This is a genomic window from Exiguobacterium sp. s70 (assembly GCF_018618315.1).
Taxonomy (GTDB): Bacteria; Bacillota; Bacilli; order Exiguobacteriales; family Exiguobacteriaceae; genus Exiguobacterium; species Exiguobacterium chiriqhucha.
Window position 1 is genome coordinate 57672 of sequence record NZ_JACSLV010000005.1, and the last position, 56863, is coordinate 114534.

Here is a 56863-nt window from a genome sequence, read left to right on the forward strand (position 1 = left end):
CGGCTTCTTGTTTCGCGCCTTGAATCAACTTGTCGTACTCGTCGTTCGAGTAAGCCATGCGGTTGAACGGACCGTCTGTGACCCACATGTCGAGGTACGTCATCGGATCTTGATAGTCAGGGCCCCAACCGGCAGCGGAGACGTCATAGTCGCCAGCGCCTTCAAGTTCAAGGAAGTTTTTGAACGGCTGTTGCTTAATGTTAAGTGTGAGGCCAGGAAGGTTCTTCTCGAGCTCACCTTTGATATACTCGTTGACTTTCTTGAACGCTTCTTCGTCACGTGAGAGGAACTCAAGTTCGATTGTCTCGACACCGAGTTCGGCAAGACCTTTCTCCCATGCAGCTTTCGCCTCGTCGACGTTATAGCTTTGAAGGTCTGGATACTTCTCGCGGAAGTCAGCTCCATCTTCTGTGAACGTGAAGTCTTTCGCGACGATATAGTTGGCCGGCTGTGAACCGTCCGTCAAGATGACGTCTGTGACGCCTTGCTTATCGAAGCCTTTTGCGAGTGCCTCACGAATGTTGACGTTTTGAAGTGATTCGTTCTTCTGGTTGAAACGAAGGAAGTTGATTCGTGCGTCGGCACGTGTCTTGAACTCATCCGAGTCTTGGAATTGTGGAACGAATTCAGATGACAAGAGCGTGTAATCGACTTCGCCCGATTCGAACAAGTTGACGCCCGTCGCGACTTCTTTAACGACCTTGACGTTGATCGTATCCATCTTGACGTTTTCAGCGTCCCAATACTCTGGGTTCTTTTTATAGACCCAACCTTCATTGTCTTGCCAGCTATCTAACACGTATGGTCCGTTGTAAAGTGTCTTATCGACAGCTGTCGCAAACGACTCGCCTTGTTCTTCGACGAACTCTTGCTTTTGCGGCATGTACGTCGGGAATCCTGTCAACCCGAGGAAGTAAGGGGCAGGTGCCTCCAATTGTACTTCGAGTGTCTTCTCATCGAGCGCTTTCGCGCCAAGCGTATCGAGTTCTTCTTCACCTGCGAGAATCTTATTGGCGTTTTTCAAATCTTGAAGGATATACGCGTACTCGGCACCTGTCTCAGGATTGAGGGCACGTTTCCATGAGTAGACGAAATCTTCAGCTGTGACCGGTGAACCGTCTGACCAGTTCGCGTCACGCAATTTGAAGGTGTATGTAAGTCCATCTTCTGAAATTTCTACGTCTTCAGCAATTCCCGGTACCGGTTGGTTATTTTCATCCAGACGATACAGTCCCTCGAAGACGTTGTTCGTCACGATGATTGACGTCGAGTCCGTTGTGAGCGTCGGATCGAGCTGTGGTAAATCTGTCGCCGAGACGAGCGTGATTTCCTTTTTCGCATCACTTGATGAAGACCCTTCAGACGAATCTGTTGTTTCTTCTCCACCGCCACATGCTGCTGTCGCAAGCAAAGCGACACCCGATAAAGCTAACCATTTTTTGTTGCGCATTGTGTTACCTCCCGAAAATTCTGATTGTTTCGAATATATTGCAATTAAACTACAAACAAGATGAATGCGCAATAAAATTTTTTAAATTATTCGAAAATATAAACATTAGCAAAATACCTATCTAAACACCATTAGTTTCAGTAGAATAAGGAAATCATCGAATGATTATACATTATCGATGTATAGTTATTCGTCAGACGTCAACTTGCTTTGGAGGGTTTTAAATGAAGTCACAGTCAGCCGGAATCGGCTTTTTTGGGCTCGCTGCCATGGTCGTTGGAACGATGATTGGCGGAGGCGCATTTAATTTACCGGGAGCGATGGCACAAGGTGCTGGAGTCGGTTCGGTGTTAATCGGATGGACGATCACCGGTATCGGGATGGTCATGCTCGCGTTCGTGTTCCAATTTTTAGCTAATACACGTCCTGAACTTGAAGGTGGGATTTACGCCTATGCGAAAGAAGGATTCGGCAAGTTTGTCGGATTCAATAGCGGGTGGGGCTACTGGATGTCGGCGTGGATCGGGACGGTCGCGAACATCACGTTAATCTTCAGCACGCTCAGCTACTTCTTCCCGATCTTTTCGGCCGAGCACCGGACGTTCCGCTTACTTATGAGTGCGGTCGTCATTTGGGGGCTGTTTTGGATTATCTCGCGCGGGATGAGAGAAGCGGCGCTACTCAATATCGTCACGACGATCGCAAAACTTGTACCCATCTTTTTGTTTATTGTCCTCATCTTGTTTGCGTTTCGAATCGATACGTTCCAAATCGACTTCTGGGGTCAATCTGGATTCAGCTGGTCACAAGTGTTCCCGCAAGTGAAGTCGACGATGCTCGTGACGCTTTGGGCGTTCGTCGGGATTGAAGGGGCGGTCGTCCTATCATCACGGGCTCGTCATAAACGAGACGTCGGTCGGGCGACGGTGATCGGACTCGTTGGAACGCTTGTCATTTATATGATGATCTCGATTTTATCGTTCGGGGTGATGACCCAGGAACAACTCGCGGCACTTTCGGAACCGTCGATGGCGTACGTGCTCGAGGCCGTCGTCGGACCGGTCGGTGCGACCATCATCAATATCGGACTCCTCGTCTCGCTCTCGGGTGCCCTGCTCGGGTGGACGATTCTCGCGACGGAGATTTCGTACGTCGCCAGTCGTGACGGCGTGTTCCCGAAACTGTTCAATCGGCTCAATCGAAATGAGACGCCGGTGAGCGCCTTGTTCATCACACAAGCGTTCACGCAACTCGTCACCATCATCGCTCTCTTCTCGGAACAGACGTACTTGGTGCTCTCGAGCATCGCCGGCATCGCTGCGCTCGTGCCGTATTTGTTCTCGGCCTTGTTCGGTTGGAAAGAGGCACGGCGGACCGGAACACGCCCGATGCTCGTCATGTCCGGGATTGCGACCGTTTATGCGGCCTGGCTCCTTTATGCGTCAGGTGTCGAGTATATGCTCATCGCCATGATTTTGTACGCGCCGGGCGTGTTCGTCTTCATGTTGGCCGAACGCGAACAAGGCCGGCCGTACCTCAGCCGGTTGCAATACATGATTGCGGTCGTCATCCTCTTGGCAGCCACGTACGGTGTCTATGGACTATGGACGGCGACAATTAGCCTATAATAAAAAGTCATCGTACGTCGGGAGACGCGCGATGACTTTTTTCATTGACTGTTGTCCGTCAATAAGCGAACGACTTCAATTGGAGGAAGCGGCTTGGCGTACAAGAACCCTTGGAACGAGTCGCAAGCGGTTTGCTTCAAGTGGTCGAGCATCTCTTGGTCCTCGACACCCTCGGCCACGACGTGCAGATTCAGGCTCTTGCCGAGGTGGACGATGACATCGAGTAAGTGTGACTTCGACGTCAACCAATCATCGAGGAAGACTTTATCGATTTTTAGCTCGTCGACCGGGAACGACTTCAAGTATTGCAGTGACGAGAAGCCGGTCCCGAAGTCGTCGATGGATAGGCGATAATCGAGACGTTTGATTTGATCCATCCGGGCGATAATCTCGTCCGTCTGCTGCATGACGAGACTCTCGGTAATCTCGAGGATGATGTCAGACGGGTTCAAATTGAGCTGTTGCTTGATATTACGGAGCGTATTGATGAAGCTGTCGCTCCGGAATTGATTCGGTGAAATGTTGACGGCCATCGACAACGGGCGGTCGACGAGTTGCTGCCAGACTTTCAACTGTTTGGCCGCCTCGAGAATGACCCAGTTGTTGATTGGGACGATGAGTGCCATCTCCTCGGCGAGCGGGATGAACTCTGAAGGTGGGATTTGTCCGAGTTCATCATGATGCCAACGGAGAAGCGCCTCGAACCCGATGAGCGTGTCAGTCTTTAACTCATATTTTGGTTGATATTCTAAATAGAAGTGTTTTTCTTCAAGTGCTTGATAAAGTGCTTTCTCGATATGGATTTGACGTGAGAACGCATCGTCCATATCTTTCGTGACGAACTGGATTGTCCCGACACCGATTCGTTTGCCTTTGAACAGGGCGCTCTCGGCGCGCGTGTACAGTTCTTCTAATGAAGACGTGGCGGACGGATAGAAGACGCACCCGATGGAAATCGATACCATGATGGAGTGATGATAAATCCGGAACGGACGCTGCAATTCATGTTGCAGTTGGCGCAGCAACTGGAATACTTCTTCTTTCGACTGTTCAAAGAAAATCAACCCGAACAAGCCACCCGACGGATGGAACATGACGCTCGTCTCAGGCAAGAACTGCGCAGCCCGGTCCTTGATTTGAAGGAGCAATTCGTTGCCGACGCGTGAACCGAACGATTCATTGATGATTTTGAAGCGATCGATATCGAACAAGGCGACGTGAACCAAGCCATCTCCTTGATCGACATCCGTCAACACGTGGCTGTACTGACGGAGCCATCCTTTCTTGTTCAAGAGTCCGGTCAAGTCGTTATGGTACGCGAGATAATTGACCTCTTGCTCGAGTCGCTTTTTATCTGAGACGTCAAAGCCGAAGGCGGTATACTGTACGATTTCGCCTTCATCACTCAAAATCGGGACGACCGTCAAATTGAGCCAACACATGTTGCGGACATGCCGCTCGGAACGGACGGGCATTTCACCGTTCCAGATGCGGTCGGTCGTAAGTGCTTGAAGCACGTCCTCGGCAAGCGGATGATTCTCAAATGACGGATGGATGAGCTCGAACCAGTTACGACCGATGAATTGATGATCGGGTGCGCCGATTAATCCGCATAGCAACGGATTGATTTCTGTAATCTCGCCGTAAGCGTTTGTTGCCAAATAATACGTCGATTGTTCAATCATCGCTTGAAAGTGGTGAAGCAGATTGAACTGTTCCGTGCTGATGAGCGGCCCAAACCCTTTCGGCAGGAACGCAAGGAAGTACCCGGTATAGTCGTTGATGGAAAAAGATTGTAAATAAGCAGTCGCATAGACGACTGATCCGTTTTTATGTTTGAACGGCGTCATCGCCGTCGTCGAGAACGGATATTGAAGGAGCATCGGTGACCAGGATTCAAGCGCATCCTGTAAGTGTTGGACAACAGGGAGCGGATGGTGAAGCACCTCGTCTCGTCCCCATCCGAACAGCGTTTCCGCATATTCGTTCCACAGCAGGACGTTGCCATCGAGATTGATGTAACAGCATGGGACAGATAAAGCATCGATAAACTCGTCAATCGGCAAATCACGCAATGAAGCCACATTGTTTCCTCCAATCTACATCAAATGAATCGTATTCTACGTTCAGTGTACCTTATTTTGCCAAACCGAGGAATGGGCAAGTTGGTCGTTGTCAAAAGAAAGACGGTCATCATATACTGAAGGAGTAAGATAGTTTTTTGATAAGGGGGAAATCAAATGTCAAAGACACAAGAAGTGATTGAATTGACAGAGAAATTCGGGGCGCACAATTATCATCCACTTCCAATCGTCATCTCGGAAGCGAAGGGGATCTGGGTGACAGACCCAGAGGGGAACCGCTACATGGATATGTTGAGTGCCTATTCGGCCGTCAACCAAGGTCATTGTCATCCGAAAATCATTCAAGCGCTTAAGGACCAAGCCGATAAAATCACGCTGACGTCACGTGCGTTTTACAATGATCAACTCGGTCGTTTCTACAAAAAAGTGGCAGCGCTTACAAACAAAGAGATGGTGTTGCCGATGAATACGGGTGCGGAAGCGGTCGAAACGGCTGTCAAAGCGTCGCGACGCTGGGCGTATGAAGTGAAACAAATCCCAGGTCAGGCGGAAATCATCGTCTGCTCGGGCAACTTCCACGGCCGGACGATGGCGGCGGTGTCGATGTCGACAGAAGCGGAATACCAACGTGGATTCGGGCCGCTATTGCCAGGGTTTAAAGTCGTGCCGTACGGTGACATCGATGCGTTCGAGGCGGCCATCACTGAAAATACGGCGGCGTTCATCGTCGAACCGATTCAAGGCGAAGCCGGCATCATCATCCCACCGGCTGGTTACTTGAAACGAGCCAGTGAACTGTGCCAACAGCATAACGTGTTATTTGTGGCCGATGAGATTCAGTCAGGGCTCGGTCGCTCAGGTAAATGGTTCGCCATCGAATGGGAAGATGTGGAGCCAGATATGTATATTCTCGGAAAAGCGCTCGGGGGCGGCGTGTTCCCGGTATCGTGTGTGGCGGCCAATGAAAACGTCTTGAGTGTATTCAATCCAGGCTCACACGGTTCGACGTTCGGAGGGAATCCGCTCGCGGCGGCCGTGTCGATCGCGTCACTCGAAGTGTTAGAAGAAGAGCAGTTGCCACAACGTTCTCTCGAACTCGGGACATATTTCATGGACCGTTTGAAATCAATCGACAATCCGCTCATTAAAGATGTGCGCGGTCGCGGTCTGTTCATCGGGATCGAATTGACGGAAGCAGCCCGTCCATACTGTGAGGCGCTTAAAGAACGTGGCCTACTCTGCAAAGAGACACATGAGACGGTGATTCGATTGGCACCACCACTCGTCATCACGAAAGAGGAGCTCGATGAGGCGTTCGAGGCCATCTCGGCCGTGTTCGCACCAGCAGCTATTTCGTGATCACGCATCGCTTGGTATAATGGTTACAGACTCAACACCTGTCTCGCGACGTGCGCGCGGCAGGTGTTTTTTTGAAGGGAGGCCTGGCGATGCTATATGTATACGTCGGTTTGGCAGGAGCGCTAGGTGCCTTGGCGCGTTATGGGATCGGCACGGGCATCGAGACGTTTTGGGTCGGTATGTTTCCGCTCGGGACGCTGCTCATCAATTTATCAGGCAGTTTCGCGCTCGGTTGGCTGACACACTTCTTGTTTCGGTCCGGACGACTCTCCCCGAGTGTCGTCACCGCGATCGGAACAGGGTTCATAGGCTCGTTCACGACGTTCTCGACGTTCAGTGTGGAGACGATTGAGTTGCTGGAGTCAGGCGCAATTGGCATGGCCTTGCTCTACGTGACACTAAGCCTTGTCCTCGGTCTGTTCAGTTCGTGGCTCGGGTTTTGGTTCGGACGGCGTCGGTTCAACCAGTTCAGGCGAGAAGAGGTGGCGCGATGACGATCGCCATCATTATGCTGGGGGCGTTCTTTGGAGCGATGGCCCGGTTTGGCATTGGTCAGCTCGTCAAAACATGGACGACATCTATGTTCCCGTGGGCGACGCTGTTCGTCAATGTGAGTGGGTCGTTTTGTCTCGGCTATTTATATGCGTCGAGTGCCGGCCCGTCGCTCATGCTCGGACTCGGTGTCGGGTTTCTCGGCTCGTTCACGACGTTCTCGACGTTCAAACTCGAAGTGATGCGGTTCGTCGCCAAAGACTGGCTTCGCTTCGGGATGTATTTGCTTGCGACCTATGTGCTTGGTCTGCTGGCGGCCTATCTCGGTTATCATCTGCCATGACAAATCCCTCGGAACACGTTTCCGAGGGATTGTTTTATTCGCTAAGTTGGAGTTTTTCAGCACAAGATGGGCACGTGTTCTCGTAAGACTCGCACTGCTCATCCATCTGTTTCCCGCACTCTTGACACGTCTTATCCGGTAACTTCCGATAAAATTCGACGGAAGATTCAAGTCGGCTTGCCCATTCATTCATTGTAACTGCCCCCTTTATTTAAGTAACGTAGCTGTTATGTTGTTTTGATTGTATTATAACAGAGATGGATAAGTCAACAATAATATATAACAGATTTATAAATCGGATTTTGTTAGAATGAAAGTATAGAAAATGAGGTGAGATGGATGAAAGCACCCCAATGCGAAACGATTGCCATTCAGAATGAGGATGTCGGGGTATTACAACAAGCGTTGACCAATCTTGATGCGACGCGGATTAGTCGATTATTCAAAGCGTTCGCCGATCCGACCCGACTTAAAGTGCTCTACGTGCTCACGCTCGAAGCGGAACTGTGCGTCTGTGACGTGGCGGCCGTAATTAAACATTCGAATGCCACGGCGTCCCATCACTTACGGACATTGCTCGAGCAAGGACTTGTCAAATATCGAAAGGATGGAAAAGTCGTTTATTATTCGCTCGACGATGACCACGTCCGGTTGCTCGTCGAGATTGCGATGGCGCATAGCGCCGAGCAAGATGAGACTGAATCAGACACGTAAGGCTGACTGGGATTCCAGTCGGCTTTTTTTCCGGTTGTAATTGTGAGGCGACCGCGTTACGATATATTCAAATGAACGTTTGAATATAAAGGGGCGAAATAAGATGAAACGAGATGTATTGCCCGTCGAAGGGATTACATGTACGAACTGTGCCGCCAAAATCGAGAAGAGTGTGACGGGAGAGGACAGTGTCGCCGCTTGTCAGATTGATTTTGCGACAAGTCGAATGATTATCGAATGGTATGATTCGAAGGATCATACGGAGACGATTCGCGCTATCGAAGCGTCGATGGCGCGAATTGAACCGGGTGCTCATTTTGTGAAAGATGATGAGGAAGTACCGATGTCGAGTCGCTTGTTATGGCGGTTCGGGATTGCATTCGCATTCCTGCTCGTCGGTCTGTATACCGATTCGCTTGTCGTGTACGGAATCGCCTACGTGGTTGCGGGTTATGATGTCGTCTATGCTGCATTTCGTAACGTATGGCATCGGGAATGGTTTGATGAGAAATTTTTAATGACGATTGCGACGGTCGGTGCGATTGCGATTTCGGAGTATCCGGAAGCGGTCGCCGTCATGCTGTTTTATCAACTCGGCGAGTATTTCCAAGCAAAAGCGGTCCACGCTTCACGCCGGTCGATTCAGTCGCTATTGAATTTGAAACCGACACTCGCACGCGTTCTTGTTGAGGGGCGAGAAGTTGAGCAACGACCTGAGGACGTAACGGTCGGCTCCGTCATCATTGTGCGGGCTGGTGAACAAGTGCCGATGGATGGTCAGGTGTTACAAGGGGACAGCTCACTGGATACGGCTTCTCTGACAGGAGAGTCGTTGCCGCGCCAAGTCGGGCCTGGTGAAGACGTATTGGCCGGCATGATCAACCTCGAGGGACGGCTCGAAGTTCGGGTCGAGCGACCGGCCGCGGAGTCGAGTCTTCAAAAGATGATTGTCCTCGTTGAACAGGCGAGCATGAACAAGGCGAAGACGGAACAGATGATCACACGATTAGCCAAAGTGTACACGCCGATCGTCGTCGTTTTAGCGGCTGTGGTCGCGTTTGTCCCGCCGTTGTTTGTCGGAAATTTGGAGGAGTGGGTGTACCGGGCTTTAATCTTCCTCGTCATTAGTTGTCCGTGTGCCTTAGTGATTTCAATTCCGCTCGGTTATTTCGGTGGAATTGGTGCTGGCTCGCGGCGTGGCATTTTAGTGAAAGGCGGCGAGTATTTGGACGTCCTCGCCGAAGTTGAGACGGTTATCTTTGATAAGACCGGAACGCTCACGACGGGACGTTTTGAAGTGACGGATATCGCGACGAACGGAGAACTGACGAAGGACGAGTTGCTCCAACTTGCGTCCCGTGTCGAGAAGGCTTCGACGCATCCGCTTGCAAAAGCAATCGTCGAGCAGGCCGGTCCGGTCGCGCCGTTCGCAACAATCCAAGAAGAGCCGGGTTACGGACTGATGGCTATAGACGGTGAACACCGCATTTACGTCGGTAGTGCCCGCTATATGAAAAAAATGGGCTACTCGATCCCGAAGGAGACGTCGGGGACGATTGTGCATGTCGTGAAAAATGATCGCTGGCTCGGACGAATCGAGTTGAGGGACGAAGTGAAGGCGGATGCGGAACAGACGATTCGTGCGTTGAAACAATATGGATATCGGACAGTCATGCTGACGGGTGATCGGCAAGAAGTCGCGAATGCCGTCGGTTCAGCGATTGGCATCGATGAAGTGTACAGCGAGTTGCTTCCACATCAAAAAGTAACGGAAGTCGAGCGGTTGGCAACAACCGGCAAGGTCGCTTTTGTCGGTGATGGCTTGAACGATGCGGCGGCGCTTGCGCGTGCTGATGTCGGACTCGTGATGGGTGGTGTCGGTAGTGATACTGCGGTCGCAGCAGCTGATCTTGTTCTCATGAATGATGCCCCACACGATGTTGTGGCGGCGATTGATTTGAGCAAAAAGACACGACGGATTGTCTGGCAAAACATTACGTTCGCGTTCGGGATGAAGGCGCTCTTCCTCTTACTCGGCGTATTAGGACTCGCCTCGATGTGGGAAGCCGTGTTTGCCGATGTCGGGGTCGCCTTACTCGCTATCGGAAATGCCGCCCGATTGATTCACGCCAAATAAAAAAACCTCGAGCATGCTCGAGGCTGGGAACCGACTCACTGGGGTCGGTTCTTTTTGCGTGTTTTGAAAATCAAAAATAAAATGACGATAATCGCAGCGCTAAGGAGGATGGCGATGGACGTGAGCGCTTGCATCAGCACATCGATTTGATTCTCCGTCGCAATCAATTGTTTGCGGATGTCGTCATACTGCATCTTTTTTAAGGCGCGCAAATCTTCGAGAATCGTTTGACGTTGATCAGTCATCGTTTCAGCGAGGTCGGTCGCGGCTTCGATGTCGCCCCTTTCATAGAGGACGAGCACTTGATCAGCCCCTTGCTCCCAAATCCCGTCGCGATGGAGCAAATCGATGAGTGAGCTCGGAGTGCCGGGATCATTCGCAATGGATGTTTTCAATTCTTCTGCTTGCTGGGACATACTGTAATACGATTCTAAAAAGCGCCGGTCTTCATAGGCGAGAAGACCACGGATGGCGTTGGCTCGTTCGATGTTGAAATACATGATATCCTCGATGGCGTCATACGAGTCGAGACGTTGACCGTGAATCGATTCGATTTGCCTTGTCGTGTCGCGAAGTTGGAAGGCGAAACTAGCGAGAACGAGGATGGATAAGACGGATAACGAAATGAGTACGGTCAGCCATTTTCGTTGGGACATGGTCATCCCTCCTTCTGTAAACATCGTACAATACTTCCTGATTTCACCGCAAAATATTTTTTTGGAAAAGGAAAAAATCGGGTAAAGGTATAAATATATAGTAATGCGTTTCTTGATATCGTTTACAATGATAGAGGAACGATTTTATTCACAAGGAGAATACACATGCCAGAGAACTCATCGTTAATCAAGTTGCACCAAGTCTTGAAAGAAAAACGAACGAACGTCCATTATGAGATTCCGACGTTATGGAACCGGCTGCAATTCGCTTCAGAGCCTGTACGTGATGGGGTCGAACGGGTCAATCCATATGATTTCTTGATCGAGACGATTGAAAAAGCGATTCTTCCCCATGCGGTCGACGGACGGGGTTACCATCAATCGGTCGCCCAAGCGGACGGATATTTGCAAACTGGCGGCGATTGGATCAAGCGGGCCTCGGTCTACTCGATGCAAGTCCGGACGTCGACATCATGGGATCATGATGGATCAGGCTATGTCGAAATGGAGAACTCGATCGGCATGAAAGACACAGGGACGTTCGTCAAAACGCTCGCGTTGATTCCGCATCTCCTTTACATGGGAATCGACACGTTGTTCTTATTGCCAATCTCGCAACACAGTCATAAAAACAAAAAAGGCGAATTTGGTTCTCCTTATGCCGTGCAAGACTTTTTTGGAATCGATGAGGAACTGAAAGAGACGTTGACCGGAGACGGCTTGACGGTCGAAGAAGAGTTCGCGGCGTTCGTCGAAGCATGTCACATGGTGGGGATTCGTGTCGTCATCGATGTCATCCCGCGTACATGTGCTCGTGACAACCGACTCATTCTCGAAAATCCGGAATGGTTTTATTGGATTCCGGTGACCGAACTCGATTACTATCATCCGCCAAACGTACCAGGAATTGGTGAGAACGTGAAACCAGAGCATGCTTTCTTACCTATGATTTATGGGTCAGAAGACGTCTGGGCGCACTTACGTCGCTTCTCGATGGCACCGAATCTCGTCGATGCGGACAAGTGGGAGACGGTGAGAGCGTACTTGCTCGAGCATCCAGAAGAGAACTTGCTTGCCGTCATCGAGCGCGAGTTCGGATTAACGACCGCTCCAGCCTTCTCCGATTGCATCAATGACCCGCAACCACCATGGTCGGATGTGACGTATTTCCGTCTGTTCTTGGACCACCCGACAGCGGCAGCGCCTTACGTGAGCGAAGCGAACTTGGCACCTTATATCTTGTTCGACTCGATCAAATCGAATCAATTCCGAGGCGATCAAATCAACGAGCCGCTCTGGGCGATGCTTGCCGATATCATTCCGCACTATCAGCGTGAATATGGGATTGATGGAGCTCGCATCGACATGGGGCACGCCTTGCCGGTCGATTTGGCGCAACGGATTCTACAGCAACCGCGTGAACTCGACGCCAACTTCAGCTTCATCGCTGAAGAATTGATTGAAATCGGTGCGTGGGCGGCGAAAGAAGCGGGCTATAACATGATTATCGGGTACGGGTTCTATAAAGAGCCACGCTTTGATACACATGAGACGCACCAATTCGTATACGACTCGCGCTTCTTACCGTTACCGGTGTTTGCGGCCGGAGAAACGGCAGACACACGCCGTATCGCGACACGAGATGGGGGACGGCAGGCGAGTCGCTTGCTCACCGTCTTGAACGGCTTCGTACCGAACGGCGTCCCGATGACGAACTCTGGACTCGAACTGTATGAGACACAGCCGATGAACACCGGGCTCGACTGCCGACCGGAAGAAGCGTATCAACTCTTCCCGACCGATCCATACTTTGGAAAGCTTGCTTTCTTCGATGCGTACCAGTTCCATTGGGATCATCCGGAGCGAGACGAGATGATCGAACTGATGCATCAAGTGGCCGAGGTGCGTCGTCGTTGGTTGGACGTCCTCGTCAACCCGAGTCATTTCGAACCACTCGCCATGGCACATATGGATGCGCCGTTCATCGGCCTCGCTTGGTTGCGTCCGGATACGAACGAGACGCTTCTCGTCGTGGCCAATACGGATATGCACCAACCGTTGCAAGGGAAAGTCCCGCTCGACGGGGTGCGACGCCGCAACTGGAACGCGAGCCGTTTCGCCGAGATGGTGTACTCACCGACGTCATGGCCGTACGCCGAGCATTCGTTCGATGAGAATTGGGACCTGTGGGTCGATTTGAAGCCGGGCGAAGTGAAGATTTATGAGATGAAATGAGCAAATGCCCCGAACCGGATACCGGTTCGGGGCATGTTCGTTACATCGTCTGCTTCATATAGTAAATAACAAACTCATCGAGTGGCATCGGTTTCGCATAGCGATAGCCTTGCATCGAATCACAGCCGATTTTCCGTAAGAAATTCTCTTGATACTCGGTCTCGACACCTTCAGCGACGAGTGCCATCCCTAGTTGCCGGGCCATCGCGACGATGGTCGCGGTGACGGTCTGATACTCCCGGTTTTCTTCGAGTTGCATCGTGAACTCGCGCGGAATTTTCAGCTCATCGATTGGATAGCGGACGAGGTAGGCGAGCGAGCTGTAGCCGGTACCGAAATCGTCGATCGACAGTTTGATGCCAAGCGCCTTCAACTCGAGAATCCGTGTCAACACGCGGTCGGATTGATGGGCCGCGACCGTCTCGGTCAACTCGAAGTTAAGTCGGCCAGGTTCAATCGGGAACCGTTCGAATAACGTCGTCAAATATTCGATTAAGTGCTCATCGAACAGTTGGCGGACGGATAGGTTGACCGATAGTTTTGGTAAATCGATATCGCCTTGCTCGAATGCGTACATCAATTGGAATGTCTCATGAATCATCCAGCGGCCGAGATCATGGATATGCCCCGTCTCTTCGGCAATCGGGATGAACTGGCTTGGCGGGATGAAGACCCCGTCTCGTTGCCAACGCATGAGCGCCTCCGCCCCGATGATGGCTTTCGTCGAAGCGTCAACTTGAGGCTGAAGATAAAGCGAGATCTCGCCTTTCTCGAGGGCGGTATCAAGCCCTTCCATCAACAGTTTGCGCTCTTCTTTGTGGGCCCGTAATTCAGGAGCGAACAAAACGGTCTCGTTGCGTCCTTTGTCCTTCGCCTTATACATGGCAAGGTCGGCGTTCGACAGCAAATGCTTGAGCGTCGAACCGTGTTCAGGATAGCGGACGATACCGATGGACGCGTGAATCTCGACGAGCGTCCCGCCCATGAAGTACGGCGGACGATAGACGGAGCGCCGTAACCGTTCGACGAGCATCTCATCGTCGTCATGCTCGGCGACAACGATGAATTCGTCACCACCGAGCCGGCCCGCATACTCGTTCGGCAACAAGGCGCCCCGCAGACGTTTACCGATATGTTGCAACAACTCGTCACCCATATGATGGCCGAACTGGTCGTTAATTTCTTTAAAACCGTCGAGGTCGGAGAACATGAGCGAGAACGGACGTCCTTCCGCGATCAGCCGTTCAATCTGTTCTTGCAGGGCGTAGCGGTTATGAAGCCCGGTCAGACTGTCATGGTTCGCTTGATAATAAATCTGTTCTTGTTGGACGATCATTTGCGTGATGTCCTTGACGATCGCATAGATGCCTTCGACTTCGCCGTCGATAATCATCGGAATGTTCATCAACTGCCACACCCGTTTCGCCCCGTCTTCGGTGACGACATCGACGTCGAGCGTCCGGGGGCGACCGTTCGTTAAATCGTGCAACACGGTCGCATAGGCGGACCGGTCTTTTTGTTCGATAATGTCTAAAATGTTGGAGCCAATCAACGTTTCCGTATCATGACCAAGCACCGAGCTGCCGGCCTCGTTCACAGACAATACTTCGCCATGGAGGTCGAACAAGAAAATCGGTTCGGCATGATAGGCGAATAGCGAGCGATACTGTTGTTCGCGGACCTCGAGTTCATGCGCCTTCGTCGTCACCGCGACTTCGAGGTCGGTATTGACGGTATGTAAACGGTGACTGATCAATGCGTTTTGTTTGGCGACGACGAACTGACGGATGAGCAGCAACAAGACGGCGTTCGCCGTCATCGAGTCGAGCACAGATGTGCCGAGCAGCCGATCCGAGGCGAGCATGAATAGCATGACGATCGCGCTATAGACGACGTAGTCGAACACGGAGTCATAGACGAGGGCATCTTCTCTCGATTCATCGAACACGTAGCTGATTGAAATGATAAAGATGCTACTCACTTGAAGCAGGTGCACCAACTCATGGCCGATGCCGTTGAAGATGAGCAATTGGTTCAAAATCGAGGCGGTCGTGAAGCCGAGAATGCCGATCAACAAGAGCACACGGAACGTTTGGCCGACCGAGGTGATGCGATTCAAGTACAGGAAGCCGAGCATCATGTAGAGACTAATCAACACCATCTGTTCTTCAAACCCGTTCAAGTGAGCCGCATAACGCCCACCGTCGTTCGAATAAATGAACAGATGCAACGCCCCGATCAACACGAAACTGAACAAGGCGAAAATGTCGAATGTTCGCAGTTTCAATGTCCGAATTTCAATCGATTGCGTGATGACAATCAGCGACATAATCAAATAAAAAAAGTTCTGAATGAACGGCATATGGTTGATTGCTGTCGATGTGCCAAAATGGTGTCCGACCAAATAAGCGATGAAGCAGACATTGCCGGCGCTAATCAGTAAATGTATGTAGCGTCGCATCCCACGATTTTGAAACACGGCCGTCGCGCTGAAGACGGTCGCGACGAGAGTGACCGCCGTGAAATAGACGAACAAACTCGTCTCCCTCAAGGCGTAAGGGGTGAACAGAATCAATAAAAGTCCGAGAAAAAAGGTCCCGACGAGCAAAGCGGGGACTGTTTGGCGCAACGAGTGGTTGGTCAACTCATGCACCTCCTTCTGTATATGTCTAAGAGGCTCACCATTATTATCGGATTGTTCATGCGTTTGTTACACAAAAAAATCGACAGCAACTCGCTGTCGATTAAAGTGTATACGAATGTTCTTTGAAGTTACCGACGACCGAATCGATTTCGGAGACGGTGACGAACGCTTCTGAATCAATCTCGGAGACGATTTGACGCAGTTTTGGAATTTCGTTGTTCTGGACGACGACATACAACATCTTCTTCGAGTCGTTCGAGTAACCGCCGGTCGCGTCCATAATCGTGACGCCGCGTTTCAAGTTCTGCTTGATGACGAGGTTGATTTCATCGGCTTTCTTACAGATGATGAAACACTGCTTCTGCGCCGAGAAGAACCGATGAATCGTCAACAACGTCCGCGACCGGACGAAACTGAGAACGAGCGCATACATGACCGCTTTAATGTCGAACGTGATGAACACGAGGATATAGACGATGATATCTTGTGTCAAAAAGATTTTCGGGAGTGATAAGTTCCGGTTGTTCGTATAAATGACTTTCCCGAGAATGTCGAGTCCTCCGGTCGAAGCGCCTGCGAACAACAGCAGGGCGAGCCCGAGGCCGGAAACAATCCCACTGAACACCGAGGCGACGAGCGGGTCATCGAGCGGTGTCGGCGGGATGAGCACGGGCAACGTGTCAATCAAGATGGATGATAAGACGACGACGAGGCCGGTCATGAGAATGAACCGTTTCCCCAGATATTTAATCCCGACGATGAAGAGCGGGATATTCAAGACGAGTTGCGTGAATCCAATCGGCGTGTTGAACAATTCATTGACGATCAACGTGATCCCGACGATACCCCCGGACCCGATTTCGTTTGGTTTGAGCAATAGACCGACAAAAATCGATTGTAGAATCGTTCCGGCGATGATGAACAAGGTCGTCTCGACGGCGATCCGTTTTCTAGTTTTTGCGTACATAGATAATGGCTAGGCGCCATACGCCCCCTTTGAAATAAACTCATTCAAGCGTACTCCGACGATGTCGGAATTTCAAGCGTCGAATGATTACAATTCATTATGGAAGCGGTCGATATCACTTGCGAGCTGTTCATGAACGTAATCGATGACTTGAGCGTCATCGAATAAGCCGAGCGGAGCGTCATCCGGAATCGCATCGAATGGGGATACGAAGTAGAGGACGGCGGCAACGAGGGCATGCTGTTTGTCTGGCTGCATCTCGAACTGGTCGTTATAGAGGGCGCGCAACATATTGAGCAACTGTTTCATTTGGAAGTAGAGCGTCAGTTCTTCTTCCCGTTCGATATTGCTAATCTCGCTTGACGCGACATCGACTGTCACTTTAGCGAGAGCGAGTTCACCTTGGACCAAGAGGTCACCCAATTTTTCTTTGTTGGTATAGTCCTCGGTCGCGCTTGTTAAAAAGTGTGTGTACGTCGTTTTCCAATCTGACATGTATATTCCTCCTTCTGTCTTCATCTACTAATATGCCCGTTTTTGCGATTTGGTTGCAACTTTTCCGAAAATTTAAGAAAATAGAAATAAGTGAAAAAGGAGGAACTGTACATATGTCTACTGTAACCATGCCGACCGAGGCAGAATTTGCCCGCTACGCTGAGCTTGCCGTCAAAAAAGGCGTCAACATTCAGCCGGGCCAACAGCTCGAAGTCCGAGCTGATATTAGCCAAGCACCGCTCGTCCGTCAAATCGTGAAAGCAGCTTACGCGGCTGGCGCGAAACAAGTGTATGTCAACTGGAGCGACGAAGAGACGACGAAAGTCCGTTACTTCAACGCCCCGGCGGATGCCTTCAAAGAATACCCGGAATGGCTCAAGGCACGCTTTGAACAATTGGCCGAAGAGAAGACAGCCTTCCTATCAATCGTCAGCGACGACCCGGACGCACTGAACGGCGTTGAGTCATCACGCATCGCGGACTCGAATCGTGCTGCCGGCGTGGCACTTGCCAAATGGCGTAAATACGTCATGAGCGACAACGTCAGCTGGTCAATCGTCGCTGGCGCTTCGGAAGCGTGGGCGAAGAAAGTCTTCCCAGACCGTGAAGACGCTGTACCGGCCCTTTGGAAAGCGATTTTCGAAGCGACGCGAATGGACCAAGCGGATGTCGTTGCGGCGTGGGATACGCACGACACATCGCTCCGTGAACGAGCGACATTACTCACGAATAAGAAGTATGCGAAGCTCCACTACAAGGCACCGGGCACGGAATTGACGATCGGCTTGCCGAAGAAGCACGTCTTCCTTGGCGGCGGCGGTCCGAACATCGACGGCGTCGATTTCATCGCCAACATGCCGACCGAAGAAGTGTTCACGCTCGCTGATAAAGATTCGGTCGAAGGACACGTCTCGAGCACGAAACCGCTCAGCTACAGCGGCAACTTGATTGATGGGTTCACGCTTTGGTTCGAAGGCGGGAAAGTCGTGAAGGCGGAAGCGAAACAAGGCCAACAGGCACTCGATGAGTTGTTGAACCTCGATGAAGGGGCGCGTCGTATCGGAGAAGTTGCGCTCGTGCCGGACGACTCACCAATCTCGAACTCGGGTCTCCTTTTCTATAACACGTTGTTCGACGAGAACGCATCATGCCACTTGGCGCTCGGACGCGCCTACTCGACATGTCTCGAAGGCGGACCGCAAATGTCAGCTGAAGAGCTCGCCGAGAACGGTGCGAACGACTCGATGACACACGTCGACTTCATGATCGGCTCGGCCGAGATGAACATCGACGGCGAACTCGAAGACGGTTCACGCGAAGCTATCATGCGTGACGGCAACTGGGTCATTTAATCAAGCAAGAGACGAATCCCTTCGTGGAATTCGTCTCTTTTTTATGTCAATTCATAGAGGAAGGCGAGGGCGTTCGGTAGCCGACGCCGCCACGCGATTTCATTATGGACGGCACCGGGCTCGACTTCATAGCGGAAGGCGATCCCTGTTCGTGCGACCGTCTCGACGAGTTTCGCGTTCGTATAGAGGTAATCCTCGGGCGTGATCGGTCCGCTCGTCTCGTTCGTCCCGATGTCCATATAGAGACGCGCCGTCACATCGGCCTGCTTCACATCCCGAATGAGGGAGTCGAGATTGGCCCAAGCGGCTGTCGAGAGCGAGCCGACGCGCCGGATGGACGGATAGGCCGTCATCATATAGAGCGAGATGACCCCGCCCATCGAGCTGCCCATCACGCCGACGTCGTCCGGGTCGGTCGCGTAGCGTTCATCAATCCACGGCTTCAACTCTTTCATGAGCCAGTCGGCGTAAGCCCGACCTCTCCCGCCGAGCGTGGGCCGTGTCTTGGCGAGTTCCGGCCCGATTCGGCGATATAGCATCTCATCCTCATAAAACGAATACTCATCGTAGCGGTCGAGCCAGTCCGGGGCACTCGCGATGGCGACGACCATGAGCGGCAATTGCAAGTCCTCGATGTGGCGGTCGATTGACCAACCTTCGCCGATCGTGGCGGTCTTGCCGTCGAACACGTTTTGACCGTCGTGCATATAGAGGACCGGGATTCGTTCGTCAGCCGACACGAAGTCGGGACGATAGACACGGACAATCCGCTTCCGGCCACGTATGGCCTCGGTCGGTAAGGTGAAGCTGAATTGGTCGAGCATATAAAGCGCTCCTTTCGCAGTCAACTGGTTTTAGTTTGCCGGGTGTGGACGAGAAATGCAATCGCGACACTTGACTACCTACCGTTCGTTAGGTAAAGTGATAATGAAGAAAGGGGTCGATGACGGATGAATACGAAACAACGAATCGAGCTGGCGGCACGGCGGCGCTTTGCGCTTGAAGGGTATGAAGGACTATCATTAGCGGCACTCGCCGAGGATGTTGGCATTAAGAAAGCGTCGCTATACGCCCATATCGAAGGAAAAGAGCAATTGTTCAAACAAGTCGTCGAGGACATGGCAGATCGTTACGATCGCGTCTGGCGAGAAGCGCGGGACGCCACTGAGGGCGCGGCACCGCTCGAACGGATCGAGGCCATCGTCGAGACGTTGATTCGCTTCTTTGAAGAAGAGGAGACATGGATGCTGACGAAGCGGATGTTGCTCGTCCCGCCGCCTGAATTGCGATTGTTCATCGAGACGACGCTCGGGTCGGTCGAGACGGACTTGCAAGCGTTTGAGAAAGAACAGTTTCGATTGGCGATGGAGCAAGGGGCGTTACCCGAACAGTCGCTCGAGGACGTTTACGATGCCTACTATTGTTTTCTCGACGGCGCGCTCATCTCACTCTTCACGCTCGAGACGAATCGCGTCAAGCGGCAACAGGCCGCATTCACCATCTATAAGAAAGGAGTCGGATGGACATGAAACAAGATCAAATGGCCTGGGTTTGGCTCATTCTAGCCGGCCTGCTTGAAATCGTCTGGGCCACGACGATGAAACTGTCGAACGGCTTCACGGTGCTCGGTCCGAGCGTGGTGACCGTTCTCTTATTAGTTGTGAGCTTTGGGTTGTTGGCGATGTCGTTCCGGACGTTACCGGCCGGGACCGGTTATGCAGTGTTCACCGGCATCGGGGCCGTCGGAACGGTCATCGTCGGTGCAGTCTTGTTCGATGAGGCGCTGACCGGCATGAAGCTCGTCTTTATCGCGACGCTCCTCATCGGTGTGATTGGACTGAAACAAGTGACAGGAGGAGAATCGGCATGAGTTGGGTATTTTTGATTGGCGCGGGTCTTGCCGAGATGATGGCGGTCTTTTGGATGGGAAAATCGAAAGGCTATCAGATTGTTAAATGGTCGATCTTGTCCGTCGGAACGTTTGCCTTAAGTTTTTATTTGTTGTCGCGCTCTCTCGAGACGCTCCCGCTCGGGCTGGCATATTCGATTTGGGTCGGGATTGGGGCGGCCGGCGGCGTCGTGCTCGGCATGCTGTATTTGAACGAATCGCGGGACCGGTGGCGTATCTTCTTCTTATTGCTTATTATCGGGAGTGTCATCGGATTAAAAGTTGTCGCGTGATCAGGATTAGCTTCGAATAAAAACGGGAATTGAATAGTTCAGACTGTGAACGAAAGGGGCGGGGACGATGAGTCATATCAAACTGCAATCCGAGCGTCTACGACTCGAACCTTACACGATTGCTGATTTTTATTTCGTGAAATCGCTACTCCAAGATCCGCGCGTGATGCGTTTCATTAGCCCGGATGGAAAGCCATATACGGATGAACAGACGATCGAATGGTTCGAGCGCCAGTTGGCCCGCTATCAGACGGGTCGTCAAACCGGGTTGCTCAAATTGATGTCGCATGAAAATGACGAGCCAATCGGTCATGCCGGCACGTTGCTCCATGAACTCGACGGCACGATTGAACTTGAAGTCGGATATTGGTTGGCGCCGAAGCATTGGCATATGGGCTACGGACGCGAGGCAGCGGCTCGTCTCATGCGTCATGCGTTCGAAGAAGGTGAGAAAGAGATCATTTCCTTGATTCATCCGGATAACGTCCCATCGCAACGGGTCGCGAAAGCGAACGGACTGCATTGGGATCGGGATACCGAATATCAAGGCATGCTCGTCTCGGTATATGCCGGTGATTTAGAACGGTTGTGCCGCCATATGAAACGGGAAGAAATGACGCGTTAAAAAAAGTAAAAAAAAGTTTTAAAAAACAGTTGCCAAGGCATTAGTTTCTTGATATATTAATAGTGTCCTTAAGAGAGGACACGACCTGATTCTGTAGCTCAGCTGGGAGAGCGCTACCTTGACAGGGTAGAGGTCGCTGGTTCGAGCCCAGTCAGAATCACTTGGGTGCCAAACCCGATGCGAAACCCATAGGAACGTGGGTTTCCGCGACGCCACTTCTTGCGAGAAGTGGCTTTTTTTTGTTTTTCTTTCAATTGACAGCCTACATAAACAGTTGGTATATTCCTCTCAATACATACAGAAACGGGGAATTATACGATGGTCTTAACCGGAACAATCGTCAACGCGGCGTTGATCGTGATTGGCACATTACTTGGACTCTTGTTTCACCGCATCCCCGAACGAATGAAAGAGACGGTCACCGCAGCCATCGGTCTCGCCGTCGTCTTGCTTGGCGTTCAAATGGGGATGAAAAGTGAGAACTTTTTAATCGTCATCGGCAGTCTCGTCATCGGGGCCGCACTCGGCGAATGGTGGAAGCTCGATGAGAAGTTGAACGAGGTCGGCTATCAATTGGAACGCCGCCTCGGGGGCAAGAGCAAGTCAAGTATCGCCGAGGGCTTCATCACGGCGACGCTCATCTTCGTCATTGGGGCGATGGCCGTCATCGGCGCGCTCGACAGCGGATTACGCGGGGATCATGACGTCCTCTATACGAAAGGATTGATTGACGGTTTCACGGCACTCGTCCTCAGCTCGACGCTCGGCATCGGGGTCATGTTCTCGGCTGTCCCGGTTCTCTTATACCAAGGGGCAATCGCCTTGCTCGCTATTCAAATCATGAAGTTCATCCCGGAGTCGCTCATGGATGACTTTATTTTAGAGATGACGGCGACCGGTGGTGTCATGATCGTCGCAATCGGTTTAAATTTGGTCGGCATCACGCGGATTCGCGTCGCGAACTTATTGCCGGGAATCTTGATGGTCGCGGTCATCGTCTCGATTTTACATATCGTCCAATAAAAAATCCGAGAGACGCGATGCGTTTCTCGGATTTTTTCAATTCTTCGGTTGTTCGACTTCTTCTCTCGCACTTTCGCGAAGGGCAGAAGCCATGACGTCTGCTAAATCGCGCGAGCGAAGCACACCGACACCGCGGTCGGTCGGACCGTCTGGCGCGGCCACGTCCGCAATCAAGTCGTTCGTCGGGCGTGTCTCGTGAAGCAACAGTTCAGCCGATCCTTTCATCGCCTGGGCGACGATTTGGCGCGCCGTCGCTTCATCGAAACCGGCATCGGTCAAGACGGGCGTCATCGAACCGACGATTTCATAAAAGAAAGCGGGACTGCATCCAGCGGCAGCCATGAAGGCGGACATCGTCTTCGCATCCGTCACGGCCGTCCGTCCGACGCGTTCAAACAGCGCCGTCGCGGTTTCGCGGACCGTATCATCGGTCTCTGGGCCGAACCAGAGTCCGGTCATGCCGCTCCGATAAGCGACTGGGGTATTCGGCATCGCGCAGACGGCAGGGAGACCTGACGCCTCTTCAATCTCGCTCGGTTCGATATGAGCTGCTACGGAGACGAGGAGCGGTGTGCTCCACGTTTTAGATTGCACGTAAGGAATGACCCCGTCCGGTTGCATCGCGAGGACGACGATGTCATACGCGTTGACATCCTCTTCGTCGACGATTTGCACGCCGAGCTCGGCCTGTAACGCTGTCAAACGTGTCCGATCACTCCGGTTCGTCATCGTGATTTGTTCAGGCGACACACCTGAGGCAAGCCATCCGCGTACGAGTGACTCACTCATCGATCCTGCACCTACCATTAAAATATTCATTCTCGTCACCTCTTCATATAGATTCGGTCGTATACATGTTGCTTATCATAACAAATGACGCAACAAATAGCGCCCATCGTGCTCAAATTGTAAAACAAAGGAAAAAAAGATGAGCGATTTGTCATTTGATTGTCGCATGCACCATAGATGACAAGCTGGCCCGGGCAAGCTATTATGGCAGTAATCAAACTGGAGGCGATGAGAGTGAAACGAGTGTTAGTGCGGGGGATTCAAGGGTATCAACGGTTCATCTCGCCGTTGAAACCGCCGACTTGCCGTTTTTATCCGACGTGTTCGCACTATGGAATCGAGGCGATTGAAAAGCATGGTGCCCTTAAAGGTGGGTATTTGACGACTCGCCGCTTAATGCGGTGCCAACCGTTTCATTCAGGCGGACTCGACTACGTGCCGGATGAATTTGATTGGCGCGCCCCTTTACAACGTGAAAAACCCCCTTCTCAGCGAGACGTCTAACCGGCGGCTCGCTGTTTTAGATACAGCTTAAAAATCAAATCGTTGTTTTATTACAATACTTTTGACAATCTTCTAAGTATTCTGAAAAAATAGAGGGGTACGATTACATAAGGGGAAGGGGAATTCAATATGAGTCAATCGTTCAGTGAACTCATCGGTACGATTTCGAACTTTGTGTGGGGACCACCGTTATTGATTTTGCTTGTGGGGACAGGCATCTACTTGACGGTACGGCTCGGGGGACTTCAAGTCACGAAGTTGCCGTACGCATTGAAGCTCGCGTTTTCTAAAAATCAAGACAAAACATCGAAAGGGGATATCAGTCACTTCCAAGCGCTCATGACGGCGCTCGCAGCAACCGTCGGTACGGGGAATATCGTCGGGGTTGCGACCGCGGTCGTGCTCGGTGGACCGGGGGCGATCGTCTGGATGTGGGTATCCGGATTTTTCGGTATGGCGACGAAATACGCCGAAGCTGTGCTCGCCGTTAAATATCGGGTGACCGATGAACGCGGACAAATGGCTGGGGGGCCGATGTATTACTTAGAACGTGGCTTGAAGCAACGTTGGCTCGCCGTCGCATTCGCAGGATTCGCCTCGCTCGCGGCATTTGGGATTGGAAACGGGGTGCAGACGAACTCGGTCGCGATGGCGCTCAAGACGACCTTTGACGTGCCGTTGTATGTCTCCGGTATCTTGATTATGATTTTCACAGGTGCGGTCATCTTGGGCGGTGTCAAATCAATCGGTCGCGTCGTCAGTTACTTCGTACCAGTCATGATCGTCTTTTATCTCGGCAGCGGATTGTTGATTATGGTGATGAACTATACGCTCATTCCGGATGCCATCGCCCTCATCTTCAGCAGCACGTTCAGTGCCGAAGCGATCGGTGGCGGAGCCATCGGGGCCGCCATTCGTTACGGTGTGGCGCGCGGCGTCTTCTCGAACGAGGCAGGTCTCGGTTCGGCGCCGATTGCCGCAGCGGCTGCTAAAACGGATATGCCGGGACGTCAGGCGCTCGTCTCGATGACGCAAGTGTTTCTCGATACGCTCATCGTCTGTTCTGTCACGGGAATCACGCTCGTCATGGGCGGTCAAATCGGATCGGGCCTCGAGGGTGTCGAATTGACGACGGCGACGTTCGAGCAATTCCTTGGACCGGCCGGCGGTTATATCGTGACGATCGGACTCGTCATGTTCGCCTATTCGACGGTGCTCGGCTGGTCATACTACGGGGAACGGTCGATTCATTACTTGTTCGGTCAAAAATCGATTCTTCCTTATCGGATTGCGTTCGTTCTCGTCGCCGGTCTCGGTGCGATGACGACGAACCTCAATTTGGTTTGGGCGCTCTCGGACGTGTTCAACGGCTTGATGGCCATCCCGAACTTGATTGGCTTACTGTTCTTGTCGGGTGTCGTCATTGCCGAGACGAAGCGATTCAATCAACAGCTCGAACTCGAAAATCGAAATCGAAAAGCTTCTTAAACCAATACGCCACCATCCTTACGGGGACGGTGGCGTATTGCGTTTGCGAACCTCTTCGAGCCGTGCTTGTTGAAGATGGTCGAACACTTTCGTGATGAAACCGACCATGATGCCGACACCCGTGATGACATAGCCGATCGTGAACACTTTGCCGATATCGGTCGTCGGGACAAAATCCCCATAGCCAATTGTCGTGAGTGTGACGACACTGAAATACAGGGCATCGAGCCAACGCATGTCTTCGAAGCGTGAGTAGAACAGTGTCCCGGAGAGGATGGTCAGGAAGGCGAGACTGAACAAGACTTGAAACTCCGCATCCTTCAAGCCACGCCAAATCCCACGGAACATGCGCCGGAACGTCAAGATGAAAGATAGCATTTCATTTCCTCCTTTCCCTATAGGTTTGTTCGCTAGGAACAGGGGAACATCCTTTATAGAAAAGATGGAGAGGATGATGACGATGACACGACCGATTCCGAAAGAGGAAGGGCTAGACCATAGTCTGGCGTTTCTGCGGGAAGGATACTTATACGTCCCGAACCGTCGGAAGAGCTTTCAATCCACTCTGTTTGAAACACGCTTGCTCGGCGAACGCGTCATCTGTCTCGGAGGCGGCGAGGCGGCAGCCTTGTTTTATGACGCGGACAAGTTCGTGCGCAAAGATGCGGCACCGAAACGGTTGCTGAAAACACTATTCGGTGAGGATGGTGTGCAGACGTTAGACGGCTCGGCCCATACACATCGCAAACAGATGTTCATGGCGCTCATGTTCCCACAAAATATCAAGCGGTTAACGAAGCTGGTCAGCCGGGAGTGGGAACGGGCGCTCGACGCGGCAGCTGACGAGACGGTGCTCTATGACACGGCGCAAGAAGTTCTCATGCGGGCCGTCTGTGAATGGGCCGGGGTCCCGCTCCATGAAAGCGAAGTAGCGCGTCGGACGGACGAGATGAAATTGTTATTTGAATCTGGGACTGCCCTCGGACCAAAACATGTTCGGGGGCGAGCGGCCCGCTCCTCGGCCGAGGCGTGGGTGCGTGGCATGGTCGAAGAAGTGCGGACGAACCGGCTTCTCCCAAACGAACAAACGGCGTTATATGAATTTTCTTGGCATCGGGATGAAGCGGGTCATCTGCTTCCGGCCGACGTCGTTGCTGTCGAAGTAATCAATATATTGCGCCCGACCGTGGCTGTCTCGATTTATGTGTTGTTCACTGTATTGGCGCTCCACCAATTTCCGGAAGCGCGGGACCGATTGGCGCGTGGTGAGACCGAACCGACATGGTTCGTTCAAGAAGTGAGACGCTTTTATCCATTTTTCCCCGTGACCGCTGCGAGGGTCAAGCAAGATTTCGCGTGGAACGAATTTACGTTCGAAGAAGGGACGCTCGTCTTGCTCGATTTATATGGGACGAATCATGACCCTTCCTTGTGGACGGAACCGGATACATTCAACCCCGATCGGTTCAAAGACTGGACGGAAAGTCCGTTCACGTTCATTCCGCAAGGCGGCGGGGATGTCGATTTCGGACACCGCTGTGCGGGAGAGCATGTGACGATTGCAATCATGCGTGAGACGATCGACGTGTTCCTAACACGTTACCGTTACGAGGTGCCGCCGCAAGACCTCAGTTATAGCTTTGTCGATTTGCCGAGTTTACCGAAGAGCCGTTTCGTGCTGAATCAGATTCGAAAGAACTAATAAATGAGTCGCCCGCGGGCGACTCATTTCGTGTGTAACGCTAGCCGTTTGGTAATCGGTTGAATCGTGATATTCGTATCGACCATTCGATTATCACGTTTCGGTTCATCAGTCTGTTCGATTTGCCACGATGTATCATGTGACTCTTTGAGCGCCATCACGATGTCATACAGAGAGTGACTCGAATTGCCGTTCAATTGGTACAGCCCGGGCCCTCGCTTCGTCAAAATCTCGAACAAGGCATCGGCCGTGTCTTCCAAAAACGAGCAAGACGGGTACCAGTGAGCGCTCGCGACGATGACGCCATGTCGTTTCATCTCGTTCTCGAAATAATCCATCATGTTATTCGAACCGGCACGATGCCCGATTTGCCAACCGAGCCGTACGATTTGGGCACCAGGATTGGTCCGGGCAATCGTCTCTTCGCAGGCCCGCTTATAAGCCCCGTATTCATCGGTCGCGTCAGGAGGCATGTCCGGTGTGATTGGCCCTGTCACGTTGTCAGAGAACACCGAGACGGTGCTCGTGAAGAGAAATGGAATCTTATATTCTCCGCATAGCCGAGCTAGCGTGTCGGCCCATTCGACGGCACCCATCCCGATATGAAGAAAGTAGTTCGGACGCACCGATTCGATGAAACGTCGCATCTCGGCCTCATCTGTGGTCGATACTTTCGTTCGGTCCCAGGCCACGGGCTCGATGCCATGCCGCGTTAACGTCTCGGCGACGACGGGGGCGACGGTCCCGTTCATACCAGTCAAAATTGCTTTCATCATGCATTCCTCCCTTTTGTTTCTATCATCCCACACTTCACGAACTGACAAACCCTTTGTGGACAGCTTTATGCTAGACTGTTGAGTGGAGGCGATAATGATGAATATTCGAAAAGCGACACCGGACGATCAGTTGCAGATTGCACCGCTCGTCTATACGGCGATTCATGAAATCGCCTATTCATTGACCGGCACATCCGATCAAGAGCACGTGCTCGATCGACTCGCGATGTGGATTGGTCAGCCTGGCAACCGCTTGAGCTACGAGAACATATGGGTGGCCGAATCCGATGCGACGATTGCAGGCATCCTGATTGCGTATCACGGCGAGCAGGCGGCAATGCTCGACGAACCGATTAAAGCTTGGCTCCGGACAAACGGTCAGCCCGACGATTTGGATGTCGAAACGGAAGGCGACGTCCTGTATATCGACTCGGTCGCCGTCGACGCGACGTTCGGCGGACGCGGGATTGGGACGGGCTTGATTCAACAGGCGATTGCTCATGCGCGTGCCATGAACATTCCTCGCGTCACGCTCAACGTCGATCAGACGAACCCGGCAGCAGGTCGATTGTATGAACGTCTCGGCTTTATGAAAGAGAAAGAGATTGAGATATCCGGGGGACGGTTCGATTATATGACGTTTACGGTAAGCGAGAACGCCTGAACACGTCACGAAACCGATGCAAACCGATCGGGACTCGGCTATACTATAGGCTTGATCACATTGAGAGAGAAAAAGGAGATTGTGTATGGAGTGGAAGAATATGTTGCGCGGCATCGCGATGGGAACGAGTGATTTGATTCCTGGCGTCAGCGGCGGGACGATTGCAGTCATTTTAGGAATTTATGACCGTTTGATTGAAGCCATCAGCGGTATCTTCAGTCGGCATTGGAAACAGCACTTGTTGTTCTTGATTCCGCTCGGGATTGGGATGGCAGGGGCGATTTTAGGACTCAGCCGCGTGATTGAGTTCCTCTTGCTCGAATATTATGAACCGACCCAGTTCTTTTTCATCGGATTGATTCTCGGGATTATCCCGATGCTCTTCTTTGAATTTCGAACGAGAGCCGTCATGCGACCGGTACATATCGTCGCGATGGTCATCGGGGCGATTCTTGTGGCCAGCATGGCGATCATCAAACCAGCAGATACGGCGATCATCACGGAACTCTCGACAGGGACGACGATTCTCTTGTTCTTCTCAGGATGGCTCGGCAGTATGGCGATGTTGTTGCCGGGAATCAGTGGCTCATTCGTATTGCTTTTGATCGGGGTGTATCCGACCGTCATCAGCGCGTTGTCGAACTTGAACCTGCTCATTATCGGCATCGTCGGTCTTGGAGTGGCCGTCGGTTTTATCGTCAGCAGTAAAGTGATTCGCTATTTGCTCGGTCATTTTCCGGGCATGACGTTTTCGGTCATCATCGGGTTGGTCATCGGCTCGCTTGCGGTCGTATTCCCAGGTCTGCCGGACACGACAATCATGTGGATACTCAGTGTCCTCTCGTTCTTCGCTGGATTCATCATCGTCCGTCTACTTGGACGTTTCTCCGTTTAACCAAACATGCACGCCCGTCAATGAAGACGAGCGTGCATGTTTTTTGCTTAATAAATGAACGGGATCAAGCGTTTACGTGACTTGGCCCACGTCTGATACGTCACACCGAAGTGAGATGTCAACATTTTCTCCTCGATATGGATGCGCCATAAGAGAGCGAGACTCATCAAACATGTACCGACGAGAGCAATCGTCCAAGGTGCGAAAAAGAGTGAAAATCCGAACGTGATAAATAAGAGCCCCGTGTAGAGGGGGTGGCGTAAATAACGATACGGTCCCGAACTGACGAGCTCATCCGCGGGCCGGACGACGACGTGGCGGGTGAACTGATGGCGCAATTGTCGGATGCCCCAATAGCGAAGTGAGACACCGGCGATGAACCCGCTCAGGCCGAGCAGGCGTTGCAGTGTGGCCTGACGTGTATCGGTCCAAACAGAAAGTCCGATCGAGATAGCGAATACGGTAACCATCATCAATGAGACGATATAAAAACTAGCGTGCTCACTGGCACCATCGGTAGGTTCGGACCGGTTTCGGTATCGCCAAATTTCATATAGCCAAGCGACCGAGGTGAGAACAAATAATCCATCGAGCCAATCCATAACGTGCCTCCTTTTTCAATACCTTCGATGTATTACCCGTGTCTTCCTCCTCACTAACGTGCAGGAATCGAAAAAACGTCTCGCGATGTGCGGGACGTCGAGAAAGCCTAACGGGCATTGGCAAGCAAGGTTGCGGCGGCCTGCTGGGCAGGGGGCGCTTCTTTTAGCTCATCTTTAATCAAATGGTAAGTGAGGCACATCGGTTTTTCGGTCCGGGGGTCACGCCCGATGATGGCATCGATATGGAACACTTGTCTGAGCACGAGCGGACAAATGACTTCCTCAGCCGAACCGGTCGCGAGCACCTCGCCGTCTTTCATCGCAACGATATGATCGGCAAAGCGAGCGGCCTGGTTCAAATCGTGGAGCACCATGACGATGGTCCGCCCTTGCTCTCGATTGAGCGTTTCGAGCAGTTCGAGCACTTCGAGCTGATGGGCCAAATCAAGGTAAGTCGTCGGTTCGTCCAAGAAGATTAAATCGGTCTCTTGGGCGAGTGCCATCGCAATCCACACGCGTTGACGTTGTCCCCCAGACAGGGCGTCGACGCTGCGGTCTTTATAAGCGAGCGTCCCGGTCACATCGAGTGCCCAATCGATGACTTCCTGGTCATGTTTCGAGAGGCGTCCAAATCCGGACTGATAAGGGAATCGACCGTAGGAGACGAGTTCGCCGACCGTCAAGCCGCCGGCGCCTTCCGGCGTTTGCGGCAAGATGGCCATTTTACGGGCAATCTCTTTCGTATTACATTTCGCGATGTCGGCCCCGTCTAAATGCACAGCGCCAGCAGATGGAGAAAGAATCCGTGTCATCGCTTTTAAGAGCGTCGATTTTCCACAACCGTTCGGTCCGATAATCGTCGTGATTTTATGGTCGGGAATCGACAAGCTCAATTGTTTTACAATCGTCTTGTCCCCATATCCGACCTCGATATCCGTCGTATGTATCCGTGACATGATGGATTCCCCTTTCCGTAAATGACGCCCGTGATAATGATTCTCAATATCGAGTTTACTATAGCAAGTGCGACACATCGTGTCAATGTTTGTTTGATGTCAAAATAGATTGTCGAGCGGTCTAATTCGCGGTATAGTGAATGAGAATGAGAATCAATGGCGCAGGAGTTTTGAGGAAGGGTGAGGACGATGAGCGAACAGGACCTATATGACGTAACGATTATTGGAGGCGGACCGGCCGGGCTATATGCGACGTTTTACAGCGGATTGCGGGGGATGAAAACGAAATTGATTGAGTTTCAACCGCATCTCGGCGGGAAAATCCATGTCTATCCAGAGAAGATGATTTGGGACGTCGGGGGTGTCACGCCGACGACCGGGGCTCGACTCATCGAACAACTGGTAGAACAAGGCTTGACGTTCGACCCGACCGTCGTGCTCGGAGAAAAGGTCGAATCGATGACGAAAGATCACGATGGCCATTTCGTATTGGATACGACGCACGGGCAACATCGATCGAAAACGGTCATTGTCGCGACAGGAAGTGGTATCCTGCAACCGCAGAAAATTGATATTAGTGGAGCGGAGCGCTTTGAGGTCTCCAACTTACACTATACGGTCAAATCGCTCATGGCGTTCAAAGGGAAGACAGTGTTGATTTCGGGTGGCGGCAACAGTGCGATTGATTGGGCCAACGAGCTTGAACCGATTGCCGAGCGTGTCATTTTGACGTATCGAAAAGAGGCGCTTAAAGGACACGAGTCGCAAGTCGATAAGCTCTTCTGTGGACGCGTCGACTGTCGATTGCATACGCAAATCGAGGATTTAATTTCCCGGGACGGGACGACGATTCATGCCGTCGCTCTCGTCGATTGCGGAACAGGCGCCCGCGAGGTTGTGGAAGTGGACGAGGTCGTCATCAATCATGGGTATGAGCAGGATACAGCGCTTCTCGGGGAATGTGAGCTTCAAGTCGAGATGGTGAACGATTTTTACGTGAAAGGCAATGCGAGCAGTGAGTCGTCGGTGCCAGGTCTATACGCAGCGGGCGACATTTTGACGCATGAAGGGAAAGTCCATCTGATTGCGGGTGCTTTCCAAGATGCGGCCAACGCTGTCAACCGAGCGAAAACGTTCATCGATCCGGACGCGACGAAAACCGCAATGGTATCATCCCATAACGAACGATTGAAAACGAAGAACCGGGATATCATCGAACAGGCATTACAAAAGCAGTGAGGGGAGCCCTCACTGCTTTATTGTTGGATAATCACATAGTTCGACGATGACGCCTCCGGAATGACGGGGGTCCATATAGATGAGGCGCCGGCCTTTGGCCGTCGTCCGCAACGTGTCCTCTAAAAAAGTTACACCATCACGTTTAAGTGACTCGATTGACTCGTCCAAATCCTCGACGCGATAGGCGACATGGTGAACACCTTTACCACGCGCTTTCATGAAGCGAGCGATTGGGCTGGTCGGACTCGTCGGCAATAACAGTTCAATTACGTCGTCACCCACGTGGATGACGGCAATCTCCGTCTCGACGCCGATGGCTGTGTTCGTATAACGGTCGACCAACTTTCCTTGTAGAACGGTCGTGTAAAATGTGATCGCCTCGTCTAAGTCACGGACGGCGATTCCGGTATGGTCAATGTGCATGGTTGTTCCCTCCTCTCGCTCTAGTTTGACGAAACTTGAACAAATTGTCACTTCACAACGTTTTGTCGGAATCCGATATACTAAAAGAGGGAGGGACGGCGAAATGAACGGTAAGATCACTCTTGGATTGGTCAGCGCGTTCGCGCTGGTGTCATTTGTGTTTGGACTCTCACTTGCGACGTTTGTCGACTATCGGATCAATGAAGAGCAAGTCGTTCTGGAACGCTTGACGACCCATAAAAAAATTGGCCCATCTGAACTTCTATCCACAGAAGTGGACTTTCACTTGAACGGTTCGAACTACGCCCTGCGGTTTACAGACGAGCCCCACATCACGTACTGGTTCAGTGTGACGGATCGTGAAATTCAGTTCGACCGGATTGAATCGTTGGACCGACGTGATACGGGTCTTCGGACCGATCTCTTTGAAAAGATGCCACCGCTCGCGATGGATTCGACAAACGCTGCCGAATAAAAACACGAAACGAACGAGTCTGATTGACGGACCGCGGACGTTTCGTGTTTTTTTATTAATCCGTTCGCGCTGGGGTCAAGTACTTCAATAATGTATAAGTGGATGATGGCGTTGGACGCGCACCTTGCTCGTATAAAGCGTGTAGGACGTGTGTCTGCATCGAAGTGGCAGTGACACTCATCAATTCTGTCTTTTTAAATTTATCATAGTATGATTGCTGAAAAAATGAGATGCCTTCTTGAGTAAATTCTTTTTGGCCAACGATATGCAACTCGTGGAGGTACAATCGACCTTGCTTAATCTCGCCGTACATCGTACCGACCACGGTTCCTTTCCATTTTAACGAATAAAAGATTGTTTGCCTTCGATGGAGCATATCAAGTGCCCGAGCCGTAAGGGGCACGGCTCCAGGCAAGAGCCAGAAATATTGATTTCGTTTTCGTAACCAATCTCCATGCGTCTCCGGATACTCTATACAAAATTGCCATTGGTCAAAAGTTGTTTTTGTGTACGGAACGAAAGGGAACTCAAACGACGTCGCCTCGAGGTGGGGAAGAAATCCAATGTCCTTGAAACCATTCAACAAATTGCCTGGTGCGTCAGTTGGGAGAGTTACCGAAACCGTTGTGTTGTGACGAACCTCTAATCGAAGTTGGAACAAGACCTGATCGATTAAACCGCTTAACATCATGCGATTTTTGCAAGTGGTGTCGCTCAAGCGAATCAAATGCGAGGTTTTGAAATCCTTGCAGTCAACTGTGACAGCGGCGACTGGCTTGTTACGAAACCATCCAGTATAGTGGTAGCAGTCGGCAGGCAGACAGAAAAGATGTGGAAGTTGACCTGCTGGATAGAGAGAGTGGAGCATGGACCGTTCATGGGGCTTGAGTTGTCGGCTTTCTTTGACGATAAAGGTGTGCTTCATGAAAGCAACCTACTTTCTACATTTATTGGAACACCCTTAAATTGTAAGCGTTACCACTTTAAAATGCTCGTATTAAAATGATGAACATTATTTGGTTAAAATAGGGATGAATTTAAGGCATTTTCCTGAGAGTACCGTTTTAAAAAAAACAGGAGAATGGCTTCAGAAATAGGTTTGTATCAAACTGAATCGAAAAAAACAAAACCAGATCTTTTAAACGGAAATGGGTGTGAGAATTATTTAACTGGGGGGGAACGAAGAAAACCGTGTCATGACTTTGAAATCGACATGCTATAATTGATGTAAAGAAACGAACCGAGGAGACGACTATGCGATATTTGACAGGCTTGTGGTTGATAGTAGTGCTGTTGGCGGGGACGCCGCTCGTGGCTCAAGCGGATACAGAAGAACCGATTGTGATCCACGAGAATGTCATCGTCGACGAGGCGGTAGAACTATATGAGGGGTTTCGCTCCCCGAATGAGATGGTCTTTATTTTTGTGCTGATCGTGTTACTGTCCGTCATCGGTCTTGGAATCATTAATGCCATCGAATAACGTGAAAACGTTCACAAAAATGCAATATCTAAAACGGAAGCGGTTTCAAATCTGATTTATACTAAACGTGTAGGAAGGAAGTTCTGCACCAACTTCCCCTCCTTTTCAGATGAACACCCCTCGTTCATATCATGTATTGGAGTCAACCGACGATGTCGATTGACTCCCTTTTTTTCGTATGCAGCATGAGGTTACAACTGGATGCGCTTTTCTTTGGCGAGACGACGCAATCGTTTCGTTTCATTCGTATGTCCATGACTTTCAAGCATATTGACATACACTTTGAACGGTTCAGAACGATGCGAGAAGAACGGGATATATTCGGCGAACAATTTTTGTTCGGCCTCAGATAACAAGCCGCGTTCGACGAGCAATTCTAGCTCGAGCATTTTTAAAGCTTGATAATCGGCGAGCGCATTATCGTCTGTCTGGGCTTTCGCTAACGTACGGTCGCACAACGTGGTGAGGCGTTCGTGGAGCAAGTTCCATTCAGCTATACTATACGATTGCTCGAGGAGGGTCGAGAGCAAATCGACCCGGGTGGAATCGACATCTTTTGGGACGTGGAGCGCGGTATACAAAGACCGATCGATCCAAACGGCAGGGGCGGGGGCGTCGAGTTGATAATATTGAATCAGTTGGGATAACATCGTGGTTTGAGACAATTTTAATAGTCGAAACGGGTCACTTGTCGTGAATAGAGGTTCTTCTCCCGCTGAAGACGACAGCAACAAAAACATTTCTTCATACATCGTCCGAGCCTCGGGCTCATCGTCAGCGTAATGGACGAGGTCGCGAATAATCTTTTTAGCGTGAATGTACCAGTTTTTTTGATCCCGTTCGCTCATCACTTGATTGGGTACTAAATATAAATGGTCATATGCCAATTCGACAAAGCGCTCAGCGAGGATGATGGTCTGTGAGAGCGAATGACGTTCGTCTGACGACTTTTGTTCTTTATAGCGCGTGAACTGGCTGACCATAAAGTCGATGTCTTTCTCTTCAATCACGGTTTTTGGGATGTTGCGATACATCTCGACAATTACATCGCGAAGCGTGGCTTCACCGTATTGTTCCAGCAACATCCGTAACTTCCCGATACGCATTAGCTCTCCCTCCTTTCGAGAGGACGTCGAACAATCTATCCATCCACAGATGGGCAGACACCAATTATTATTCCTTTCCCGGTTTCGATTCAAAACAACCATTCCGTCTCATGCTTAAGACGGATTTTTGCGCTAACCGTTGTCAGAATAGCGTTTGTCGATGATAATGTAGAAAAATCTAACCATACTAGAGGTACAGCATATGAATGACGATCAACACTTATCACGTGTCGAACGACGGAAACGGGAGCTTGAACGCGAACGATTAACCGAACAAGCCCGGCTAGACGAACAAGCTCGACTAGATGAAGAGGCTCGACACGAGACGCCCCAGCACCAAGGGCAAGTAGAAGACAAGTTTAACAATGATTCGAATCGACCGACAGATACAGGGCAGGGCGAGCATCCGTTTTTAAATCGTTCGGAGGAAACGCCGTCGGAACGCAAGAAGAAATCGCTCAACGTCAAAAAACCGAAACTAAGTCTTCCCTTCGGTAAGAAGCGTAAGTCGAAGCCGCGCCGAGATGAACGACGTGAGCCCAGACAGAAAACACGAGAGCCGGAACGGACGCACGCCAAACGGGAGACGGCCGCTCCGAAGGAAAAACCACGCCGTCGCAAATGGAAAGGGAAATTGCTTCTCGTCCTGTTGCTCTTGATGATTGGGGCCGGCTATATGGCGACACGTCCGGTCACGTTTTTAGTCATGGGCAGTGATGCCCGGGTCGGAGAATCGTTATCAGGATCACGGACCGACTCGTTACAGCTGATGGAATTCGTGCCGCGTTCCCGCACTGTCCAAAACGTCTCGATTCCACGTGACACGTATACGGCGATTCCTTGTGAACCAGAGCGAGAAGGCGATAAAATCACCCATGCCTTCGCATATGGCGGTGCTGACTGTACCGTTGGAGCGGTAGAGGGATTGACCGAAGCGTCTGTCGACGGTCAAGTCGTCATCACGTTCGAAACGTTCATGGAACTGATTGATTTGGTTGGCGGCGTCAACGTGACGGCGACCCACTCGTTCAGTGAGAAAGGCTTCAATCAGACGTATGAATACACGGAAGGTGTCTCGTACGCCATGGACGGAGATATGGCGCTCGCCTATGCTCGTCATCGGAAAACAGATACGGATGGGGCGCGATCGAATCGACAGACCGAGGTCATGTCAGCCGTCGCCGATAAATTGGCCAGTCCAACAGGCTGGACAAAAATCCCGGCAACGTATCGCTTTATGAAAGACGAGATGGGGCTTGAGATGAACCCGTTGCAAATGGCTTCAATCGGAATGACGATGGTGCTACAACCACAGGTGGACAAACTTCAAATCGAAGGGGAAGACGCCTACATCGATAACGTCTATTACTATCAACCGACCGAAGCGAGTGTTCAAGCCGTTCGCGATGCCCTCGACTTAACGATGTGGGGAACTGTTAGATAATTTTGCGAAAAGGGTTTGATTCCATCCCGAAAGAGGAAATTTAATCAAATGAACTACTCTTTTGAGGAGGGAAATTTGAATGAAAGTTTTAGTCATTGGAGCAACAGGAAAGATCGGTAGACGTGTATTGAAAAGTTTAGCGAAAACGCATCAAGTGACCGCTTTAATTCGTTATCCTGAACTACAGGCAGAGTATGAAAAAATGGGTGCGCGTGTGCTCACCGTCGACGTCGAGAAAGAATTGGATAAAGGGATACACGAGGCGACTTCCGGACAGGATGCCGTCATCATCGCAGCAACGGCTGGGGCAGAAGGTTCGAGCAAAGAAATCGAACTGCTGGACCGCAACGTCGCCATGAAAGCTATCGATGCTGCGAAAAAAGAACGGGTCCGCCACGTCGTTTTGCTCAGCGCTTACGGCGCCGATCAACCAGACGCTGCACCAAAAGAACATTTCAACTTCTTGTCTGCTAACAATGCGGCTGACGAGTATATCGAACATAGCGGTTTGAACTACACGATCATTTGCCCAGTGACAATCGTAGATGGTCCAGGGAAAGGCTCGATTGAGGCATCAGAAGATTTGAGTGATGCGAGTGACGCAACGATTTCTGAAACGGACGTCGCGACTATCATCGCCGCCTCGCTCGATAATCGAGGCTTGTACGGACGTCGGATTGAAGTCAAATCAGGCAGTACCCCAATCAACGATGCGCTCGATTTCGACAGTCGTGGAGAAGTGGCGACAGGTGGCAGAACGACGCTCCGTCGACCACAGCGTTAACGAAAAACTGGAGGAGAAGGTGTCTTGATGGAACGAAAACTGTATAAAGATCCGTCGAATCAAATGATTGCTGGTGTTTGTTCGGGACTCGGGAACTACTTAGGTGTCGATGTGACATTGATGCGAATCATCTTCGTCGTTCTCGCCCTATTTGGAGGTCCAGGTCTTCTGATTTATATCGTCCTCGCCATCGTCATGAAAAAACCGCCTTCAGAGTATGAGGCGGAGCAAGACAGTCGCTTTTAACAAAACGTGCTGACCATAGCGGTCAGCACGTTTTTCATTCCATGTACAAGGTGTAAGTCGCTTCGAACGACTCGCCTGGTTCGAGCAGTTGCATGTCTTCCTTATGGAGGATGTCTTTCCGGTGCCCTTTATAGTCGGCATGTCCGAACCACGGCTCGAGACAGGCGAACGGGGCGTCGGAATGTGGAGGTGACCAGATGCCGAAGTGGGTGAACTGGGGGGATTCCATGACGATGGCCCGGCCGCTCGGCTGATGCCGGAGCGCCGCGTATTCGATTTGTTCAAAGATAAGGGCGTCCTGGTCGAACAAATGATGCGTCAACGGGATATAACGACGTTCCCCAAGCGGTTGATAAGCACCCGTCAAGTAAGGTCCTTCGAGCAAGAGACGGTCGAGTGTTCGTGTCTCCCCAAAGTCAATCGTATAGTCTTCGAACGTGCCCCCGGCAAACGGAATGTTGAAGGCCGGATGTCCGCCGATGCTGAATGGGAGTACGACATCATCCCGATTGACGACGTGGTACGTCACATTCAACTCTTCGCCGATCAAGCGATAGATGACGTTCAGTTCGAATGAGAACGGATAGTGTTTACGGGTCTCGATCGAATCACGAAGAATGAACCGGACGTGTGTGTCCGAAGCCTCGGCGACCTCGAACAGTTCGTCTCGTGCAAATCCGTGTTGGCTCATCGTGTATGTCAGTCCTTCATATAAGTAGCGGTCGTCAAGCAGCCTTCCGACGAAAGGGAATAGGATTGGGGCTTGCCGCCCCCAATACGTCGGGTCGCCTTGCCAAAGGAGCTCCGTTCCTTCGACTTTCCAACTTGTCATTTCGGCGCCGTGCGCTTTTAGGATGAGGCTAACTTTCTCATTGTGAAGTTGCAAGATAGTTACTCTCCTTTGAATGATGTGATAAGTTAAGTTTAGGAGTGAACAGTCCACAGAACAAGGGGTAAATCATGCGATTTCATAAACTAGCAATCAGTCTCATCATGGCCGGCCTCATCGGAGGATTGGCTTATAAAGGTTACGACGAGTACAAGACGAGTCAAGCGAGTGAGCCGACGGTCGAAGTCGCCACGGACGACGGCGTGCTCGGCGGTCTTGAAGTCGGACAGCGGGCGCCACAGTTCGAGCTCGAGACGACGGAAGGGCAGCCGGTGTCCCTCGCCGACTATGAAGGGCAACAAGTCATCCTGAACTTTTGGGCGACGTGGTGTCCACCGTGTCGGGAAGAGTTGCCAGAGTTGATTGAATTCGGCGAAGATACAGGCATCCCTGTGCTCGGGGTGAATGCGACGAAAAACGAGCGGCTCGGTAAACGAGACGTCGATGCGTTTTTACAGGAAGTGCCGGTCAGTTTCCCGATCCTATTGGACGAGACGGGGACGGTGGAGAAGACGTATCGTGTCGTCGCGCTCCCGACCACCTACGTAATTGGGCCAGACGGCATCATCACGGCCAAACAAGTCGGACCGGTCGATTTCGACTGGCTGCATGACCGAACGAAATGAACGGACAAAGACAGACTGGAAAGAAACCGGTCTGTCTTTGTCTACTTTTTATAATGTTGTTTAATCAGCGCATCGAAATTGGGTGTCATGTCTTCTTCGAGATAGTAATGGTGGTTATCTCGAATGATGGTATCGCCAACACGTGCTTCTGATGGCAAGAATCGTCTTGGGATAAAGCTCGAGCCGTTGTTCCAACGTAACACGGCGTATTTCCCTTCGACCCGCACCAACGTGCCATACTTGATCATGCCTCTTCCTCCTCAACGAACAGCTTTCTGTCTCTTTTATTCTTATAGAGTGTATTCCCACATTCCACAAAACCTACACATATTTGCGCAAGGCTAGACAAGCAAAAGTAAAAAGAGAAGCGTGACAGAATTGTGAAGAAACTTTGAAGAAAACGCTTTCTTTTTGAATTATTTTCTTCTATAATGAAGGCACGGGGTGATTATGACGAATTTGTGAACAATGGGGGTATGGTCAATGTTTTCATCAGCTATGATTGGATTGCTCGCTGTCACCGGCGTGACCATTTATGGGATTGACCGTATGTTCACGGTCCGTTCAGAACGCGTCACAAAGAAATAGGTCTACATAATAGGGGGGAATCGCAACGTCTTGGGGAGACGTTGCGATTTTTTTTGTGTCAATAATCTTGTTGCCGCGACTCGCGATCTTTTGCTTTTTGCTCGACGTGCTTCCGATTACGTTCATGGACGCGCTGGAAGAAAGCGTGTTCGGGCCAATGCGGAGACCAGACGCGTTCTTCTGGCAAGGCGAGGATATATTCTTCGGCGGCGCTCAGTCGCTCCATCATTTTGCTACGGTCGTCACACAAGTCGCCGTGGCCAGGAATGAGCCACCGAATCTCATACTCGTAAATGGCAGCTTGAAGTTTCTGCAACGACGTCAAATACGCCTCGGCATCGTGTTCGATGAACGGGGGCTCGATATTGGAGGCATAATCGCCACACACGAGCAGACGTAACGGCTCGACGATTAAAGACATGTGGGTCGACTCGTGACCAGGCGTCAATAAGAACGTGATGGGCGTAGAGCCGAGGGCGAGGGTACCATCTTCCGAAATCATAATATCAACAGCAGGTTTGATGATGGGACGATCGATGTAATACTGTTCGTAGAACGATTGAATCTCATCGAGCTGAGAACTCGCATCCGTCTCGACGAACGCTTGAGACGCGATGACGGTGGCATCGGGGAACGCATAAGCCCCGATGATATGGTCATAGTGCTGATGCGTATAGATGACATACAGCTTTTTCCCCCGGCGTCGTAATTCGACGTCCCGGCGAATCGTGGCGATTTCTTCGGGCAACCAGGTCGGATCAATCACAATCAAGCTTTCGTTCGTCTCAATTAACGTCGAAGTCGTGCGCATCAAAGCACTCTCGTATACGGTGAACGGTTGAAGACGTACTTGAATCACAGGAATCCCTCCTTCTTGTCTTCCATCCTTTTCCCGAATTAACGTCATTTAAGCGTTGTTGAATTCGGTGCTATTATGCTGAAAAACAAAAAAAGCAGAACGTCGAATGACGTTCTGCTTGTTGCACGGGACACCGTGCGGTTATGTGTGCGAGCAAATTCTCGCGTATATGTCGGTAATTGGAGCGGGTGAAGAGAATCGAACTCTCGTCATCAGCTTGGAAGGCTGAGGTTTTACCATTAAACTACACCCGCATATGAAATTTTAAAATGGAGCGGGTGAAGAGAATCGAACTCTCGTCATCAGCTTGGAAGGCTGAGGTTTTACCATTAAACTACACCCGCGAAACGCTTAACGTTACGGTAATATAATAGCACAGGATTTTAGCTTTGCAAACCCTTTTTTGAAAAAACATTGGTTGTTGCGGCTAGGTCGTCTTGCTAAGATAATAGAGGAGAGGAGTGGATGGGGCATGAGTGAGCGTAAATCCTATTTACAGATGATGAGCGAAGGGTTTCGGATGATGAAACAATCCAAACAACTCAACCACGAGACGAAGCTTCGCCAATGGATGTTCTCGATTAATCGCGAGTCGGACTGGCAGGTGATTCTTCGAACGGAACGATTGAAATGGATCGGCCCGGCGACGAATGAGTTCATCGTCGAACCGCTATCCGTTCAAATTGGGGCACTTCAGCTCACGCGTCATCTCGAAACGAACGAAGTACGTTTGAAGATCGAGGAAGAATGGGGAATTGAAAGTAAGGTCGTCTGTGACGACAAGGAGTGGGAACGATTCGTCGCGTCGCTCAAACAATTGAAGGGGGAGTAGTCGTGAGTCGAGAAAGGCTATATCGGATTGAAGCGGAAGCTCGGGGCAGTGCCTGGCGAGCCCGTGTATTGACCGGCATCCAACGATTCCGCTTTTTTAAAGGGGAATTGCTCGCACCGACTGAACGTCCTTATGTCGTCTTGAGCATCTCACAAGACAAGCAGGCACTCCCCGATTTGATTGAGACGGATATGGGAGTGTTGCTCATCCATGAACGAATCGGTCCAATTTTTATGAACCTATGCCCATACGATATTCAGCTTGTTCGAGTCGAGTTGCACACGAGCACCGGGAAGACGGATCAATATTGCGCGCTCAACGTATTGCGTCGCTTCGAGATTGAGCATCTCGAAGATTCAGGCGAATATCGACCGTTAGACCCGGACCGACTCTATTTTTTATCACATCAAACCGTAAGATTGAACTTATTCGGGCACATGATTGCCCAAGACCAAAACAGTCAACGTCTTTACGTGACCGAGCGCCTCAAATATGCGCTCCAAGCGAAGATGGTGACAGGTCTAGCATTTAAGAAGACGAAGGAGCAAACAGCATGAAGGAATACGAGATTGACGGTTGGATCCGTCTATCCTACCCAGAACACTTTGAATACAATGAAGAAGAAGACCATGTCAGCTTTTATTCGGTAGAAGCCGACGCCCAAGGGACGCTTCAGATGTCCATCTATGAAGCCGAGGAAGAGCAAGCGCCGAGCGACGCGGCTCTCCAAGAGTTGAACACATTTTTAGGCGAGTTCCCGATTGACGTCAAAGTCGCCCCGAGCGTCACGACGGAGGCAGGCGGTATGACGACGGCCTATGCGAGCGGAATCGAGGACGGGATGCATCTCGACGTCTGGTCACTCACAGACGGGAAACGACTCCTGTTTTTGACGTACGTCGCCGATGAAGTGACGAATGAAAAAGTAGAGATTGAATCGATTATCGACTCCATTGAATGGACATAACAAGAGACACGCGCCAACGTCGGCTGCGTGTCTCTTTGTGTCTTACTGGAATTTTGGAACTTCGAAGTAAAGCGTGTAGGCGTCGAGCTGTTGATACATGTTGTAGATGTTGGCGGTTTGTTTCGTCGCCCAAGCGATATCCGTGGCATATTGCATCGTCCCAGGATTTGATGGATTAAAGCGCATTTTATAGAGCGTGTTCTGTTTCCGGCTCGGGTTGTTAATATACGAATCCCCGATGAACTTGGCACCGCCGATGATGGCGGCTTCCGGTGTGAACCAACCTTCTTTATAAGCGCGCTCAGCCCCTTTGACGTGGGCGTTCCCATCAATCGCACCGATTCCGTACATATTGTAGACGGTCTTCGGTGTGACGGCCTTGCCGTCGACGCTCGAGACAACTGTCCCGGTGGCGAGGGCGGACGTCCCATGACCGGTTTCAAGCAATGCATGCGACAATAGGTAAATTTCGTTGACGTTGTGCGTACGTGACGCATCGATGAACGCTTGACCGCGTCCATCTAAAATCCCTTTACCGACGAGCGACTTGTTCAAGACCGGCGCCGTCAAATCGGCTCCCTTCGACAAATCGAGGAACTGGAAATATTCCCGTGACGTCGTGGCGAACGAAGACGGTGACACGTGACGTGTGATTTCCTCATCCGTCGCAAGACGCCAAGACCGGTCATAGACGCGAATGTTGTATCCACTCGGGCGATAGTAGCTGATTGTGTAATATTGTCCGAGCTCACCAGTGATGCTCACCGTCTCACCTGGGTTGAGCACCCCGAACGAGTGAGCTGTCATAGAAGCGTCTTTCAATACCTTGACATTACCAGCGACGTTGGCAGCGCTGACGTATCCGGTCAGTAGACCCGATTTTACTTTATACCAAGTCGTCGAACCGACTTTTTGTGTGCCGAGGTACTCAAGTTTCGTATTCGTCGACAAGCCGCCCAAGTTTGCTGCGGCTGTTGAAGCGGTTGCCTTCAAATATTGGAATGAAGTCGTCATGAGTTCCGTCGAACTGATCGTCCCTGTCGTGGCGGTCGGTGTCGCGCGAGTGATATACGTTTTCGGTACATAGGCGTTCGCAGCCCGGAAGGCGTCCGACTGGGCGAACACGTTGCGTTGCGTCGTCACCATCGATGCGAGCGTGTATGGATAGGCCGTTTCGGTGATGACCATTTCCTTACTGCCGGCGACAGGCGGTGTGTACGGTTTCGTATACGTGAGGGAGATGTACCCTTTCACGAGCGAGCCGTTGACGAGATATGAGATGACACCCCAGTCGCTACCGACGATTGGCTTCACTTTGACGACCGTCCCGTTCGCGAGCGTCCCGATGACGGCGCCATCAACTGCTTTATTGCGCACGTTCAGCGTCCCGTTGTTCGCGACGACGACCTCGACTTCACGTTCTGATTCGAGCTGTTCTTCTGGTACTGGCGGCTTGTCCGCAAAGTAACTCGCGGTCGCATAGCCCGTGAGCGAGCCGTACTTGATTTTATACAACGAGCTGGTCAATCCGGCCTCAGAAATTTGCTGAACTTTTGTCCCTGTCGGAATGACTGCGATTTTTGTTTTCGGTGATGCCGACCGGTCATAGAGGACGACTCGTTGCGTCGTGTAGTAATCTGTCACGACAATCACCTCCGGTTTTTCGACTGAGAAGTGACGTGAAGCGGCATAACCGGTTTTCCCGTCATAGCGGACTTTGAACCATGAGCTCGATAATCCGCTTTGAGAGATTTGTTCGATTTTCGCACCGAATGGAATCGTATCGATTTTCGTTGCGCCCGAGGCGGACGAACTGTACATCGCTACGTTCCGAATCGCGTAATAAGGCTTGATGACAATCACTTCTGGTGGTGTCGTCGAGAAGTTGCGAGCTGCGGCATAGCCGGTGACACCGTCATACTCGATTTTAAACCATGAGCTCGCGAGTCCAGCATCCGATACTTGTGTCACTTTACTGCCGGCGCGGATGGTCCGGAGACGATCTGCACCCGAGGCAGACGATTTATACAAGACGAGATCGCGAGCGGCGTAATAAGGCGTTCGTACGACGACTTCCGGCTTCGTCTTCGAGAAGTTACGGGCTGCGGCATAGCCGGTGACGCCATTGTAACGAATCTTGAACCAGGACGAACTGAGTCCTGCCATTGCGATTTGTTCGACTTGGGCACCCGAAGGGATGGTCGCGATCTTCGTCGCGCCTGAGGCCGAACTGTTATAAAGGGCGACGTTTGTGATTGAAAAATAAGGCGTCGTCGTTTCAGGCGTCGACGTATCTGGAGTCAATAGTGACGTCGAGAAGTTACGGGATGGAGCGTAGCCGATTTTCGTGCCATATTGGATTTTAAACCATGAGCCGGTCGCGCCGAGTGAGGCGAGATGCGTCACTTTGGCACCAGCCGGAATCGTCGCGAGTTTCGTCGCGCCCGAACCGGTCGAGTTGTATAGCACCGCTGTCTTGTTCGCGTAATATGGTGTTTCGACAGGAGCCGACGGCGTAAAGTATCGAGCTACGACGTAACCGGTGTACTTGCCGTACGTCACTTTCATCCATGAACCGGTTGCGCCGTGCGAAGAGATATAAGTGACGGTCGCGCCTTTCGGGATGGTCGTCAAGACGTTGGCAGACGTCGATGTCGATGAGCGCAAGTTGACGTTCGCATCAGCCTTGTAAGCAGACGTCGCTGTCGTCGAGGCGGTCGTCGCCGTTTTCGTGACGGTCGATTTGAGTGTCAAATAAGTCGACGATACGTAGCGCTTTTCGCCTTCGAATTCAATTTGAGCCCAGTTGTCGTTCGTCGTATACACTTGAACGGTTTCGCCTTCGGTCAATTTCCCGACAATATCCGAAGTGGTAGATGTGGCGGAACGAACATTTAAAATCGATGTATTCACTGTTCCTTCGTATGTTGCTGCATATGAATGAGCGGGGACGAGCGTGCTCAACACCGTGCTAGAGATGAGGACGGCCGTGCTCAATCGTGTGATCGTTGGCTTCAATGTGTTACCCCTTTCGGTGAATACGTATCAAAATATGTGTATTCTTTTAGTGTGCGGTCTAAGTATAGCGCACTTAAAAATTGGAAAGAAGAATCTAAATTACAAAAAAGGTAAATGAATTAGAATCCTATTGTATGATTTTGGTAAACAAAAAGAACCTCCTAGGAAATGGAGGTTCTTTTTGCGATTCGTATCGTTTGATGCATCCAGTCGCCGATGTCCGTCCAGATGTCTTGGCGTTGGCGCTCACGAAGCACTTCGTGGCGAGCCTGATCATAAGACAGCACGGTCAATTCGATGTCGGCGGCCTGGTGTTTGCGGACGATTCCGGAGAGTCCTTCTCCGTCATGTACGACGGGGTCATCGGCACCTACGACGAACAAAATTGGTAGTGTTTTCGGATGTTCTTGTATCCGGGCGGCGGAGGTCACATCGAGTGACGCTTTTGCTACCTCGTGTAAATATCCGAGCGTCGGAATCCCACCACAGTCCGGATCGTTCATATAGGCGGTCACTTCCTCGGGGACACTAGAAATCCAATCGCTCTCGGTCGTGGCGGGTAAGAATTTCAAGTTATATCGCCCGAACAACAAGCGTTCGAATAAACGGGATTCATGGGTGCTCCCTTTGAACCGAATGGCCAAATCGATCGCATACAGTCCGGCACGTCCAATCAATCCAGAATGCGGGGGCGGGGAAACGGCGATGACACCCGCCAATCGATGACCTAACTGTTGACCGAGTCGACGCGCGAGCAACGAGCCGAAACTATGGCCGAGGACGACGGTCGGCAATTCATCTTGATAGTGATCGAGGAGCGAGATGGCGTCGTCGACCATTTGATCAAATCCTTCGTGTGGAGATAGATGAGCGTAAGTGGACTGGGTTCGGGCCAAGGAACCGGCGCCGCGAAGGTCGCACAGAAACACATTAAAACCAATTTCTGACAAAAAATCAGCGAATTCGACATAACGTTGATGATGTTCAAGCATCCCATGGAAAATGAAACAATTTCCAATCGGTTGTCTGGCCTTGACGTGCAATAGTTGTGTCCGGTATCCGTCCGCATACGTATGTTCCGTGACGTCCATCCCTATCCCTCCGTTGTCTTGATTAGAATAAGCCAATCGCTTTCCCAGTCTCATCAATCCCCATATTCAAGGCGGCCGGTTGTTTCGGCAGACCCGGCATCGTCAAGACGTTACCTGTCAAGGCGACGAGGAAGCCAGCGCCGACCGACGGTTTCAACTCTCGCACCGTCACGGTGAAGCCGTGTTGGTATCCGAGTTTCGTCGGGTCATCCGAGAGCGAGAACGGCGTCTTCGCCATACAAATCGGCAAGCTCTGCCAGCCGTTCGCTTCGATTTGTGCCATCTGTTTTTTCGCGGTTGCGGTAAAGGTGACGTCGGCCGCTCCATACACTTCACGGGCGATCGTCAAAATTTTCTGTTCGATGGAATCGGTTAACGCATAGAGCGGGGTAAACGAACTCTCATTCGACTCAATCGTGTCGATGACGGCCTCGGCGAGGGCACGACCGCCTTGTCCACCATTCGACCACACTTCACTGAGCGCCACTCGAATGTGGTTCGCTTCACACCAATCGAGGACGGACGCCAACTCTTCGGCTGTATCCGAATTGAATCGATTGAGGGCGACGACGGTCGGCAAACCGAGTTTCCCCATCGTCTCGACATGTTTGGCGAGAAGTTTTAACCCGTTTCCGACAGCTCCGACGTTCTCGACGTGGAGTTGGTCTTTGGCGACACCGCCATGCATTTTCAAAGCACGGACTGTTGCCACGAGAACGACGGCGTCCGGGTTCAATTTTCCGATGCGTGACTTGATATGACAAAATTTCTCGGCGCCAAGATCGGCTCCGAAACCAGCTTCGGTGACGACATATTCACCGAGCTTGAGCGCGGTTTTCGTCGCAATCAATGAGTTGCATCCGTGCGCGATATTGGCGAACGGACCACCATGAACGAGGGCTGGTGTCTGTTCAAGTGTTTGCACCAAGTTCGGCTTGAACGCTTCTTTCAATAGCAGTGTCGCGGCACCGGCCGCACCGATTTGTTCGGCCGTGATCGGCTCATTGTCCCGATCGTATGCGACGACGATTCGCTTGATGCGTGCCTCGAGGTCAGTCAACGAATCGGCGAGACAGAGGATGGCCATGATTTCAGACGCGACCGTAATATCAAAGCCGTCTTCACGAGGTACGCCATGGGCACTACCGCCAAGGCCAATCGTCACGTGACGGAGCGCCCGGTCATTCAAGTCGAGCACACGTTTCCAGACGATTTTCCGGACATCGATGCCAAGGTCGTTCCCTTGATGGAGATGATTGTCGAGCATGGCGCTAATCGTGTTGTGGGCCGCGGTGATAGCGTGCATGTCGCCTGTAAAGTGAAGGTTGATGTCTTCCATCGGCAACACTTGGCTGAATCCTCCGCCGGCGGCACCGCCTTTTAAGCCCATTGTCGGCCCGAGCGACGGTTCTCGCAAACAGACGATCGCTTGTTTGTCGAGTTGGTTGAGCGCTTGGCCGAGCCCGACGGTCACGGTCGACTTTCCTTCACCGGCTGGAGTCGGATTGATTGCCGTGACGAGAATGAGCTTCCCGTCTTCGCGAGTCGCCATCCGATCGATGACGTCGAAGGATAACTTGGCTTTATATTTCCCGTATAGGTCGAGGTCATCTTCTTGTAAACCGAGCTTTTCCGCAATCTCTTTGACGGGCAACATCTCGGCTTGTTGGGCAATCGTTAGGTCGGATAACGGTTTAATCGTCGTCATGTATAAAATCCCTCCACTTTCGAACATTGTAATCGGTTTATTTCATTTCATTCGTGAATCGACTTAGAATCAAGGTTTAATTCTTCATTCAGGAAGACTCGTTCGTGTTGTCATTGAGTTTATCATAACGCATCGTCTCGTATAATTCACCCATTGAGTGCAATATATTCCACCCTTTCCGTCAAATGTATCCGTTTTCATTTTGGTTGTTTGAAGGTAAGTTGATAGTGGAGGCGATGAACATGACAGAAACACCAAAACAACACAAGCGAAGACGAAATTGGAAGAAACCAGCGAGTTTTATCGCATTCGTCGGTCCGGCCTTTTTGGCGTTTGTGGCGATTGTGCTCATACCGTTCATAAACGGGATTTATTACAGCTTCACGGATTGGAACGGTGTGACGGGTCAGTTGAACGTAGTCGGGTGGGACAACTATCAGCGGATTCTATTCGAGGATGAACAGTTCCGCGCCTCGTTCTGGATTACGACGAAATACACGATTGTGGCCGTCATCTTGACGAACATCGTCGGTTTCTTACTGGCCTTACTGTTGACGATGAACATTAAGACACGCAATATCCTGCGCACCGTCTTTTTCATGCCAAACTTGATTGGCGGGCTCATTCTCGGATTCATTTGGCAGTTTATCTATGTGAAGGGCTTTGAATCAATTGGGGCACTGACCGGATGGAGTCTGTTCGAACTGCCGTGGCTCGGTGACGCCCGGACAGCCTTTTGGGGCATCGTCATCGTCGCCATCTGGCAAGGCGGAGGCTACGTCATGGTCATCTACATCGCAGCGCTTCAAAACGTGCCGACGGATTTGCTGGAGGCGGCCAAAATCGATGGGGCGAATCGGTTGAAGATGTTGCGTCACATCACGTTACCGATGATTATGCCGTCGATCACCATCTGTCTGTTTTTGACGATCTCCTGGTCGTTCAAAGTGTTCGACACGAACTTGTCGCTCACGAACGGAGGCCCATTCAAATCGACAGAGATGCTCGCCTTGAACATCTATACAGAATCGTTCGTGAATAATAATTACGGGCTCGGCTCGGCGAAAGCGGTCATCTTCTTCCTTGTCGTCGCGGCGATTACCGTCACTCAAGTCTATTTGACGAAAAAGCGGGAGGTGGAGGCATGACTACAGAAAAAATTGAACGCATCGAAGCGAAGGTCGATTCATCTCCCCAGCGATTGCTACCGCAAAAACCGCTGCGGGCGGGTGGATATACGGCCGGTCTCGGTCTCGTCGAACTGGTGGCGATTCTACTTGGACTGTTATATCTCGTCCCGTTCTATTACGTCATCGTCAACTCGTTCAAATCAATTGCCGAGATTTACACGAACACGTCTGCCTTGCCGAGCGTCTGGCTCGCGTCGAACTATACAGAAGCCTGGGAGGCGATGAACTACGGACGCGTCTTCTTGAACTCGCTTCTCATCACGGCCGGGGCGAACCTTCTTATCGTGCTGTTCACCTCGATGGCGGCCTGGAAGCTCGTCCGGACAAAACATTGGATTTCGACCGTCATCTTCTTCTTGTTCGTCGCGGCGATGGTCATCCCGTTTCAGTCAATCATGATTCCGCTCGTGAAAGTGTCGAGCCTGCTCGGTCTTTTAAACAGTCATTGGGGACTGATGGTCATGTATCTCGGCTTCGGGTCTGGTATTTCGGTATTCTTATATCATGGCTTCATGAAGTCGATTCCGGAAGAGATTGAAGAAGCGGCCATCATTGACGGTTGCTCGACGTGGGGCGTGTTTTGGCGAATTGTCTTCCCGCTCCTCAAACCAATCACGGTGACAATCGTCATCTTGAACAGCCTTTGGATTTGGAATGACTTTCTCTTACCTTCACTTGTCCTCCGAGACATCGAGCTGCGGACGATTCCGCTCGCGACGTTCTATTTCTTCGGACAATATACAAAACAATGGGATTTGGCACTTGCTGGTTTAGTCCTTGGGATCGTTCCGCTCCTCGTCTTTTTCTTCGGTATGCAAAAGCATATTATCAAAGGGATTACGAGCGGCTCGATCAAATAACCCTGCCCAAGGGATCTCCCCCGTCCGCTACACGGGGGAGAATTTTTTTTTTGAAAAAGTGGTTGACATTCGTCTGAATATTGATAATAATTGGGTCAATTCAATTGTGAACGACATTGAAAGGACGAGTACACAGAAGACGTAAGCAAAGCGAGCCGGGGAAGGTGAGAGCCCGGACTGAAATCTCTGTCGAAGAACCTCCTGGAGTCGCTACCCGAACGCTTTGCAAGTAGACGTAGCCGGACTGTTCCCCGTTATCGGAACTACGAGATGTTCGTCTCGAAAAAGTGAGTAGATTCGTCTACTAATTTGGGTGGCACCGCGGAGCTTGAAGCCTTCCGTCCCATAGTCCATGGGATTGGAGGGCTTTTTTCTATTGCTCCATCCCGAAATCCCACAATTGGAGGAAGAAAACATGACAACAACAGCAATGAGCAAGATGAAGGAAAAACAACAGGCGATTACAGTAGTGAAGGCGACATTCGAAGACAAGTTCAGCACGGCGCTCGGACTCACACAAGTTCAGGCACCACTGTTCGTCACATCGGCGAGCGGTGTCAACGACCACTTGAACGGTGTCGAACGCATCATCCAGTTCGATACGCAGTATCCAGGGCATGAACTCGAAATCGTTCAGTCGCTCGCGAAGTGGAAACGTGAAGCGCTCGGCCGCTACGGATTCGAAGTCGGTGAAGGGTTGTACACACAGATGCGCGCCATCCGTCGGGATGAAGAACTCGACGCGACACACTCACTCCACGTCGATCAATGGGACTGGGAACGTGTCATCGCTCGGGAACACCGGACGACGGAGTACTTGAAGGCGACGGTCGAAACGATTTACGCGGCACTCCGCGAGACGGAACAGACGGTCGAAACGATGTACGGGATTGAGGCGATCTTGCCAGAGTCGATTCACTTCTTGACGAGCCAAGAGTTAGAAGACCTTTACCCGGATCTTACACCAAAAGAGCGTGAGCACGCGATTTGTAAAGCGTACGGTGCGGTCTTCCTCTCGCAAATCGGCGGCGCACTCGCTTCGGGCGATAAGCACGACGGTCGCGCGGCTGACTATGACGACTGGTCGCTCAACGGCGATATCCTCGTCTGGCACCCAGAACTCGAATCGGCGTTCGAACTGTCATCAATGGGAATTCGTGTCGACGAGACAGCGCTTGCCGAGCAGTTGGTGACAGCCGGAGCTGAAGACAAACGCAAGTACCCGTTCCACCAAGCGGTCCTCGAAGGACGTCTCCCGCTTACAATCGGGGGCGGCATCGGGCAATCGCGTGTCGCCATGTATTTGCTTCGTGCTCGTCACATCGGTGAAGTCCAATCTTCGGTCTGGCCGAGTGAGATGATCACAGCATGTGAAGAAGCTGGAATCAGCCTGTTGTAATTATATAGAAGAAACTAAAACCAGGACTTTCTTTTCAATAAGAAAGTCCTGGTTTTCTGTGCAACATTTTCCACCCTACACGTCAATTTTGACACCTACATAATGGAAGCGTTTTCATCTAAAGTTAGGGTGTACCGAATGATGAAGGATTGTCGACTCTATACTTAGGAGGAAGCGAAATGAAACGTAAATGGAAATTATCAACTGCCGTCATGACGGCAGGTATGGTATTGACGCTTGCGGCCTGTGGCGGCGGGTCGCTTACGGAAGATGAAGGATCGAACGATGCGAACGCAGATAACGGGGACAAGCAAGATGTCACGTTGAACGTCTTCCAGTTCAAAGCGGAAATCGCCAAAGATCTTGAAGCGATGGCGAAAGAATACGAGGAAGAGACGGGCGTCAAAGTGACCGTTCAAACGGTCGGCGGCGGAGCCGATTACGGCGCTGCGCTCAAGTCACAGTTCGCGTCAGGCAACGAGCCGGACATCTTCAATAACGGCGGGTTCACCGAAGCTCAGACATGGAAAGACAAATTGGAAGATTTGTCAGGCGAGAAGTGGGTCGGGGATTTGACGGAAGTGGCCAAGGAACCGATGACGATGGACGGAAAACTGTACGGGATGCCGATGAACTTGGAAGGATACGGCTTCATCTACAACAAGGAGCTGTTCGAGAAGGCGGGCATCAGTGAGTTGCCGAAGACGTTGTCTGAGTTGACGGATGCGGCTGAGAAGTTGGATAAAGCAGGCATCACACCGTTCTCGGTCGGTTATGCCGAGTTTTGGATTCTCGGAATTCACTTGCTCAACATTCCGATGGCGCAACAAGACGACCCGGATGCGTTCATCCAGGCACTCAACGAGAATAAAGAAAAATTTGAGGACAATGAGCAGTTCCAACAATTCTTGAAACTGTTTGACCTCACCATCAAATACGGCAATAAGAACCCGCTCACGACGGACTATAACACGCAAGTCACACAGTTCGCTCAAGGTGAGACGGCAATGCTTCAGCAAGGGAACTGGGCGCAACAGATGATTCTCGACGTGAATCCGGACATTGAGATGGGCTTCGTCCCAATCCCAATCAACGATGACAAAGAGAAGATGGATCGTCTCCCGGTCGGCGTCCCGAACAACTGGGTCGTCAATAAAAACTCGAAGTATAAAGAAGAAGCGAAAGACTTCCTCGAATGGATGGCGACATCTGATACAGGTAAAGATTACATGGTCAACAAATTCAAATTCATTCCGGCGTTCAAGTCGATCGAAGCGAACGACCTCGGTCCGCTTGCTGACGACATCTTGGCTTATTCGAACGAAGGCAAGACGATTTCATGGAACTGGTTCAAGTATCCGGATGGCGCGGTCAACGAGTACGGCGCGTTGATGCAAGCGTACGTCGGCGGTCAAAAGACCGGAGACGAGATGCTCCAAGACTTCACAAAAGTATGGGCCGATAAGGCAAAATAACAGCAACACAAGCAGCGAAATGACCCCTTCGCCGCTTGTGTTTTTTTTATGAAGAAACTGTCACACGAATCCCATAAAAACGACACACATACCCCCGTGGGTTTTCGTACAATATGTTCTGTAAGCGATTCATCAAGAGGAGGGGTTATGAGACGACTAAGCTGGTTACTCGCTTTATGGTTCTTCTCACCGATAGCTGTTCAAGCGGACACAGAACCGGTGTTGCTCGAAGAACCGATTGTGATTCAATCGAACGAAACGTTCAACGGTGCAGGAAAACGGTTCATCAGTTGTGAACGACCCGCTTTCCAACTCGAAGGAATCGGGGCCGTGCTCGAGAACGTCGAGATCGAACAGTGCGAACGGACGACTGTACCCGCGGTGCTCGTCGAGGGGCTGGGCAACCAAGTCATCGATGCGAGAATCGAAGCAGCCGGGACCGGGATTGCCGTCAGGGACAGTCACGGGGTCCGGTTGATTCGACCGAACGTGACCGGGACAGGTCGGGGAGAAGGCATCTCCGTACATAATAGTGAAGCGACGGTGATTAAAGGTGCCATCATCGACCATGCCCGAGACGGGATTTACATCGAAGACGGGAGCGGATATGAATTGGTTCGGCCACTCGTTATGAACTCACGGTACGGCATTCATCTCATGTTCCCGACGGACGTTTCAATCACCTCACCCATCCTGCACCATAACGAAACCGGCGCGATGGTGATGGGAACCGAGCGCGTCAGCATCGAAAATGGACAAATTCATGACCAGACAGGTGCGACGGGGATGGGGCTCATGCTGTTCGAGGCGGTCGAGACGACCGTTCGTGCGAATGCAATTCATGGGAACCGCGTGGGGATTTACGCCGAGAAATCCGAGTGGACGGCAATCCATCATAACGGAGTGAACGGAAATGATATCGCGTTGCGGTTGCAGCGGGCTACCGGGATGACCCTGGCCGGGAATGATTTGACACATAATCGCTATCCGGTCATATCGTTCAAAGCGGCTGACAACGTGATTGCTGGCAACAGATGGGGCGGGCTGACGCTTGATTTGACCGAGGACGGACAGAGCGAGATTCCGTATCGGGCTGACCCGTATTTGTTTTTGCTCGCCGATTCGTATGAAGCGTTTGAATTATTGTACGGGGCCCCCGGGCTGACCGTACTCGAGCGTGTCCTCAGAAGTCCCGATGAGGTCACGCTCATTGACACGGCGCCACTTGTGACGAATTTCAAGTTTACTTGGCAAGGAACAGTCGGGGCGACCGTGTTAAGTGGATTATTGATGTTATTATGGCGATTTGGGAGGAAACAAGATGATTACTTATAAGAAGATGGCAGGATTACTTACCGTATCTGGATTGACACTCGCGCTAGGGGCGTGTTCAAGTGCGGCAGCGGAACCGTTCGACATCAAATGGAGCGAGACCGAATGTGAAGTGTGCAACATGAAAATCATGGACGAACAGTTCGCTGCCGAGGCAATCATGGACAACGGAAAAGGCTATGCGTTCGATGACATCGGTTGTTTGATGCGGGACTGGTATCCGGAACAGACCGAGGAAGACATTGCGGCCATGTACGTCAAAGACTATAACACGAAAGAATGGGTCGATCTCGAGGAAGGAACGTTCGTCCACGATAAGATGTCGAAGACGCCGATGGCATACAATATTGTCTCGTTCGCAAAAAAAGCGGACGCTGAGGCATATGCGGATGAGAACGGCGGAACGGTCATGGACCTCGACGACTTGAAAGAGCATTCATGGGAACGTGGTGAGATGAACCAACATAAAAAAATGAACACGGGTGATGACAACAAGATGAGTGACAGTGATTCATCAGAAGGCCACGGACAGTAAATGATGCTCTGGCGGATCGAGTGGTCGCGCACGTTGCGTCAAAAAGAGAGTTACGTCTTCCTGTTCACTTGGATGGTGACGCTCGTCTTGCTCGGTGGTCTTGGACAAGCACTGCCAGTGGCGTCTGCCTACACGAACGTCAACGCGTCACTACTCACGATTATCGGTCTCGTCTTGCCGCTGTTCGTCATGTTGACGACGGCACTCCAATGGGGAGGAGAGCGGGAGTCAAAACGGTTGCGCCTCTTGACGACGTACCCGCTATCGATGTTTCGTCTCATTTGGATGCGATACAGCGCTTTTCTCGCGACGCAAGCTTTGATCGTGACGCTCGCCTATGCACTCGCCTCATTCGTCGTATCGATGCCCCTCACCACATGGTTCGTCTTATGGACCTATTCAATCGGACTCATCGCGTATGGGGCGGCGCTCGGGACGTTCGTTGGCGTTATCGGTCGAAATCGACTTCAAGCCGTCCTTCTGTCTTTCCTCATCTGGATCGTCATGATTTTATTGTGGCCAACGATACTCGTGAGTGTCATTGCTTGGATGCCGTATGGGATTCAGGCGGAAGCGATGATCGGTGCTTTGTTCTTGAACGGATTTGAACTGTTGCGTGTCTGGGTGAGCGCGGTTTTAGCAGCACCTGATTTGTTCGGCGCCATCTATGAGACGTTTATTGATTGGCTCGATGAATCAATTGGCACGGCCATCGTCGGTTTTACAATCGCAACGGTTATTCTTTTGATGCTATCCGCTTCAGCCTGGTGGTTACGACGGGAGGGTCGACATGATTCAGCTTAAGCAAGTAGGGAAACGTTACGGCGAGTCATGGGCGCTCCATCCGCTCGACGGAACGATAGAAGCGGGTCAAATCGTGGCTTTGTGCGGCAGCAATGGGGCAGGTAAATCGACGCTGTTGAATCTCATGAACGGCACGATCACCCCAAGCGTCGGGAGCGTGTCGTTGAACGGTCGAACGATTGGTGACGGGAAAGCGTACCATCAGACGTTCGGTTACATGCCAGACGATTTTGGGTTCGACCCGTCTTGGACCGTCGGTGAGACGTACGCCTATTACGCCTTATGGCAAGGTGTGAAGCCGGACAAGGTACTGTTGAAGCGAGTCGGTCTCGATGAACTGAGGCATCGTCACGTTGGGAAGCTATCGAAAGGGATGCGACAACGGCTCTTGCTCGCGCAGGCGCTCGTAACCAAACCAGACATCCTACTCCTCGACGAACCGACGAACGGACTCGACCCAACATGGATGCATCTGCTCGGCGGTCTGTTACGGGATGAAGCGGCGCGTGGAGCGACAATCGTCTGTTCGACACATCAGCTCGACGTCGCAGCGATGCTTGCTGACGAAGTGTGGATGCTCAAGGACGGTCGGGTCGCCGGTCGCGTTATCGTAACGGACGAAACGGAGGCCTACGCTGAGATTAAACGTTTCTTTTTCGAATCGGAAGTTGAGGCTTGTCAAACGGGCGTCGCTCGCACAAAATAATAGACAGTTGAAGTGGTGCTCGGA

The 56863-nt window shown here is 51.4% G+C and carries 58 protein-coding genes, 3 tRNA genes and 1 other annotated feature (1 of these 62 running past the window's edge); of the genes, 37 read left to right on the top strand and 24 right to left on the bottom strand.

Translation table 11 applies throughout. The annotated features are described in order from the left end of the window. Positions 1-1450 carry the 5' portion of a peptide ABC transporter substrate-binding protein gene (locus KNP84_RS11735; protein WP_021065240.1) on the bottom strand. 179 nt of this gene lie to the left of the window's left edge, so the window shows 1450 of its 1629 coding nt (coding positions 1-1450); the start codon lies at positions 1448-1450; its stop codon lies off the left edge, out of view. Positions 1451-1674: 224 nt separating this feature from the next. On the opposite strand from KNP84_RS11735, the gene KNP84_RS11740 reads away from it, so the two are divergent. Next, a complete protein-coding gene (locus KNP84_RS11740; protein ID WP_021065241.1) occupies positions 1675-3078 on the top strand; it encodes a basic amino acid/polyamine antiporter in 1404 nt (467 codons plus the stop codon). Between the two features lie 41 nt (positions 3079-3119). Here the strand turns inward: KNP84_RS11740 and KNP84_RS11745 are convergent, their stop codons facing one another. Beyond that, positions 3120-5162 carry a bifunctional diguanylate cyclase/phosphodiesterase gene (locus KNP84_RS11745; protein ID WP_058765698.1) on the bottom strand — a complete coding sequence of 681 codons (2043 nt, stop codon included), beginning with the start codon at positions 5160-5162 and terminating at the stop codon, positions 3120-3122. A gap of 156 nt (positions 5163-5318) precedes the next feature. Here KNP84_RS11745 and KNP84_RS11750 point away from each other — a divergent pair, with 156 nt between their 5' ends. From KNP84_RS11750 to KNP84_RS11760, 3 genes are all read left to right on the top strand, one after another. Then, a complete protein-coding gene (locus KNP84_RS11750) occupies positions 5319-6521 on the top strand; it encodes an ornithine--oxo-acid transaminase (RefSeq protein WP_029596085.1) in 1203 nt (400 codons plus the stop codon). Between the two features lie 89 nt (positions 6522-6610). Further along, the gene (gene crcB / locus KNP84_RS11755) at positions 6611-7015 is read left to right on the top strand and encodes a fluoride efflux transporter CrcB (RefSeq protein ID WP_215114847.1); all 405 of its coding nucleotides are present in this window, start codon (positions 6611-6613) and stop codon (positions 7013-7015) included. Continuing rightward, complete coding sequence (locus KNP84_RS11760) at positions 7012-7356, top strand: fluoride efflux transporter FluC (RefSeq protein ID WP_029596084.1); 345 nt, start codon at positions 7012-7014, stop codon at positions 7354-7356. The genes crcB and KNP84_RS11760 overlap by 4 nt, the downstream gene beginning before the upstream one ends. Before the next feature lie 34 nt (positions 7357-7390). Here KNP84_RS11760 and yhfH read toward each other — a convergent pair whose 3' ends face one another. Continuing rightward, positions 7391-7549 (bottom strand): protein YhfH, encoded by a 159-nt coding sequence (gene yhfH / locus KNP84_RS11765; RefSeq protein ID WP_021065246.1) that lies wholly within the window; start codon positions 7547-7549, stop codon positions 7391-7393. Positions 7550-7695: 146 nt separating this feature from the next. On the opposite strand from yhfH, the gene KNP84_RS11770 reads away from it, so the two are divergent. Both KNP84_RS11770 and KNP84_RS11775 read left to right on the top strand, forming a co-directional pair. Further along, positions 7696-8070 (top strand): ArsR/SmtB family transcription factor, encoded by a 375-nt coding sequence (locus KNP84_RS11770; RefSeq protein WP_215114848.1) that lies wholly within the window; start codon positions 7696-7698, stop codon positions 8068-8070. A 103-nt stretch (positions 8071-8173) separates the two neighbouring features. Next, the gene (locus KNP84_RS11775; RefSeq protein WP_215114849.1) at positions 8174-10207 is read left to right on the top strand and encodes a heavy metal translocating P-type ATPase; all 2034 of its coding nucleotides are present in this window, start codon (positions 8174-8176) and stop codon (positions 10205-10207) included. Positions 10208-10242: 35 nt separating this feature from the next. Here the strand turns inward: KNP84_RS11775 and KNP84_RS11780 are convergent, their stop codons facing one another. Continuing rightward, positions 10243-10863, bottom strand: coding sequence for a CHASE3 domain-containing protein (locus tag KNP84_RS11780; protein WP_236355795.1), 621 nt, complete (start codon positions 10861-10863; stop codon positions 10243-10245). A gap of 165 nt (positions 10864-11028) precedes the next feature. On the opposite strand from KNP84_RS11780, the gene KNP84_RS11785 reads away from it, so the two are divergent. Beyond that, positions 11029-13098 (top strand): alpha-amylase family protein, encoded by a 2070-nt coding sequence (locus KNP84_RS11785; protein ID WP_251131235.1) that lies wholly within the window; start codon positions 11029-11031, stop codon positions 13096-13098. Positions 13099-13138: 40 nt separating this feature from the next. Here KNP84_RS11785 and KNP84_RS11790 read toward each other — a convergent pair whose 3' ends face one another. The 3 genes from KNP84_RS11790 to KNP84_RS11800 form a co-directional block, all read right to left on the bottom strand. Beyond that, a complete protein-coding gene (locus KNP84_RS11790) occupies positions 13139-15742 on the bottom strand; it encodes a putative bifunctional diguanylate cyclase/phosphodiesterase (RefSeq protein ID WP_251131236.1) in 2604 nt (867 codons plus the stop codon). Positions 15743-15842: 100 nt separating this feature from the next. Beyond that, entirely contained in the window at positions 15843-16709 is an 867-nt protein-coding gene (locus KNP84_RS11795) for a YitT family protein (protein WP_021065252.1), read from the bottom strand. A gap of 87 nt (positions 16710-16796) precedes the next feature. Continuing rightward, on the bottom strand, positions 16797-17204 hold the full coding sequence (locus tag KNP84_RS11800; RefSeq protein ID WP_021065253.1) for a YkvA family protein: 408 nt from the start codon (positions 17202-17204) through the stop codon (positions 16797-16799). Positions 17205-17317: 113 nt separating this feature from the next. On the opposite strand from KNP84_RS11800, the gene KNP84_RS11805 reads away from it, so the two are divergent. Further along, on the top strand, positions 17318-18556 hold the full coding sequence (locus KNP84_RS11805) for an aminopeptidase (RefSeq protein WP_215114850.1): 1239 nt from the start codon (positions 17318-17320) through the stop codon (positions 18554-18556). Between the two features lie 41 nt (positions 18557-18597). On the opposite strand, the gene KNP84_RS11810 is transcribed toward KNP84_RS11805, so the two are convergent. Beyond that, positions 18598-19380, bottom strand: a complete 783-nt coding sequence (locus KNP84_RS11810) for an alpha/beta hydrolase (protein ID WP_029596078.1) — start codon at positions 19378-19380, stop codon at positions 18598-18600. Positions 19381-19506: 126 nt separating this feature from the next. Between KNP84_RS11810 and KNP84_RS11815 the strand changes: the two genes are divergently transcribed. From KNP84_RS11815 to KNP84_RS11840, 6 genes are all read left to right on the top strand, one after another. Continuing rightward, positions 19507-20085, top strand: coding sequence for a TetR/AcrR family transcriptional regulator (locus tag KNP84_RS11815; RefSeq protein ID WP_021065256.1), 579 nt, complete (start codon positions 19507-19509; stop codon positions 20083-20085). Between the two features lie 11 nt (positions 20086-20096). Beyond that, positions 20097-20426, top strand: coding sequence for a DMT family transporter (locus KNP84_RS11820; RefSeq protein WP_029596077.1), 330 nt, complete (start codon positions 20097-20099; stop codon positions 20424-20426). Then, positions 20423-20737, top strand: coding sequence for a DMT family transporter (locus tag KNP84_RS11825; protein ID WP_021065258.1), 315 nt, complete (start codon positions 20423-20425; stop codon positions 20735-20737). The genes KNP84_RS11820 and KNP84_RS11825 overlap by 4 nt, the downstream gene beginning before the upstream one ends. Positions 20738-20804: 67 nt before the next feature. Further along, the gene (locus KNP84_RS11830) at positions 20805-21362 is read left to right on the top strand and encodes a GNAT family N-acetyltransferase (RefSeq protein WP_029596076.1); all 558 of its coding nucleotides are present in this window, start codon (positions 20805-20807) and stop codon (positions 21360-21362) included. An 87-nt stretch (positions 21363-21449) separates the two neighbouring features. Next, positions 21450-21522, top strand: a tRNA-Val gene (locus KNP84_RS11835). Positions 21523-21680: 158 nt separating this feature from the next. Next, positions 21681-22385, top strand: coding sequence for a DUF554 domain-containing protein (locus KNP84_RS11840; protein ID WP_021065260.1), 705 nt, complete (start codon positions 21681-21683; stop codon positions 22383-22385). Positions 22386-22421: 36 nt separating this feature from the next. Here KNP84_RS11840 and KNP84_RS11845 read toward each other — a convergent pair whose 3' ends face one another. After that, positions 22422-23204, bottom strand: a complete 783-nt coding sequence (locus KNP84_RS11845; RefSeq protein ID WP_029596075.1) for a pyrroline-5-carboxylate reductase family protein — start codon at positions 23202-23204, stop codon at positions 22422-22424. Between the two features lie 198 nt (positions 23205-23402). Between KNP84_RS11845 and yidD the strand changes: the two genes are divergently transcribed. Both yidD and KNP84_RS11855 read left to right on the top strand, forming a co-directional pair. Next, positions 23403-23678 carry a membrane protein insertion efficiency factor YidD gene (gene yidD / locus KNP84_RS11850; RefSeq protein ID WP_082665786.1) on the top strand — a complete coding sequence of 92 codons (276 nt, stop codon included), beginning with the start codon at positions 23403-23405 and terminating at the stop codon, positions 23676-23678. 129 nt (positions 23679-23807) lie between these two features. Next, on the top strand, positions 23808-25166 hold the full coding sequence (locus KNP84_RS11855; protein WP_021065263.1) for an alanine/glycine:cation symporter family protein: 1359 nt from the start codon (positions 23808-23810) through the stop codon (positions 25164-25166). Positions 25167-25184: 18 nt separating this feature from the next. Here KNP84_RS11855 and KNP84_RS11860 read toward each other — a convergent pair whose 3' ends face one another. Further along, complete coding sequence (locus tag KNP84_RS11860) at positions 25185-25544, bottom strand: potassium channel family protein (RefSeq protein WP_021065264.1); 360 nt, start codon at positions 25542-25544, stop codon at positions 25185-25187. Between the two features lie 73 nt (positions 25545-25617). Here KNP84_RS11860 and cypC point away from each other — a divergent pair, with 73 nt between their 5' ends. Beyond that, positions 25618-26868 (top strand): CYP152 family fatty-acid peroxygenase CypC, encoded by a 1251-nt coding sequence (gene cypC, locus KNP84_RS11865; protein ID WP_353049110.1) that lies wholly within the window; start codon positions 25618-25620, stop codon positions 26866-26868. Between the two features lie 23 nt (positions 26869-26891). Here cypC and KNP84_RS11870 read toward each other — a convergent pair whose 3' ends face one another. After that, positions 26892-27641 (bottom strand): sugar nucleotide-binding protein, encoded by a 750-nt coding sequence (locus tag KNP84_RS11870; protein ID WP_215114851.1) that lies wholly within the window; start codon positions 27639-27641, stop codon positions 26892-26894. A gap of 100 nt (positions 27642-27741) precedes the next feature. On the opposite strand from KNP84_RS11870, the gene KNP84_RS11875 reads away from it, so the two are divergent. Both KNP84_RS11875 and KNP84_RS11880 read left to right on the top strand, forming a co-directional pair. After that, positions 27742-28308, top strand: a complete 567-nt coding sequence (locus KNP84_RS11875; RefSeq protein ID WP_251131237.1) for a GNAT family N-acetyltransferase — start codon at positions 27742-27744, stop codon at positions 28306-28308. 85 nt (positions 28309-28393) lie between these two features. Beyond that, positions 28394-29203, top strand: coding sequence for a DUF368 domain-containing protein (locus KNP84_RS11880; RefSeq protein WP_021065268.1), 810 nt, complete (start codon positions 28394-28396; stop codon positions 29201-29203). 47 nt (positions 29204-29250) lie between these two features. Here the strand turns inward: KNP84_RS11880 and KNP84_RS11885 are convergent, their stop codons facing one another. Both KNP84_RS11885 and KNP84_RS11890 read right to left on the bottom strand, forming a co-directional pair. After that, positions 29251-29805, bottom strand: a complete 555-nt coding sequence (locus KNP84_RS11885; RefSeq protein ID WP_021065269.1) for a methyltransferase family protein — start codon at positions 29803-29805, stop codon at positions 29251-29253. A 107-nt stretch (positions 29806-29912) separates the two neighbouring features. Further along, positions 29913-30761 carry an ABC transporter ATP-binding protein gene (locus tag KNP84_RS11890; protein WP_215114853.1) on the bottom strand — a complete coding sequence of 283 codons (849 nt, stop codon included), beginning with the start codon at positions 30759-30761 and terminating at the stop codon, positions 29913-29915. Between the two features lie 189 nt (positions 30762-30950). Here KNP84_RS11890 and KNP84_RS11895 point away from each other — a divergent pair, with 189 nt between their 5' ends. Next, a complete protein-coding gene (locus KNP84_RS11895) occupies positions 30951-32000 on the top strand; it encodes an NAD(P)/FAD-dependent oxidoreductase (protein WP_215114854.1) in 1050 nt (349 codons plus the stop codon). Positions 32001-32009: 9 nt separating this feature from the next. Here KNP84_RS11895 and KNP84_RS11900 read toward each other — a convergent pair whose 3' ends face one another. Next, on the bottom strand, positions 32010-32423 hold the full coding sequence (locus KNP84_RS11900) for a VOC family protein (protein ID WP_021065272.1): 414 nt from the start codon (positions 32421-32423) through the stop codon (positions 32010-32012). Positions 32424-32526: 103 nt separating this feature from the next. Between KNP84_RS11900 and KNP84_RS11905 the strand changes: the two genes are divergently transcribed. After that, entirely contained in the window at positions 32527-32898 is a 372-nt protein-coding gene (locus KNP84_RS11905; protein WP_021065273.1) for a hypothetical protein, read from the top strand. Positions 32899-32953: 55 nt separating this feature from the next. On the opposite strand, the gene KNP84_RS11910 is transcribed toward KNP84_RS11905, so the two are convergent. Further along, positions 32954-33823: a hypothetical protein gene (locus tag KNP84_RS11910; protein ID WP_215114855.1), complete on the bottom strand. Its 870-nt coding sequence runs from the start codon at positions 33821-33823 to the stop codon at positions 32954-32956. A gap of 329 nt (positions 33824-34152) precedes the next feature. Between KNP84_RS11910 and KNP84_RS11915 the strand changes: the two genes are divergently transcribed. Then, on the top strand, positions 34153-34380 hold the full coding sequence (locus KNP84_RS11915) for a hypothetical protein (protein WP_251131238.1): 228 nt from the start codon (positions 34153-34155) through the stop codon (positions 34378-34380). Between the two features lie 191 nt (positions 34381-34571). On the opposite strand, the gene KNP84_RS11920 is transcribed toward KNP84_RS11915, so the two are convergent. Then, a complete protein-coding gene (locus KNP84_RS11920) occupies positions 34572-35486 on the bottom strand; it encodes a hypothetical protein (protein WP_021065276.1) in 915 nt (304 codons plus the stop codon). A 202-nt stretch (positions 35487-35688) separates the two neighbouring features. Here KNP84_RS11920 and KNP84_RS11925 point away from each other — a divergent pair, with 202 nt between their 5' ends. The 3 genes from KNP84_RS11925 to KNP84_RS11935 all read left to right on the top strand — a co-directional run bounded on the left by KNP84_RS11925 (position 35689) and on the right by KNP84_RS11935 (position 37960). Beyond that, entirely contained in the window at positions 35689-36930 is a 1242-nt protein-coding gene (locus KNP84_RS11925) for an LCP family protein (RefSeq protein WP_215114856.1), read from the top strand. 79 nt (positions 36931-37009) lie between these two features. After that, on the top strand, positions 37010-37714 hold the full coding sequence (locus KNP84_RS11930) for an NAD(P)H-binding protein (RefSeq protein ID WP_021065278.1): 705 nt from the start codon (positions 37010-37012) through the stop codon (positions 37712-37714). 27 nt (positions 37715-37741) lie between these two features. Further along, positions 37742-37960, top strand: coding sequence for a PspC domain-containing protein (locus KNP84_RS11935; protein ID WP_021065279.1), 219 nt, complete (start codon positions 37742-37744; stop codon positions 37958-37960). Between the two features lie 34 nt (positions 37961-37994). Here KNP84_RS11935 and KNP84_RS11940 read toward each other — a convergent pair whose 3' ends face one another. Then, on the bottom strand, positions 37995-38846 hold the full coding sequence (locus tag KNP84_RS11940; RefSeq protein WP_251131239.1) for an aldose 1-epimerase family protein: 852 nt from the start codon (positions 38844-38846) through the stop codon (positions 37995-37997). A gap of 74 nt (positions 38847-38920) precedes the next feature. On the opposite strand from KNP84_RS11940, the gene KNP84_RS11945 reads away from it, so the two are divergent. After that, positions 38921-39475 carry a peroxiredoxin family protein gene (locus KNP84_RS11945; protein ID WP_131472443.1) on the top strand — a complete coding sequence of 185 codons (555 nt, stop codon included), beginning with the start codon at positions 38921-38923 and terminating at the stop codon, positions 39473-39475. A gap of 41 nt (positions 39476-39516) precedes the next feature. On the opposite strand, the gene KNP84_RS11950 is transcribed toward KNP84_RS11945, so the two are convergent. From KNP84_RS11950 to KNP84_RS11965, 4 genes are all read right to left on the bottom strand, one after another. Then, positions 39517-39723 carry a DUF3006 domain-containing protein gene (locus tag KNP84_RS11950; protein ID WP_016508383.1) on the bottom strand — a complete coding sequence of 69 codons (207 nt, stop codon included), beginning with the start codon at positions 39721-39723 and terminating at the stop codon, positions 39517-39519. Positions 39724-40121: 398 nt separating this feature from the next. Then, complete coding sequence (locus tag KNP84_RS11955; protein ID WP_021065283.1) at positions 40122-40922, bottom strand: MBL fold metallo-hydrolase; 801 nt, start codon at positions 40920-40922, stop codon at positions 40122-40124. 180 nt (positions 40923-41102) lie between these two features. After that, positions 41103-41176: transfer RNA gene (locus KNP84_RS11960), tRNA-Gly, on the bottom strand. A 16-nt stretch (positions 41177-41192) separates the two neighbouring features. Beyond that, positions 41193-41266 (bottom strand) — tRNA-Gly (locus tag KNP84_RS11965). 128 nt (positions 41267-41394) lie between these two features. On the opposite strand from KNP84_RS11965, the gene KNP84_RS11970 reads away from it, so the two are divergent. Genes KNP84_RS11970 through KNP84_RS11980 form a run of 3 tightly spaced genes read left to right on the top strand, consistent with a single transcriptional unit; the run spans position 41395 to position 42721 of the window. Beyond that, entirely contained in the window at positions 41395-41754 is a 360-nt protein-coding gene (locus KNP84_RS11970) for a hypothetical protein (RefSeq protein ID WP_021067840.1), read from the top strand. Between the two features lie 2 nt (positions 41755-41756). Then, positions 41757-42311 (top strand): hypothetical protein, encoded by a 555-nt coding sequence (locus tag KNP84_RS11975; protein WP_021067839.1) that lies wholly within the window; start codon positions 41757-41759, stop codon positions 42309-42311. Then, entirely contained in the window at positions 42308-42721 is a 414-nt protein-coding gene (locus KNP84_RS11980) for a hypothetical protein (protein WP_021067838.1), read from the top strand. Before KNP84_RS11975 ends, KNP84_RS11980 begins: the two co-directional genes overlap by 4 nt. A gap of 42 nt (positions 42722-42763) precedes the next feature. On the opposite strand, the gene KNP84_RS11985 is transcribed toward KNP84_RS11980, so the two are convergent. The 3 genes from KNP84_RS11985 to KNP84_RS11995 all read right to left on the bottom strand — a co-directional run bounded on the left by KNP84_RS11985 (position 42764) and on the right by KNP84_RS11995 (position 48538). Next, the gene (locus KNP84_RS11985) at positions 42764-45739 is read right to left on the bottom strand and encodes an SH3 domain-containing protein (protein ID WP_215114857.1); all 2976 of its coding nucleotides are present in this window, start codon (positions 45737-45739) and stop codon (positions 42764-42766) included. 161 nt (positions 45740-45900) lie between these two features. After that, on the bottom strand, positions 45901-46830 hold the full coding sequence (locus tag KNP84_RS11990) for an alpha/beta fold hydrolase (protein WP_021067836.1): 930 nt from the start codon (positions 46828-46830) through the stop codon (positions 45901-45903). 22 nt (positions 46831-46852) lie between these two features. Next, positions 46853-48538 carry a formate--tetrahydrofolate ligase gene (locus tag KNP84_RS11995; protein ID WP_215114858.1) on the bottom strand — a complete coding sequence of 562 codons (1686 nt, stop codon included), beginning with the start codon at positions 48536-48538 and terminating at the stop codon, positions 46853-46855. A gap of 242 nt (positions 48539-48780) precedes the next feature. Here KNP84_RS11995 and KNP84_RS12000 point away from each other — a divergent pair, with 242 nt between their 5' ends. From KNP84_RS12000 to KNP84_RS12035, 8 genes are all read left to right on the top strand, one after another. Continuing rightward, positions 48781-49686, top strand: a complete 906-nt coding sequence (locus KNP84_RS12000; protein ID WP_021067834.1) for a carbohydrate ABC transporter permease — start codon at positions 48781-48783, stop codon at positions 49684-49686. Then, complete coding sequence (locus KNP84_RS12005) at positions 49683-50588, top strand: carbohydrate ABC transporter permease (protein ID WP_021067833.1); 906 nt, start codon at positions 49683-49685, stop codon at positions 50586-50588. Before KNP84_RS12000 ends, KNP84_RS12005 begins: the two co-directional genes overlap by 4 nt. Positions 50589-50695: 107 nt before the next feature. Further along, positions 50696-50937: a binding site (T-box leader), on the top strand. A gap of 66 nt (positions 50938-51003) precedes the next feature. Further along, entirely contained in the window at positions 51004-51987 is a 984-nt protein-coding gene (gene asnA, locus KNP84_RS12010) for an aspartate--ammonia ligase (RefSeq protein ID WP_021067832.1), read from the top strand. A 179-nt stretch (positions 51988-52166) separates the two neighbouring features. Next, entirely contained in the window at positions 52167-53462 is a 1296-nt protein-coding gene (locus KNP84_RS12015; protein WP_021067831.1) for an ABC transporter substrate-binding protein, read from the top strand. A gap of 147 nt (positions 53463-53609) precedes the next feature. Then, positions 53610-54797: a NosD domain-containing protein gene (locus KNP84_RS12020; protein ID WP_215114859.1), complete on the top strand. Its 1188-nt coding sequence runs from the start codon at positions 53610-53612 to the stop codon at positions 54795-54797. Continuing rightward, positions 54784-55329 (top strand): nitrous oxide reductase accessory protein NosL, encoded by a 546-nt coding sequence (locus tag KNP84_RS12025; protein ID WP_215114860.1) that lies wholly within the window; start codon positions 54784-54786, stop codon positions 55327-55329. The genes KNP84_RS12020 and KNP84_RS12025 overlap by 14 nt, the downstream gene beginning before the upstream one ends. A 3-nt stretch (positions 55330-55332) precedes the next feature. After that, positions 55333-56133 carry an ABC transporter permease gene (locus tag KNP84_RS12030; RefSeq protein ID WP_215114861.1) on the top strand — a complete coding sequence of 267 codons (801 nt, stop codon included), beginning with the start codon at positions 55333-55335 and terminating at the stop codon, positions 56131-56133. After that, positions 56120-56839, top strand: coding sequence for an ABC transporter ATP-binding protein (locus KNP84_RS12035; protein ID WP_215114862.1), 720 nt, complete (start codon positions 56120-56122; stop codon positions 56837-56839). The genes KNP84_RS12030 and KNP84_RS12035 overlap by 14 nt, the downstream gene beginning before the upstream one ends. Positions 56840-56863: the final 24 nt, after the last annotated feature.

Bases quoted from the DNA above. Each gene is read 5' to 3' on its own strand.
- KNP84_RS11875 (WP_251131237.1), top strand. From the start codon at position 27,742: ATGAATATTCGAAAAGCGACACCGGACGATCAGTTGCAGATTGCACCG.
- KNP84_RS11775 (WP_215114849.1), top strand. From the start codon at position 8,174: ATGAAACGAGATGTATTGCCCGTCGAAGGGATTACATGTACGAACTGT.
- KNP84_RS11780 (WP_236355795.1), bottom strand. From the start codon at position 10,863: ATGTCCCAACGAAAATGGCTGACCGTACTCATTTCGTTATCCGTCTTA.
- KNP84_RS12015 (WP_021067831.1), top strand. From the start codon at position 52,167: ATGAAACGTAAATGGAAATTATCAACTGCCGTCATGACGGCAGGTATG.
- cypC (WP_353049110.1), top strand. From the start codon at position 25,618: ATGATGACGATGACACGACCGATTCCGAAAGAGGAAGGGCTAGACCAT.
- KNP84_RS11885 (WP_021065269.1), bottom strand. From the start codon at position 29,805: ATGGATTGGCTCGATGGATTATTTGTTCTCACCTCGGTCGCTTGGCTA.
- yidD (WP_082665786.1), top strand. From the start codon at position 23,403: ATGAGAGTGAAACGAGTGTTAGTGCGGGGGATTCAAGGGTATCAACGG.
- KNP84_RS11920 (WP_021065276.1), bottom strand. From the start codon at position 35,486: ATGCGTATCGGGAAGTTACGGATGTTGCTGGAACAATACGGTGAAGCC.
- KNP84_RS11930 (WP_021065278.1), top strand. From the start codon at position 37,010: ATGAAAGTTTTAGTCATTGGAGCAACAGGAAAGATCGGTAGACGTGTA.
- KNP84_RS11845 (WP_029596075.1), bottom strand. From the start codon at position 23,204: ATGAATATTTTAATGGTAGGTGCAGGATCGATGAGTGAGTCACTCGTA.
- KNP84_RS11980 (WP_021067838.1), top strand. From the start codon at position 42,308: ATGAAGGAATACGAGATTGACGGTTGGATCCGTCTATCCTACCCAGAA.
- KNP84_RS11750 (WP_029596085.1), top strand. From the start codon at position 5,319: ATGTCAAAGACACAAGAAGTGATTGAATTGACAGAGAAATTCGGGGCG.
- KNP84_RS11740 (WP_021065241.1), top strand. From the start codon at position 1,675: ATGAAGTCACAGTCAGCCGGAATCGGCTTTTTTGGGCTCGCTGCCATG.
- KNP84_RS11810 (WP_029596078.1), bottom strand. From the start codon at position 19,380: ATGCTCGACCAATTCAGCTTCACCTTACCGACCGAGGCCATACGTGGC.
- KNP84_RS11945 (WP_131472443.1), top strand. From the start codon at position 38,921: ATGCGATTTCATAAACTAGCAATCAGTCTCATCATGGCCGGCCTCATC.
- KNP84_RS11855 (WP_021065263.1), top strand. From the start codon at position 23,808: ATGAGTCAATCGTTCAGTGAACTCATCGGTACGATTTCGAACTTTGTG.
- KNP84_RS11895 (WP_215114854.1), top strand. From the start codon at position 30,951: ATGAGCGAACAGGACCTATATGACGTAACGATTATTGGAGGCGGACCG.
- KNP84_RS11970 (WP_021067840.1), top strand. From the start codon at position 41,395: ATGAGTGAGCGTAAATCCTATTTACAGATGATGAGCGAAGGGTTTCGG.
- KNP84_RS11900 (WP_021065272.1), bottom strand. From the start codon at position 32,423: ATGCACATTGACCATACCGGAATCGCCGTCCGTGACTTAGACGAGGCG.
- KNP84_RS11880 (WP_021065268.1), top strand. From the start codon at position 28,394: ATGGAGTGGAAGAATATGTTGCGCGGCATCGCGATGGGAACGAGTGAT.
- KNP84_RS11800 (WP_021065253.1), bottom strand. From the start codon at position 17,204: ATGTCAGATTGGAAAACGACGTACACACACTTTTTAACAAGCGCGACC.
- KNP84_RS11805 (WP_215114850.1), top strand. From the start codon at position 17,318: ATGTCTACTGTAACCATGCCGACCGAGGCAGAATTTGCCCGCTACGCT.
- KNP84_RS12035 (WP_215114862.1), top strand. From the start codon at position 56,120: ATGATTCAGCTTAAGCAAGTAGGGAAACGTTACGGCGAGTCATGGGCG.
- KNP84_RS11830 (WP_029596076.1), top strand. From the start codon at position 20,805: ATGAGTCATATCAAACTGCAATCCGAGCGTCTACGACTCGAACCTTAC.
- KNP84_RS12030 (WP_215114861.1), top strand. From the start codon at position 55,333: ATGCTCTGGCGGATCGAGTGGTCGCGCACGTTGCGTCAAAAAGAGAGT.
- KNP84_RS11785 (WP_251131235.1), top strand. From the start codon at position 11,029: ATGCCAGAGAACTCATCGTTAATCAAGTTGCACCAAGTCTTGAAAGAA.
- KNP84_RS11770 (WP_215114848.1), top strand. From the start codon at position 7,696: ATGAAAGCACCCCAATGCGAAACGATTGCCATTCAGAATGAGGATGTC.
- KNP84_RS11820 (WP_029596077.1), top strand. From the start codon at position 20,097: ATGGCCTGGGTTTGGCTCATTCTAGCCGGCCTGCTTGAAATCGTCTGG.
- KNP84_RS11990 (WP_021067836.1), bottom strand. From the start codon at position 46,830: ATGGACGTCACGGAACATACGTATGCGGACGGATACCGGACACAACTA.
- KNP84_RS11950 (WP_016508383.1), bottom strand. From the start codon at position 39,723: ATGATCAAGTATGGCACGTTGGTGCGGGTCGAAGGGAAATACGCCGTG.
- KNP84_RS11890 (WP_215114853.1), bottom strand. From the start codon at position 30,761: ATGTCACGGATACATACGACGGATATCGAGGTCGGATATGGGGACAAG.
- KNP84_RS11995 (WP_215114858.1), bottom strand. From the start codon at position 48,538: ATGACGACGATTAAACCGTTATCCGACCTAACGATTGCCCAACAAGCC.
- KNP84_RS12000 (WP_021067834.1), top strand. From the start codon at position 48,781: ATGACAGAAACACCAAAACAACACAAGCGAAGACGAAATTGGAAGAAA.
- KNP84_RS11860 (WP_021065264.1), bottom strand. From the start codon at position 25,544: ATGCTATCTTTCATCTTGACGTTCCGGCGCATGTTCCGTGGGATTTGG.
- KNP84_RS11795 (WP_021065252.1), bottom strand. From the start codon at position 16,709: ATGTACGCAAAAACTAGAAAACGGATCGCCGTCGAGACGACCTTGTTC.
- asnA (WP_021067832.1), top strand. From the start codon at position 51,004: ATGACAACAACAGCAATGAGCAAGATGAAGGAAAAACAACAGGCGATT.
- KNP84_RS11935 (WP_021065279.1), top strand. From the start codon at position 37,742: ATGGAACGAAAACTGTATAAAGATCCGTCGAATCAAATGATTGCTGGT.
- yhfH (WP_021065246.1), bottom strand. From the start codon at position 7,549: ATGAATGAATGGGCAAGCCGACTTGAATCTTCCGTCGAATTTTATCGG.
- KNP84_RS11870 (WP_215114851.1), bottom strand. From the start codon at position 27,641: ATGAAAGCAATTTTGACTGGTATGAACGGGACCGTCGCCCCCGTCGTC.
- KNP84_RS12005 (WP_021067833.1), top strand. From the start codon at position 49,683: ATGACTACAGAAAAAATTGAACGCATCGAAGCGAAGGTCGATTCATCT.
- KNP84_RS11760 (WP_029596084.1), top strand. From the start codon at position 7,012: ATGACGATCGCCATCATTATGCTGGGGGCGTTCTTTGGAGCGATGGCC.
- KNP84_RS11915 (WP_251131238.1), top strand. From the start codon at position 34,153: ATGCGATATTTGACAGGCTTGTGGTTGATAGTAGTGCTGTTGGCGGGG.
- KNP84_RS11825 (WP_021065258.1), top strand. From the start codon at position 20,423: ATGAGTTGGGTATTTTTGATTGGCGCGGGTCTTGCCGAGATGATGGCG.
- KNP84_RS12020 (WP_215114859.1), top strand. From the start codon at position 53,610: ATGAGACGACTAAGCTGGTTACTCGCTTTATGGTTCTTCTCACCGATA.
- KNP84_RS11815 (WP_021065256.1), top strand. From the start codon at position 19,507: ATGAATACGAAACAACGAATCGAGCTGGCGGCACGGCGGCGCTTTGCG.
- KNP84_RS11840 (WP_021065260.1), top strand. From the start codon at position 21,681: ATGGTCTTAACCGGAACAATCGTCAACGCGGCGTTGATCGTGATTGGC.
- KNP84_RS11925 (WP_215114856.1), top strand. From the start codon at position 35,689: ATGAATGACGATCAACACTTATCACGTGTCGAACGACGGAAACGGGAG.
- KNP84_RS11905 (WP_021065273.1), top strand. From the start codon at position 32,527: ATGAACGGTAAGATCACTCTTGGATTGGTCAGCGCGTTCGCGCTGGTG.
- KNP84_RS12025 (WP_215114860.1), top strand. From the start codon at position 54,784: ATGATTACTTATAAGAAGATGGCAGGATTACTTACCGTATCTGGATTG.
- KNP84_RS11910 (WP_215114855.1), bottom strand. From the start codon at position 33,823: ATGAAGCACACCTTTATCGTCAAAGAAAGCCGACAACTCAAGCCCCAT.
- crcB (WP_215114847.1), top strand. From the start codon at position 6,611: ATGCTATATGTATACGTCGGTTTGGCAGGAGCGCTAGGTGCCTTGGCG.